The sequence below is a fragment of the Novosphingobium sp. PY1 genome (assembly GCF_017312445.1).
Taxonomy (GTDB): domain Bacteria; phylum Pseudomonadota; class Alphaproteobacteria; order Sphingomonadales; family Sphingomonadaceae; genus Novosphingobium.
Genome location: NZ_BLTI01000006.1, coordinates 173,015 through 230,685, shown reverse-complemented (window position 1 = coordinate 230,685; position 57,671 = coordinate 173,015). Strand labels below are relative to the sequence as shown.

Genomic DNA, 57,671 nt, shown 5'->3' with positions numbered 1-57,671 from the left:
TCTTCGGCCTGAAACTCGATCTTCTTGTCCAGCCCTCGACCGTCATCCGAATATCTCAGCGTATAGGTTGCCATGGTCTCTCCTCCATGCTGCGGGACTCGCGGGCGGATAAATAGCATAAGATATCGGCCGGGAAGCACCGTTGGTATGTGGCGTGTATCACGCGCGGCAAAGCGATTGGGCCGAGAACAACGGCGGAAAGCTTGAACCGTCGTCCAGGCCCGATAACCGCCTGATCAAGTCAGCCCGGCTCGAATTTTGCTATTTTCCGGACCTTTGCTAAGCACGATTGGCTGGATTCCTCGCCCGCTGCGCGACATGCAATTTCGCGGCGGATCGGATAGATTATTGCGCTCAGCAGGGGGGATGCGGAGCCGGGGCTGACATGGTGCTGCGACTTATCAAGCTATGCCTGATCGGCCTTGCGGCCTGTCTCACCCTCCTTCCCGGATTGGCTACTGGGCAGCAGGCGCAGACTGCAAGCATCACCGGGCAGCAGGAACTGTCTCGCGCTGCAGGCCAGGCGCAACAGATCCGGGACTTGATGGCCGGACAGCTCGATCCCGACGTCGAGGCCGCCGACCTATTCTCCTTCTCTCTCACCAGCAGCAATGCAGCCGGCGCCCGCGCAGTTGCCCGGCTGGTGACGGACGATTCCTTCTACGCGCAGGCCAAGGCCGACCCTTCGCGCCTCGCCAACCTCACGGACGATCAGGCGAAGCTTGCGCTGGCACAAGCCGCCTTCCTGCGCCAGCCGCAATCGGAGCGTGAACGCCAGCTCGAAGCGCACCGCAAGACCTTCGACAGCTACCGCGCCAAGCAGAAGACCAGTGAGGCGGCAGCGCAGGAACTGGCACGCCTGCAACGCGAAATGCAGGGCCTTCAGGATTTCCTGGCGGGTAAGCCCGCGCCATCTGCCGTCCTCGAACTTGGACTGCTCAGTAACAGCAACGGAGGGATCGACAGCCGGCGGCTCGATACGCTGACGGGCAAGGTGCCCTCTCCCGGCCCCGAACCGGCTGCCGACGCTCCGGTCGATGCGAGGATTGCGTGGCTGCGCAAGCAGGTTGCCGCGGCCAAGTCGGAAGTGCTGCAATTGCAGCCCGCGACGCTGGCCCAGCTTGAAGCTGCATCGGGCGTCAGTTCGGGCACGGCGGACGAGATAGCCAGCGCGGATGCCCTGCTCGACGTCGCCAAGTCGCAGCTCAGCGATGCAGCCAGAGCGGCTCTCAATGCCGCGAGCGAGCAGGAGCGTCTCATCGCCAATGAACAGGCGCGGCTGCTGCAGACAAAAAGCGTTCAGGCCGAATTCCGCGCGCAGCTGGCCAGGTCGAAAGCCGAACCGGACGCCATCCTGGAATCCGCCCTGAGCTGGCGCCGCCGCATCCAGGAACTGGAAGACGAGGGGTTGGGCCGCGAGCAGCAGGCCGATGCCATCTATGCCGAACTCGTGACGGACCTCAGCCGGATCAGGAAAGAACTGAGCAAGGCTCTCGACATCAGCGAAAACGGGTACGACCGCGCACTGAAGCCCGGATCGCTCGACCCTGCACTCCCACAGGACTCGCCGGCAACCCGGCAGCTTCGCACGCAGAAGACCGAATTGGCGCACGCCGCAGCGCAGCTTCACGCCTCCTACGGCGAGGAACTGTGGGCAAAGCGCCGTGCGCTCCATGATGCCATGGTCCTGCTCAATGGCGAACGACTCGCGCTTCTGCCCTCCCTCAGTCCTGCGAAGCGCGCGCAGGTAACCGGCTTCGGCACGGAAGGTGTCGCTCAGGTTCGCAGGGAAATCGCAGAGATCGTGCTCGAACTGCGCTTCAACCTGCAATCATGGCGCAATACCATGGAGCTGGTCGCGCAACCGTTTCAGCGCCCGACGCCTGGGTTCGTACTGGCATTGCTGCGTCTCCTGGCGATTGTCCTCGTCTTCAACTGGTGGCGCCGGAACGGCGACCCGATGCTGCGGCGCGCTCAGGCCGAAGCGCAGGCCAAGCGCCCCCGCACGCTTGCAAGCAGCCTGCAGGCCGGTTTCTTCGAGTATTGGCGCCGCGTGCGCAAGCCGCTCGACTGGCTGGCTCTGACCATTCTTGTCTGGTGGCTTTTGCCCGAAGGGCTCTTGATACCGGGGCTCTCCTTCATCTGGATCGTCCTGTTCTGGTCGCTCACGACCGTGCTTGTCGTCAATCTCGTCGATCAGCTCGCACGCGGTCGCGGTCGGGACGATCCTCGCGCCACGCTGCGATGGAATTCGCTGAGGCTGATAGCCGGAAGCCTGCTCGCTGTGGGGCTGCTGCTCAACCTGACCAGCGCCAGCGTCGGCAAGGGCGCGATGTACAACTGGGTCTTCACGCTCTCCCTGCTGCTCGTGCCGGCGATCCTTGTCCTGCTGGCGAACTGGTGGCGGGCCCGCATAGTCGCCCTCGCACAGGCCGAAGCGCGGGACAGTTCACTGCTGAACTGGGTCTCGCGCGACCCGGGTGGGCTTACCGGCCTGCTGGGGCGCCTCGCAGCAGGCGCCCTGCTGCTGCTGCGCGGCCTGCGCTCGATCATCGCCCGGCGCATGCGGGACCTGGCGCTGGTTCGCGAACTGTTCGAGCAACGCGCCCGCGTTCAGGCCGCGCGGCAGGTGGCCCAAGACAAGGCAAGCGGGCGTTTCCACCGCCCCTCGCCCGAAGTTCTCGAGTGCCTGGATCCCCATCGCCTGCCGATCGAATTTCGCACCGGAACGGATCGGCCAGGCGGCATCGCCCTGCCCGAGCTGATGCCCGGCACCGTCACCCTCGTCGTTGGAGAGCGAGGGCTGGGCAAGTCGTCGTTCCTGCGCGATATATCCGAGCAATACGCAGACCGTGGAAAGGTCGTGCGGTTGTCCGTCGGCTCGCCCGATCTGGGAGCGCTCCTGCACGATCTGCACGCAGCCCTCGGCACCGGACTGATCTCTTCCGATCCCGATGAACTATCGGACTGGCTGGCACGCGAAGACGCTCCCTGCCTGATCACCGTCGACGACCTGCAGCGGCTGGTCATGCCCGCGATCGGCGGGCTTGCCGCTATCGACACCCTGATCGCCATGGCCCGTTCGAGCGGCATCAGCTGCCGCTGGGCCTTCACCATCGGCGAGGATGCATGGAGCTTCCTGCAGCGCGCCCGGGTCGATCGCGTCCTTTTCGATGCCGTGATCCGCTTGCCGCACTGGTCGTCTGCAGACTTGCGGGCGCTGATCGAGCGACGCACCGCGCAAGTCGGACTGCAGCCTGACTTTTCCGCCATGATCGACGATGGCGTCTTCGAGCTTGGCGAGGACCTGACCGTCGAAGAGCGCAAGAAGCGCGGCTACTTCGACCGGCTTGCCGAGTACGTGAATGGAAATCCGGCCATCGCACTCGACTATTGGAGGCAGTCGCTGTTCGTCGACGGCCTTGACCAGAAAGTCGTCGTGCGCACGTTCGATGCCCCGGCCGTGGACCGGCTGGCGGCCCTGCCGCTGCCCACGCTGTTCGTCCTGCGTGCGATCATGCGCATGGACATGGCAGATGTTCCATCGATCCGGGCGAGCACCGACCTATCAACGTCGATTGTCACCGACGCCCTCAGGAGCCTGCAACTCCTGGGCGTCATCGCGCCCGTTGCAGGATTCTACCAGATCACCCTGCACTGGTGGATGGAAGCAACGCGCCTGCTCTTGCGACAGAATCTGACGGTGCGAGGGATCAAATGAAAATGTCGAGACACCTGGGACGGCTCCTGTGTCTTTTCGGCGGCATGGTCGCGCCGGTCAGCGCGGCCCATGCACAGGCAGAGTTCGACGCCGATACGATCAGCAAGCTGGCGGATATCGTGCGATGGAGCGGCGCGATCACCTCGCTGTTCGTGATCGGTGGCGCCTGGGCCCTGTTGCGCCTGCTTTCGCGTTTCGTTTCCGCCTTCAGCAGCGAATTCACCTCGCGCCGCCTGACCCTGCAGAAAATCAACACGCTAGGCCAGTTCGTCGTCTATGTGGCAACGACAGTCCTCGTCCTGCTGCTCTCGTTCCGGTTCGATGAGACGACCCTTGCCGTCATCGGCGGAACCATCGCGGTCGCTGTCGGCTTCGCGATGAAAGACTTGGTCGCCTCCTTCATCGCCGGCGTGATCGTCATGCTGGATCGCCCGTTCCAGGTGGGCGACCGAGTTTCCTTCGGCGGCGAGTACGGCGACATCACCGCGATCGGCCTGCGCTCCGTCCGGATGCAGACGCTCGACGACAACACCATCACGATCCCCAACAGCAAGTTCCTGAGCGAGATCACCTCGTCGGGCAATTATGGCGCGCTCGACATGCAGGTGGTGATGGATTTCTACATCGCCCCCGGCCAGGACATCGACCGCGCATACGAGATCGTCAATGAAGCGGCGTTGTCGAGCCGCTTCGTGTTCCTTGCCAAACCGGTAACGGTGCTCGTTACCCAATGGGTATCGGACTATCTGGTTGGCGTGCGCTTGCGCCTGAAGGCCTATGTTCTCGATACCCGCTTCGAGAAGGCGTTCGAATCCGACGTCAACCTGCGGGTCCTGCGCGCCTTTGAGGCCGAAGGGATCCTCGTCCCCGGAGCCGTGCCCTTCCCTCGCAACGCGCAAAATCCGGCAACCAAATCAGAAATAATCTAGATTGCGACAGCGCGACAACACGGTCTTAAAACAGGTTGAGCCGAAGTTACCGGATCGGGAATCGGCTCCGCCAAAAATCGGGATTTACACGGTCAAAGTCACTCTGTTCAAAAGTGTCCATTTATTCTGAGAAATGCAAGATCGGAACTTTTCCGATCATTACCTGTTGTGTGTTCAGGTCGTCGTCACCTCCCCTTGCAAGACGCGATGAGTGGCGGCGACTTCTGAAATGTGGGTCCTGAGCTGACGGCTCGTCCTGCTGCAAACAACAATGGCGAGCACGTAGCGCTGATCGTCGGGAGACTTATGATGAAGAAGTTTATCTATCTGGCAGGACCGGCCGCATTGCTGGCTCTGGCTGCTTGTCAGAGCGAGAAGGCCGACAACGTCGAGGATGCGGCGGAGAACCGCGCGGACCAGCTGGACGAAATGGCCGATAACGCGACCAGTGAAGCCCAGGAAGAAGCGCTCGAGAACAAGGCCGACCGTGTCGAGGAACAAGGCGAGGAAGCTGCCAACAAAATCGACGACAACGGCGAAATCGCGCCGAGCGAAACCCACATGGGTGACACGCAATAAGTTTCGCAGGGTAGTTTCGACGACCTGAATTGTCCCAGAGTCGACAATTCAGGTTTGTCCTGCCCGGACCGTGCAGCGCCTTGCGCCACCCTTCGGCTCGGGCAGGACTGCCTCATTGCACCGGTCGTCTTGCTTCACGCATCAATCAATGGAAATTTCGGCGTACCGGCGTGGTCATCTTGCCTCCGCTGCTGCAGCCATGGCAGCCCGCGCCGCGAGAATATATGCGGAAGTTGTGCTAACCGTGTATTCGTTCTCGAACCAAAGGAACGGCCAATCTGTCTTCGCTTCGGGAAAATCGGGCTTCACGATCAACACCCCGGGCACGAGTCCACCGGGAATGAAGCTGTAGTCCGCGCGATTGTGGCCATAGCCTATCAGCTTTGAGGCCGTGCCGACGGTTGAGACAAGCGACAGATTGTTGGCCGGGTGCCGTCCCAGGACATAGTCGATCGCCGAAAGCGTGTAGTCGGTTCCGACAATCTCGGGGAAATGCCGATGGAGCAGGTACATGGTCGTGCCAAAGCTTACGACCTGGTTGGAACCTGCCCATGAACCTTTACTGATCGGCACACCGAACGGATTATCCACCAAATCGGCGTCGACCTTGGCCTTCATCTTGCGCACTGACGGCACCAAGTGCTTGCGATAGCCGGCATCCATAAAAGGAATGGCTCGCACGGCAGCGTCCCCAAGCCATTCGAAGTTCTGCTGGATTACGGGGAGCAGTTGCCGAAGCCGGTCTGCGTAGACCTTCTCTCCTCTTGTCGTGATCAGAAGCTCTACCGTGGCCGCGACATTGGCCGCTTGTGCTGAACGGGGCGAAGATGAATCGTCGCGTCCATCACCCGGCTTGATATCTCCGGTCTGCTGCTTGGCCCAAAGGGCTTTCGCTGCCGCCAGCGCCTCGCCCGCCATCGCCGGATCACTATCAGCTAGCGCTCGGCTTGAGCCCGCCAGGGCCGCGGCGACGATCAGGTTGTTGGCCGGCAAGTCGGTCGTGAAGGCCCAACGATCATCCTGCGCTCCGGATGCGGCGCCCTTACGCTCAGTCGGATCCAGACTGGCATCGTAGACCAGACCGTCCGTCTGCGATCCGGCATCGCCGAGATGCGCATATTGGCGCAGGGTCGGATCGATGATGCCGACAATGGCGTGCCCGAATACCTTGTACTGAGCAAGCAACTGCAAGGTGCCGTGGCGGATCTGCTGGATCGAATCCTCGATGCCATCCGGCTTACGGATCTCTACCGCGCGCGCCTTCTCGTCGACACTCGTCTCGTCCCAATCGAGCCCGAAGAGTTCGCGTGCCCAAACCAGGTCTCTAACCACGGATGCGTTCTGGGGCGTCTGGATGTCATAGTCTCCGGCATCCTGCCAACCGCCAACGGCAAGGCCGGGAATATGTTCTCCCGCCTTGAACGGCGAATCCAGTTCGGGACCCATCTTGTAACCGTCGAAATGCACAATGTTCGGCGGAGCCTGCCGGGCATCGTCGAGGTGGGAAGGCGATGACCATACGCGATATTGCTCACGAATACCCATATGATCCATCTGCTCGGCAAGGAATGTATCGAGCGAGGTCTGCCAGATGCGATCGTAGGCATCGGCCGAGATGCGGAAGGGATTTGTCGTCTGACCGGCATAGGAGATCGCGTAGACCCCCGGTTCGCGCACGCTTGAGAAATCGAAGGCGGCATAGTTATAGCGCATCCAGCGCCCGCGCGATTGCGTCTTGGCACGCAGCACCGGCACCTTGCTGCCATCGGGCGACAGCTTGACCAGTTCGGCTTCAGCAGGTGCCTTGAAGTTGGGATCGAGCTCGATCAGCGCAACCTTGGGCCGCCCCGGAGTATAGCCAGCCTGGTTGAAGGAAACGACCGGCTGACGCACCCAGTCCTTCACCACGTTGGGCCGGACATGCCAGACAATGGCATTCTCCTTGGCCCCTGCCGGAATTAGCGAGCGCACCACGAACCAACCGTTCTGGGCCCGGTTGCGGGCATCGTAGAGCTTGAGCGGCGCCGTATCCGAGGTGATCGAGACCCGCGTCATCGGATCTTCCGGTGACAGCGTGATGGCATTGGCCCCTTCTGCAAGTGGAAGGGGATCGCCAGAGCCGTCCTTTGCCATGGGTCCGGTGGGGTGCCGCGGGAAGAGGCCCGGGTCCTGTCCCATCATGAAAGTCTTGCCGAAGTAGGCGGTGGGCAGGAAGTCCAGATTGAAGCCTGCCTTGCCCGCAAGGCTTGGCGGCAGTGGCTTGTCGAGATCGACGGCTATGCGAAAGCCGTCCCCTTCGGCGGTGACCTTGACGCTGTAGCCGAGATTCACGTCCTTGTATTCCGAGCGCACGAGGACCTGATTCGGAGATGCACCCAATGTCCTGCCTAGAAAGGCAGGTACCGGAGCCCATTGTTCCGGAGTCGCATCGAGACGCACCGCGCCGTCCGTGGCGATCCGCTCGCCATGCAAGACGATCTGAATTCCCGCATTCTTTTCATCGAAGAAGATCGGGCTGAACTCGTTCTGATCGACGATAACCGTAATGCCCTGCGCCTCGAGAGTTTGTGCAGGCGTAACCCTCAGCGTCTGACCCTGGGTGGCAACCGGACCGGCCATAATGGTCGCGGTGGCCAGCAAGGCACTTGCAATCCTCTTCATCCCTATCTCCTCAGGTTAATCTCAGGCACAGTTGATCGAGCCGAGAGGCGCAAGTCGGCTCTCGATCGATGCGGCCCGGCCGCGTTTCCCGCAAGAAACTGTGGCTGGCTTAGTGGGTCGGCTTCAGGAGGCCGTGCATCCCCATCCAGCTGGTGAATTCATCGAACCAGCCCGTGCTGGTGGTCGGCTTCTGATACATGCCGAAACCATGTCCACCCTGTTCGAAAAGGTGAAACTCGACCGGCCGCTTCGCTGCCCGCCAGCTTTCGATCAGACCGAAACCGCTATTGCCGAACAACGGGTCGTCGGCGGCAAGGGCCACGAACATGGGGGGCGCGTCGGCCGGTACCGTAGCTGGGGCCAGAGGGCCGTAGATGTTGCCGATGAAAGCGGGCTTCGCATCCTGTCCTGCCAGAGTCGTAGCCATCGTCAACATGGCGCCGGCGGAAAAGCCGACCATGCCGATGCGATCGGGGTCGACATGCCATTCCTTGGAGCGCTTGCGGACAAGCGCGAAGGCGGCGCGTGCATCGGCGATCTGCGGACCAAGGTTGGCCATCATGCCCTCCAGCGCCGGGCGCGGCGCCGGTCCGCGAGGTGCGCTCATGTCGGCCGAAGAACGTTCGAAGTCGGCAAGACTGGGCGGAGTCTGGTTAAGGCGATACTTCAGCACGAATGCGGCAACGCCTTTGGCTGCAAGCGCGCGCGCAACATCCCATCCTTCATTTTCCATCGACAGCGTACGGAAGCCGCCGCCTGGGGCGACGATTACTGCCGTACCGTTTGCTTTGGCTGGATCGGGCAGGAAGGGCGTAAGCGTGGCTTGCGTGACATTGCGCGCAAAGACGCTGTTGTATTGACTGTGCCAGGATTCCGCGATCGTTGCGCCGGGAAGTTTGCCGGTGTCCAGTCTGATGGCATCACCTTGGGCAGGCGTTGCGATGGACACCATCTTGTCGGACTGCGCCAGGGCCGGTTCTGTAATGGTAAAGCTGGCAGCAATCCCGCAGGCGACAAGAGAGGACAGGATAGGCCGGGTCAAAGGCAGGTTGGATGTCAGGCGCATCAGACGAATCATTCGCACTCTCCCATATGTCATTTTGCATGACGCTAAAGGTAGCGCTACCAAATAGCAATGCACTAACGCGCAAGTAGCGAAACTTGTCTGAGATGAGAGCGGGCAACTTGAGATCCAGGTGGCGGATCGGCCATTTTCCTCAGGTTGGGGCGAGACAAGCTTGGCGAAATTGCGCGCCCCTTTTCCCTTCTTCTCACCTGCATGAGGGGCCGGGACGCAATCTGAAAGTCCTTATGACCAGCCTTGAAAATAGCGCTATCATGGCAGTCAGGCGAGCGGCCGAAAGCTTCTAGCTGACCTCTTTGGCACAAGTGATGCAAAGCGCCGCTTCGGGCCTTGCCGACAGGCGCTCTGGTGAAATTTGGCCACTGCATTTGACGCATAGGCCATAGGTGCCATTGGCAATACGATCGAGTGCCCGGTTCACCGAACCCAGTTCGCTACTCACCAATGCGGCCTGACCTTCAAGCGATGCATCGTCCTCACGTTCAACGGCCGCTTCGGCAAAATCGGGATCCAGCGGTTCTGCCAAGTCGTCCTGCAAGTGGACGAACCGGGCGTTCAACTCCGCGAGCCGCGCCTCAAGCTTCTTCTTCGCCGTATCGATATCAGCCATGGCATTGATCCCTCTCGATTGCACGCGCCAGAGATAAGGCGCCGAACCACAAACCTTGCGCAGGAACCCTTTCCTGCTTTCATAGCAGAATATGGTATCTGCGGCGCCAAATCCTTTCGCGACGCAGCGCAAGCACGGGAAAATCGTGCTTGCGCCTTTTTTGAAAAGCTTCTGCCTTTCCACGCCGGAGCGAAGGCTGATTCACGCCGGCAAGCGTCCTTCAAGATACGCATCGAGTGTCTCGTGGAAGTGCCGGATGCGGCTTTCCATGTAACCGGCGAGTTGCACCGTGCCGGCAAGCGATGCCTTGAGGCCTGTCTGCACCTGAGGCATGTTTGCCATGTCCTGATCGATCACCGGCCCCAGTGCCGGCAATTCGGTTGCATTGGACCATGGTTCGTCCTCTCCAAGCCAGTGCACCGGCACACCGCGAGGCCTCGCCTCACCCTCCTTTACGGGCTTGAGGATCATGACTTCCATGATGCAGCTGTCGACAGCACGGCCATTTGGCCTCCAGCGATAGACGATATTGGGCGCAAAGCCGCCCCAGGGCGCAAAGTTGGGAAACACGTTGTAGACGATCGCGTCGAGCATCTCGGCATCGGTGGCCTTTTCGAGGTCGCCCCCGGTCGCCCGGACGATGCTGCTGCGTGCGGCTTCGCCCAGGAACTCGCGCGCGGGCACTGCCTCGGCAGCGAGATTCTCCGGCATTTTGCGCCCCCACAAGCCTAACATGCCACCTATCACCTCATCGTTTCCCGGCCTTTCAGGCAGATGCGGGCTAGGTTCACCGAAGGCGGCAAGGTTGCGGTTCACGTGCGGACCGTAGACGTCGTATTGCGATCCCACGTCCGAGAAGAAGGGCAGGATCTGGGGGTGCGTGGCAATGACGTGATAGCTCTCCATGAAAGCTTCCTGCGCCACTTTCCAGTTGCAGGGGATGACCCGAGCCACATGAACGGCCTTCCAGCGGTCTTCCAGCCTCCAGCGTTCGAAGTGTCGGGGCACCACGCCAAGGTAATCCTCGAGCGAGGGCCCATCCCTGTCGAAATTGATGAAGACGAAGCCGCCCCAGCGACCGACGCGGATCTGCGGCAAATGCAGGTCGGCATCAGAAAGTCCGGCGAATTCCTGCCGGCACGGCACCGAGCGGATCGATCCGTCGAGGTTCCAGCTCCAGCCGTGGAATCCGCAGCGCATCGTTTCCACGCGACCGCTTTCATCCATCAGCTTGCGGCCACGGTGCAGGCATGAATTGGGGAACGCTTCGATCCGATCGGGCGCGCTGCGCACTACCAGCACCGACCGCTCGATGATGTCATAGACGTGGACGTCGCCTACCTCGGGAATGTCCTCTTCCCGGCAGGCCATTTGCCAGACCCTGGACCACATCATCTGAACCTCGCAGTCGAAGAAGGCCTGATCGATGTAACGCTTTGCGCAGATCGGCGCGTGGCCGAAATCCCCGCGCTGATCGGCCCGCAAGACCTCGGGCGCACTGCGGCTGTCGGCATCGAGCAATTCGCGATAGGTTGTGACCATGGCAGCGTTCCTCAATGGCTTTCGATCCAGGGGGCGAGCACGGGTTCCAGCCGCAGTTGCTCGGGCAAGGCATCGCCGATCAGGCGGTCCAGTTCCATGTGCCAGGCGTAGATGCGCCGCTCCTGATAGGACAGGTTCAGGCCCTCGAACCCCTTTGCCTCGACCGACTTCTGGATCGATGGCGCAAACTGCGTGTCTTCCTCAAGGATGCGACCCAGGTTGGAGATGCGGGTCGGCCACATCTCGTGCCCCTGCGATCCTTCCGGACCGAACCAGTGTACGTCGACCACCATCGAGCGATCGTCCCGTGGCCAGAAGGTCAGGAATGGCATTCCGGTCCTCGAGGGCGGCGTCACCAGGTTCGGGAAGATGTTGTAGGACGGATTCTGCTCGAAAATGTCCTCGGCCCCTTCGATCTGCGGCATGCCCCGCGCCCCGGGATCTCGCCATTCGGGATCGCGGTGCGCCGTCGTCATCATGGAATGGCCACGCTCCCACAGGTTCATGAACGAGGAGCGGCTGTCGAGGAAACGATCCACGGTATTGGGATGGATAGACTTGAGGTGGTAGGTTTCGAGGAAAGCGTCGATCAGCACCTTGACCTGACAGTCGATGACGAAACTGTCCGACTGGATGTGGCGCAGATGTTCGACGCCCAGATTCGCCCAGTCGTCGACAATCCCGCCGAGAAACCGATCGAGCGGCTCGGCATCGGGATTCTCGTTGACGAAGACCCAGTTCCCCCAGGTTTCGCAGCGCACTTTCCTGAGGCCGTGGCACGACCTATCGAACTGAGGAAAATCGCGCAGTTCGCGCACGGAATTGAGATTGCCGGCAAGGTCATAGGTCCAGCCGTGGTAGCGGCAGAAGAAACCTTGCGTCGCGCCCTGGACCTTTTCAACCAGCGGGGCGCCGCGGTGGCTGCAGCTGTTGTAGAAGGCACGGATAGCGCCATCCTTGCCGCGGACGATCACGATCGGCGAGCCCGTCCTGTCCCACAAGCGATAATCGCCCGGCTCCGGCAGTTCGTCGACGTGCAGGGCATAGAGCCACACGTTCTGCCACAGAAATTTCCTCTCCAGCGCAAGAAAGGCCGGATCGGTGTAGCGCGCGGCTGGAATCAACGGCAGACGTGGAAAGCCATCCGGTGGCCCCTTGCGGGCTTTCTCCCCGGCCATGCCTTCGTAAAGCGCCATCTCGAATGCGGTGTCCATCGACGTTCTCCCATCTCGCCGAAGCAGCCCTAATGCGCGCACGATCCAATCGACTTGATCGGAATCAAGATTTTCCAAAAAACATGCACGAATGTTTTTTACTACCGGTCGACAGGATGGGTTCGAGCGCGCGCCTGATCAGGAAGCACGGGATTTCCTCAAGGTGGGGGTTAGCCTAGTACCTTTGCAGAGAACTTGAGGGAAGCGGGCATGGCACGGCGCAGGGTCAAGGTGTTTTTCGACGGTGGAAGCCGCCCGAATCCCGGTCGGATGGAGGCGGCCGTGGTGGTTCGCGGCAAGACGCATCTGTTCGAGGACATGGGACATGGCTCGAATGGCGATGCCGAATGGCTGGCCCTTGTTCAGGCGCTGGAAGTATCACGTGCCATGGGCCTGACCGACGTGGAACTGATCGGCGATGCCCGGGAAGTGGTGCATAAGGCCAATCTGGCAATGCGCGGAGAGATTGCCCCACACAGGCATGTCTCAATATTCCTGGCCCTGGCGCACGAGGTTCGCCCCGGCCGGATCCGCTGGATCAAGCGGGAGCAGAACCTTGCCGGAATCGCACTCGCCCGGCGCCATCCAAGATGACGCCGCGTCCAGGATCCTGCAGGTCGTCATCGGCCCAAGGCGACTGCTCGATGAAGGCGAAGACCGGCATTCCGATGCCCGTAGATGTGCCCGGTTCCTCAAGGTTCCTTTGGCCTTCCGACACATCCGGGACACATATCTGACACGGAACCGCCCGCAAACTGACTGCGGCCTGTAAACAAACTCGACCACATGCCCCGCAAGCAAGTTTCTTAGGGGGCACAGAAATGCGATTCCAGACCGTTCGTCACATGAGCATACTTGGCGCGAGCCTTGCGGTAATCGCCGCAGCCTCGCCAGCACAAGCCGACGAGGCCGCCGAAGCTGAGAATGTCGATGCCGAGGCCATTGTCGTCACGGGTACGCGCACGACCTACAACAACTCCATGCTGACCGAACAGATGATCGCGGAACAACCGCCGCTCGCATCGGTGCTCGATCTGGTCGATACCTTGCCGGGCGTCCAGGTGCAGGAAGGCGACGCCTTCGGTTTCGACGACTGGTCGACGACCGTCTCCATCCGCGGTTTCCAGACCAATCTCGACCAACAGCAGGTCGGCATCACGATCGACGGATTGCCCAATGGCGGATCGAACTACGGCGGCGGCGCCAAGGCCAATCGCTTCATCGACACCATGAATATCGCGACCGTCGAGGTTTCGCAGGGAACGGCCGACATTGGCTCGCTTTCGAACGAGGCGCTGGGCGGCACACTCAACTTCGTGACCTCGGATCCGCTCGATGAAATGCGCGTGCGGCTATCCGGTTCAGTCGGCGATTTCGAGGCCAGCCGCTATTACGGCCGAGTCGACACGGGCCTTTTCCTCAACGGCGCGGCCAAGGCCTGGTTCTCCTATTCGCATCAGGAGGCGACGGACTGGATCGGCGGCTCGGCACAGAATCATCGCGATAACTTCGCGGGCAAGTTCATCATCGATGCCCCGGTCAGGATCACCGGCTATGCCAGCTACGACGACGCCCACGAAGACAACTACGACCAGCTCTTCTTTCCCGACCAATACGTCGATATCCCGAGCACCGATGGCCTGACCACCAACTGGACCGGCGTCCCCTATCAGGATCAAGCCTATCGCCGCGCATGGTCGACGCTGCGCAAGAACTTCCTGGGCTATCTGAAGGCGGAAACGACCATCGCCGACAGCCTGGACCTGCGTGTTTCGGCCTATTATCACGACATGGCCGGACGCGGCGACTGGGTGCCGCAATACGTGGTCGACGTTACCGCAGACGGCGCGGGCAATCCGGAAAGCGAACTTTCGGGCATCGGCACCGCCAACGGCGGTTCGCCGCTGGGCACGATATATTTCGTCGATGCCAACGGAGTTTCGCTCACCCCGACCTCCGGATGCACCGGCTCGCTGACTTATCCTTACGGCGGCACGACCGACGCAAGCTACGACCCTGCATGCTATCCGGCAGGGGCAATCGGCGCGCAGTCCTATCGCCATACGCACTACCGCAAGGACCGTCTGGGCTTCACCGGCGATGCGGCATGGAAATGGCAACTCGGCACCCTCGAGAACACATTGCGTGGCGGTCTGTGGTACGAGGACACGCATCGCCAGGAATGGCGCGACTGGCACAATGTCATCGATACGCAGGTCGGTCCCGCATACGAGGCGACACCCTACTGGACCCAGTACAGCCGCAAGTATCCGCAGGACACCTTCAAGTGGTATGCGCAGGATACGGTGCAGTTCGGACCGGTAACGGCCAATTTCGGCGCCAAGCAGTTCATCAATCACATCGACCGGGTCGACCTCTTCGGCGACACGCCCGACACCAGGTTCAAGTCGAAGTCCGACGTGCTGCTCTCCGGCGGCGTGCAGATCGAACCGATGACCGGACTCGACCTGTTCGCCGGCTACGCAGAGAACTTCAAGGCGCTGACCGACGCGGTGCTCGAATTCGGCGATGCCGACCTGTCCCAACTCAAGCCGGAAACTTCCGAGAACTGGGAAGCGGGCCTGCGCTACCAGAGCAGCTGGTTCCGCGGATCGGCCACATGGTTCAAGGCCAAGTTCTCCAACCAGGTCCTCTTCGTCTCGAACAGTTCCTCGGCCGGCAACGACTACCTCGGCGAAGGTGACGGCAAGTTCTTCAACGCTGGCGGCATCGACTCTGAAGGCTTCGAACTGCTTGCCAACGTGACGCCGTTCGAAGGTCTCAATCTCTACGGCGCCTATACCTACATCGATGCGAAGTACCGTTCGATCAGTGACCTCGACACCGGCACCACCGAGGACGACGCGACTATCGCCATGCTGAACGGGCTGGCCGGCAATCGCGTCGCCGGAATTCCGCGCCACATGTGGGTCCTTTCCGGCTCCTACACATACGGCCCCGTCACCGCAGGTCTGACCGGCAAGTACACCGGCGACCGGTTCGCCGACTCCGGCAACAGCCTGGTGGCGCAGAACTATTTCCTCACCGACCTCAACATCAGCGTAAAGGGCGAAGGACTCAGCGACATCCTCAAGGATCTCGAATTCGCGCTCACCGTCAACAATCTTACCGACGAGCGCTATCTCGGCGGCATTTCCGGCGGCTACGCATGGATCGGCGCACCGCGTACGGCGATCTTCACCGTTACCGCTGACTTCTGAGGAACGAGGGACAATGAAACGCCAGATCAGCCAGGCCTGCGTATCCCGGCGCGCCCTGCTCGCGGGGATTGCCGGCACCGCGGCCTTGCTGGGCCAGCCAGCACTCCTTCGCGCCCATGAGGTCTCGAGCAACCCCACCTTTCGGCACGGGGTGGCGAGCGGAGATCCCGATGCCACCGGCGTGGTGCTGTGGACGCGCGTGACCGCTGCCGGACCGGTGGAGGTGACGTGGGAACTCAGCGACACGCCGGACTTCGCAAAGCTGGTCGGAACCGGCGCTTTCCGCACCGATGCGAGCCGTGACCACACGGTCAAGGTCCTGGCCGACGGTCTCTCGCCGGGAAGCATCCACTACTATCGCTTCCGGCTCGGCGATGCCCTTTCGCCTGTCGGCCGCGCGCGAACCCTTCCGCAAGGTCGACTGGAGCGGCTGGGCATCGCCCTGGCTTCATGCTCGAACTACGCCTTCGGGTTTTTCAATGCCTATGACGCCATCGCCCGCGACAGCAATGTCGATTTCGTCCTCCACACCGGCGACTACATCTACGAATATGGCGGCAAGGACGGTTGGGGGGCGGATGTCGCGCAGGCGATCGGCCGGGTGCAGGCCCCATTGCACGAGATCGTCTCGCTCGCGGATTACCGGATGCGCCACGCACAGTACAAGACCGATGCGGGTTCGCAGGCGATGCATGCCAATCATACGCTCCTGGCCTGCTGGGACGACCACGAAAGCGCTAACAACCCTTGGACCGGCGGCGCGCAGAACCACCAACCTGACACCGAAGGCGACTGGAACACGCGCCGCGCCGCATCGATCCAGGCCTATTTCGAATGGATGCCCGTGCGTGAACCGGAATGGCTTTCGGCTCCGGGACGCAAGCGCATGCAATTCTGGCGCCGCTATGACTTCGGCGACCTCGCCCTGCTGCACACCCTGGAAACCCGGCACACCGCGCGCGCCAGGCAGATCGAATATACCGATCATGCCAGGGACATAGTCGATCAGGCCTCGGCGGAGCGATTCCGCAAGGACGTGCTCGGCGCCCCCGACCGACCGATCCTGTCGCCCCTGCTGGAACAGGATCTCGAGGCGGCGCTGTCGGACTCGGTTCGAGAGGGTCGGCCATGGCGGATCGTCGGCTGCCCAATGGTGATCGGCCGGGTCGAAGTGCCGGACGTGGCTGCCCTCGGCATCGTGCCCGATCCAGCGCCTCGACTGGCACTCGCAAAGACCGCCGAAGATTTCGCCAGGCTCGCAGCCGACCCGGCCGTCGCGTTGGCCTGGAAAGGCAAGTACAACCTTCCGGACTATACGGACGCCTGGGGCGGTTACCCGTGGGCGCGCGAACGTCTTTACGGGCTTTCGCGCCGCGCCGGGGCCGGCGATCTGGTCTTCCTGTCCGGAGACAGCCACAGTTTCTGGGTCAATCGGCTGGCCGACGAAGACGGCCGCCCGGCAGGGATCGAATTCGGAACCGCAGGCATTTCATCACCGGGCGACTTCGTGTCGAGCGGCTTCGACAATGGGACCGCAATGGCGCTCGACAAGGCATATGCCGAGCATATTCCGGAAGTCGACTGGACCGATAACATGCACCAAGGCTACGTCCGCGTGGAATTCGGTCGCGAAAGCGGCATGGCGACTTTCGTGGCCGTCGATACAGTGCTTACGCCCGACTACCGCACGAAAGTCCTGCGCCAGGTTCCTTTCACCCGCCAAGGCGACGTCGTGGACATCGTCGAAGCCTGATCGCCTGCGCATGCTGCGGCTCACTTCCAATCTCCCGGTCTCGTGCCGGATGACACGGAAATCCACGAAAACTTAGAGCATCAGCGACAAGGCTAGGCAGCCGGCGATCCCATCAACGAGGCCGAAGCCTCGGCGTGCAAGAAAATCCTGTGAGAATGTGCAACTTTCATTCCGTGCGCGCGGGGACGGGATAGATGATGAAATTGTCGTGGACCTGAGGCTGATCGGGCACGTCCAGATCGGCCTTGAGGCCTTCCTGCAATTCGCCGATTGTCCCAACCGGCAGTTCCAGGACATGTTCCGCCGCGTGTGAGAGTACCTCATGCGCATAGTCGCGACCTGGCTGCACGGTCATCTCGATATGCGCACCCAGCAGGGCACGGATGGGATGGCTGGCGGCGAATGCGGCAAGCCTGTCAACGCTCGCGCGCTCCTCTGCCAGGAAATTGACCGGTACATAGAGCCTGCCGGGATAGATCGTGTCGCCTGACAAAAGGATCTGCAGACGGGGATCGTAGACAGCGATCGCAGCCTTCTGGTGGCCCGGCGTCGGAATGATCTTGAGCGGGCGACCACCCAGATCGAAGGTCGCGATTCCATCCGGCCAGTTCGCCACTCCGAAAAATTCGGCCACGTTCCCCGCCTTCAATCCGACCACGACCGTCTCCGGCCGATCCCGGAACGCCCCGTCGCCTGCGATGTGATCGCCATGGCTGTGGCTATGCGCAACGACCAGCGGAATGCTGCTGCGATGCTTTGCCAACAACCATTCGGCGACCAGTCGGTCGACCACGGGCCTGATCTGGCCGCCTTGCGCCCCCGTATCAATCAACAGTGCCTTGTCGCGCCCGAACATCAGGTAAAGAAAAGGCGCCTCGAAGTTCGTCTTGATGGACTGGCGAATAACGAAAGTATCGTCGTCGAGCGCCTGAACCTGCACCACCGGTTCCTGCGCCAAGTTACCGGCTATCCAGCGTTCCTTGAAAAGCTGCGGCGCCGGCGCTGCAGCTTGTGCACTCCAGGACCATGCTGCCGCAAGCGCGCTGGCGAAGGCGAAGGCGAGTGCGTGCGAACGTCTGACTGCAGTTGCACGTGCCAATGCCTTTGCCTTTCTCGATGGAGTGCCTGACCGACAGAGGGCCTTGCTGAGGAAAAACGATGCCTTCGAACGACTGGCCTCGAAACAGTCTTGAAAATGGCGGGGCGCTGACCTCCCGGAACAGCGTCCCGCCCATGCCAGATCAGTACTTGTACCGCAGTTCGATCCCGAAGGTCCGCGGGTTGATGACCGTTTGCTTGTAGTAGCGCAGCAGAACGCCGTCATTCAGGCCGACGCGCGAACGATCGTTGGAAACAGAAGCCACCGCATACTTGTCGAAGATATTATTCGCGAACAGGCCGATGCTGTAGCGGTCGGCTTCATAAGTCAGGGACGCGCGGTGCAACACGTAGCTGGGTAATCTGTCGCCATAGGCACGATCCCAGCCAAGGCGCGTCACGACATTGCCGCGATAGGTCGCCGTCCAGTCGGCCACGAGGTTCCCGGCCATGACAGGCATGGTGTAGGTCGCCCCAAGGCTTCCGCTGTGCTTCGCCGAGCCGGGGAGGCGATCGCCGTCCAGAGCGTCCAACTGGATCGGATTGCTCGGATAGGTCCCCGCCGGATCGTTGATGGTAATGATACCCGGCACATCCTCGGTCAGCTTGGCATCGACGTAGGAATAGGTTCCCTGGATCGACAGGCCGGGAAGAGGGAGGACCTGGAACGAGGTTTCGAAGCCCTGCGACTTGGCCTTGCCGCCATTCACCGTGATGCCGACGATACCGTTCAGCGTCGCGGAATCGACCTGGATGCCGCTCCACTTGATCTGGAACACGTTGAAATTGAAATTGAGCTTGCGGTCGAAAAATTGCGCGCGAACACCGATTTCCGCATTCTTGGTCGTGTCAGGACCGTACTGGATCTCATTTGGCAGAGCACAGACGTTCTGCTGGGTTGGATCCAGCGGCAGGATACATGGCGCGACGGTGTTAGGCCCGCCGATGCGATAGCCCTTGCTGTAAGTCGCATAGACCATCAGGTCCGGCGTAAAATTGTACGAACTGTTGAATTTCCAGACCCAGCCGCTCTTCTTCGTCTTGCCGCCGGCAGGCTCCAGGTCATACGGACTGACTGGGTCTCCCAGCAGCGGAAGCACGGAGAGCCCCGAGATATTGGAGGTGTATCCGAAATAGCGAGCACCGGCGGTTACCTGCCATGCCGGCGTCACGCGGAACGTACCTTCACCGAAGACCGCCTTCTCGGTCACCTTCGACTTCACGAAGGACGCGTACTCGACTTCGTCCGGATTGGGCTGCGTCCCGAATTCGACCCAGGGATGATTGGGCACATGTTCGATGTAATCGCGCTGGCGCTTCTGCTCGTTATAGAAGCCACCCAGGACCCAGCTGAACGGTCCGCCATGGCGGGAAACGAAGCGCACTTCCTGATTGAACTGCTTGCGGTGATCATCGGCCTCGTTCCAGCTCGAAAAGGCCGGGAAGGTCTCGTAACCGTAATCCAGGTCCAAGAGGAGGTCGGTATTGTCCGCCTGGGTGCGGTTGCGCACATTGGTGTACGCGGTGGTCGCCACAAGATCTGCAATGTCCGCGAGATTGGCGTTTATCTCCATGCTGCCGAGATGCGCATGGCGGTTCACGGGTTCGATGTAACGGCCGGCACTTTCATACTTTCCCGTGCCGAGCACGCCGTCGCTGTTGTACTGGCCACCGTCAGTCTTGGTCTGCTGGTACGCGTAGGTGAAGTTCACCTTCAGGTCTTCGCTGAACTGGACAAGCAACTGGTTGCGTGTGGTGAAGGTCTTCTCGAAGTTGAGATCCTTGCGGCTCATCAAGTTTGCAGCATAGTCCGCGTCGGTCACGCCGTCAGGACCACTGGGCTGCGGAAGCGATACGCCCGGTTCCTGCAGCAGGAGCGGATAGTCGATGAAGCCGGGATCGTAGAAATAGCCGGTGGCCGAACGAAACGCGACGTGGTCCGTGACGATCGGTATATTGATGACGCCGTCGACCTGGTATCCCAGCTTGCCGCTATGCTGTTTGCCGTAGAAGCGGCCGTGCACTTCCCCCTCGATCGTGTCCGTATTCGGCCGATTGGGAATGTTACGAATGGCGCCCGCCAGCGTGCCGAGACCATATAGCGTGCCCTGAGGCCCCAGCAGCGTTTCGACGCGCGCAATGTCAAGAAGCTTGAAGTCGTAATAGAGGGGAACCTCGCCCAGATACATGCCCAGCGCGTCGTCATACGAGGCACCGGTCGAATCCACGTCCGAGGCGTTCAGACCACGCAGCACGATCGATCCGGTCGATCCGGGCCCGGTGTCAGAGATGGTCATGCCAGGCGTAAAGTCCGCCAGATCGCGAACGTCATCGATACGCTGCCGGGAGAGCTGCTCCTCGCCGACGGCACTGATATTGATCGGCACATCCTGCAGAGAAGTTGCGCGACGCGTGGCCGTTACGACGATATCGCCGCCCGTTTCACCGCCTGCCGCTGCATCCTGCGCATAAGCCGAAGTGGTCCCAACGCCCATGAGAAAGGTAGCGCCAAGCAATGTATTGCGAAACAATTTCATAGTCACTTCGACCCCCTATGCCGTTGAGCCTCAAGTGACATCCCTCCCGTTGACGCTCTGGCTACGCCGGCGCCTTTCCGGTCCGATATTGGCCGGTCCTACTCGGTATTCCATGAGCCCGCCGTATTCGGTAGCGGTCTTCTTGCGACGCGGTAATACGTGCGCCGTTGCATTCCTGCGGAACGAGCCGAGGATCTACTTGTGGACCAAAAGACCCTGCGCACAGAACTGTGCGCATTACGACCGACAACTCCCCATTTGGGAAATGACCGCTGGCCAGTCTTCAATCCACGAGCCCTCATTTCACGCCGGCGAAAGGCCGACCGGATCGCCCCTTGATCTTCGCCGCTTCAAAGAACGACACGGCATACGGTATGGATATTACACAAGTCGTCAAGCGTAATAATTTTGCAGTTGCTCAGTATGACTGGAATTCGCGTTGCACCGCACAAACCGGTAGTTTCGCATGCGCCTGACCTTACACCGAATGGAAGCATTCCGGCTTCGACCGCACTGCCTGCCGAGCAAGCAACGCTCCGGCGAGATCTGATTCGCATTCCTGCCATGTGAAACTTTAGAGAAAACGTGAACCCTGCTAAGGTACGCGTCTTTCTGCGATTCCCGGCGTAGAAGCGTCATCGCAATGCTCGACCAGACCAGAGGCGAATCCGGCCTGGCCATCGAATCCACTTTGGCGGAGTTATTACCTAAATTTCTTTCGGTAATATTTTTTAATGGACAAGCGCGGGCTTCTCACTGATGCTGCACTGCGAAAGGGGATCGAATCATGGTCATGTCGTTCGTCAGATCCAGCAGGATCGCTTTGTTGGCCGGAACGCTTCTTGCGGTATCGTGTTCGCCCGGGGCAGATACCACGCCGCAAGCCCGCACTGAATTCAATATCGGGTGGTCAATCTATGCCGGCTGGATGCCATGGCCCTATGCGCAGCAAGCCGGCATCGTGAAGAAGTGGGCTGACAAGTACGGCATCAAGATTAACGTCGTGCAGGTCAACGACTACGTGGAATCGGTCAATCAGTATACCGCCGGCAAATTCGATGGCGTGACCGTGACCAATATGGATGCCCTCACCATACCGGCGGCGGGCGGCAAAGATACAAGTGCCATCATCGTCGGCGATTACTCGAACGGCAACGACGGCGTTCTGCTCAAGGGCGCGGACCAGCTCAGCTCCATCAAGGGCCGGCAAGTCTATCTGGTGGAGCTTTCCGTGTCGCATTACCTTCTTGCGCGCGCGCTCGAGAAGGGCGGCTTGAAGCCCACCGATGTGAAGACCGTCAATACATCCGATGCCGACATCGTCGGCGCATTCAGCAGTCCGGACGCGACCGCGGCGGTCGCCTGGAACCCGCAGCTCTCCGTCATGAAGGAGCAGCCCGGGGTGAAGCAGGTATTCAGCTCTGCCCAGATCCCCGGCGAGATCCTCGACCTGCTGGTCGTGGATACCGATACCCTCAAGGCCAATCCGAAGCTCGGCAAGGCATTGACCGGCATCTGGTACGAGACGATGGCCCTGATCAAGCGGCAGGATGCCGAGGGCAAGGCGGCCCGCGCCGCAATGGCCAAGCTCGCCGGGACGACGCCGGAAGTCTTCGAAGGTCAACTCGCAACAACATACCTCTATTCGGACCCGAAGGCGGCAGCGGCGGCAACCTCCTCGCCGGCACTCGTTCAGACGATGACGCAAGTACGCGATTTCAGCTTCTCGCACGGCCTGTTCAAGGGTGCTTCTTCGGCCGACGAAGTCGGCATGAGCTTCCCGGGCGGCAAGACGCTCGGCGATCCGGGCCGGGTAACGCTGCGCTTCGACGAAAGCTTCATGAAAATGGCTGCGGACGGAAGGCTCTGACCAGACTTTGTTCGGACTCGATGATGCTGGTGAGACAATATGCGCTGGGTGAATAGAAACGTCCGCCGAGGCGAAGGCATCCTGCTAGGGGCCCTGCCGATCCTGTTCCTCATCCTGCTCTACATCTTCCTCGCGGCCGAGCGCCACGCGGCCAATCCGATGGACAAGGTCCTGCCCCTTCCCAACGGCATGGCCAGGGCTCTCTCCGTCCTGCTGTTCCAGCCGGATCAGCTGACCGGAAAGCTCCTGTTCTGGGCGGATACGCTGGCGAGCTTGCAGCGGCTCGGGATCGGTTTGGGCATTGCAACCGTCGTCGCGCTGGTACTCGGCCTGGTCCTTGGCGTACTGCCGCCGGTACGCACAACACTCGGTCCGCTCGTGACCGGAATTGCCGTCATCCCGCCAATCGCGCTTCTGCCGATACTTTTCATAGCGCTGGGTCTCGGCGAAACGGCGAAGATCGCCCTTATCGTCATCGGCATCGCGCCTGTCATGGTGCGTGACATCACCGCGCACGTCGCTGCATTGCCGCGCGAGCAGATCATCAAGGCGCAGACATTGGGCGCCAGTTCCTGGCAGATCATGATCCGCGTGGCGCTCCCGCAGGCCATGCCGCGCCTTCTGCACGCGATCCGTCTCTCGCTCGGCCCGGCCTGGGTCTTCCTGATTTCCGCCGAGGCGATCGCTTCCGATGTCGGCCTTGGCTACCGGATCTTTCTCGTGCGCCGCTATCTCTCGATGGACGTTATCATCCCTTACGTGGCCTGGATCGCCTTGCTGGCCATCGCGATGGACGCAGCGCTCGTCTTCGCGAGCCGGAAACTCTACCCCTGGGCCCATGGAGCAAGCCATTGAGCGCGCTTCTCAGCCTCCGCGACGTCTGGGTCGAATACGGCGACAAGATCGTGCTCGAGAAAGTGGACCTCGAGTTCGAGGCCGGCTCCTTCGTATCGATCATCGGCCCATCCGGCGCTGGCAAGAGCAGTCTTCTGCGGGTGATCCTTGGTCAGGAAGTGCCTACACGGGGCACCATACTGCTCGACGGAGCGCCGCTGGCACCCGAGTGCGGACCAGACCGCGGCGTGGTATTCCAGCGCTATTCGGTCTTCCCCCATCTATCCGCCCTTCAGAACACGGTCTTCGGCATCGAATGCGCGAAGGCTCCCCTGTCTGCCCGACTGTTCGGCGGCGCAAGGCGGGCAGCCGAGAGCGAAGCGGCCGACATGCTGAACGCAGTCGGCCTCGGCGATGCGATAGACCTCTATCCCGCGCAGATGTCGGGCGGCATGCAACAGCGTCTGGCCATCGCCCAGGCGCTGATCAAGCGTCCCCGCATCCTGCTCCTCGATGAGCCGTTCGGAGCGCTCGATCCCGGCATTCGCGCCGACATGCACGGCCTGATCACCCGGCTCTGGCAGGACTATGCACTGACGATCATCATGGTCACGCATGACATCCGCGAAGCTTTCACGCTGGGAACGCGGGTGCTCGCACTCGACAAGCGCCGACACGATCCACACGCACCACATCGCTTCGGCGCGACCGCAGTCTACGATCTGCCGCTTCGCAGGTCGGATGAAGAGCCGGAAGACGGCGCAGTGGTCTCGCTCGAAGGCCCGCTGAGTGCCAAGGAGAGGATTGGACATGGCTAACGAAACAACGAACCTGGCCAGGCTCAGCATGAGCCTTCCCGGCGATCTGTTCAGGCAGCTCGACATGATGGTCGAAGAGCGCGGTCTGCCATCCCGCTCGCAGCTTATCGCAGAGCTGATCCGCCATGCGCTTGCCGAACATGAGGCATACACCCGCCCGGACGAGATGCTGGCCGGCACCATTACCATCGTCTATCGCGGCGACCGCGGCCGGGTGCGCCACCAGCTTGCCCAGACCCAGGCCGACTACCTCAAGGAAGTCATCTCTTCCCAGCATGTATTCCTGGAGGACGATCAGTCCCTCGAGGTCCTGCTGGTGCAGGGGCCCGCCTCGCTACTGAAAGAACTGTGCGACGCGCTGCGCCGGGTGCGCGGAGTGCAACAACTCCAGCTCGTCACAACGACCGCACTTCTGCCTCCACTCTACGAACAGGAAACGGAAGAAACTGCATGACCGAGACACTCGCGAATCCTCTTGCTGCCCGCGACCACGCGCGTGGCATGGCAGGCACGGTAGTCGAAGCCATGCCGATGCTGCCCCCTGTCGCCGAGGACCTGCCGGAGAGTGTACCTGCCCAAGACCTGCTATGGGAAGAAACGATCGCCGCCGGCGGATACGCTTCGCGCCGACTGCCCCGCGGATCGCGACTGAGGCTGATCGATCTCAAGGGAGACGCTTGCGCTTCGCTGCTGATCTTCAATGCCGAGATGCCGAGCGAGCGGCTCAACGTTGCCGATACCGTCAAAGTCCAGTGGAACGCCTATCTTGGCGAGGGCAAGCTGTTGTTGTCGGACATGGGCCGTGTGCTGATGAGCCTCGTTTCCGACGGCGCCGGCACCCACGATGCATTCTGCGGCACTTCCAATGCAGTCATGAACAGCGCCAAGTACGGCGACGGCAGCAACAGCGGGGCCCATCCCAATGGTCGCGACCGCTTCCTTCTGGGCGCCGCAAAGCACGGATTGCAGCGGCGCGACATCCACCCCTGCATCAACCTGTTCAAGGGTGTCCGGATCGAGACCGATGGCACGATCACGCCGCTCGTCGGTCCCTTCGAGCCGGGCCGCAGCCTGATCCTGCGCGCCGAGATGGACGTGATCGTCGTAATCGCGAACTGTCCGCATGTTCTCGACCCGCGCGAAGACTGGAGCAGCACTCCTCTGCGCGCGACTGCATGGCGCGGCCCGATCACTGCCGAGGACGACCCCATCCGCACCGCGACGCCCGAAGGTCTGCGCGCCTTCGAAAACGTCGAAGACTATTTTCGCCGCTGACAGGAACAGCATCGCATGAGCCTCGACCCCCATCTTTCCGATCTTCCCGGCACTGTCGCGCATGACGTCATCGTCCCCGCGCGGGCGCCGTGGCTGCACCACATCGCGGCAGGCCAGACCCTGCGCATCGTGGATCTCGAGGGCAACCAGGCAGTAGATTTCCTGCTGTATTCGGAACAGGACGATACCGAGCGCTACAGCGCGCAGGACACTGTCGCCGCGCAAGGCAACCTGTTCCTGCGCGAAGGCACTGTGCTGCGCTCCAATGAAGGGCGGGCGATGATGACGATCACCGGCACGTCCGTCGATTATCACGATACCATCGGCGGCGCCTGCTCCTGCGAGTCCAATACCTTGCGCTACGGACACCATACGAAGGCCGAGCACGCCTGCGTCGAAAACTTTCTGGAAGCCAACTTGCGCGAAGGACGCGGCAAGCGCGACATCGTCTCTAACATCAACTTCTTCATGAACGTTCCGGTCGAGGCCGATGGGTCGCTGGGCATCGTCGATGGCATTTCCGCCCCGGGACTGACCGTTGACCTGCGAGCGGAGATGGACGTCATCGTCGTCGTTTCCAACTGCCCGCAAATCAACAATCCGTGCAACGGCTTCAACCCGACCCCCGTACGCATGATAGTTGCCAACGCATGAAGTTCGACACCGTCCTGATCGCCAATCGCGGGGCGATCGCCACCCGCATCATCCGTACACTGCGTCGCATGGGACTGCGTTCGGTGGCGGTCTATTCGGAAGCCGACGAAGGTTCGCTGCACGTTTCCGAGGCCGACGAGGCCGTCTGCATCGGCCCCGCCCGTGCATCGGAGAGCTACCTCGACATCGCCGCAATCCTGAAGGCCGCGCGTGAAGCCGGGGCGGATGCCATCCACCCCGGCTATGGCTTCCTCGCCGAGAACGTCGAGTTCGCCGAAGCCTGTGCCGAGGCCGGGATCGTCTTTATCGGCCCGACCTGCGACAATATCCGTACCTTCGGCCTGAAGCACAGCGCCCGCGCCCTGGCTGCTGCGCACGGCGTACCGCTGGCTCCCGGCACAGACTTGCTGACCGACGAGAGCGAAGCGGCTGCGGCCGCCCGTCGGATCGGCTTTCCGGTCATCCTCAAGGCCACTGCAGGCGGCGGCGGCATCGGCATGCGGGTCTGCGAGGACGAGGCATCCGTGCGCGAAAGCTTCGCCGCCGTGGCCCGCCAGGGGCAGAGCAATTTCGGCGACGCCGGCATCTTCCTCGAGCGCTACATCCGCCGAGCGCGCCATATCGAGGTGCAGATCTTCGGCGACGGCGAAGGGCGAATTCGGGCCCTGGGCGAGCGGGACTGCTCGCTCCAGCGTCGCAACCAGAAAGTGGTGGAAGAGGCCCCGGCGCCGCTTCTGCCCGCCAAGGTCCGCGCCGAGCTGATCGCCGCCGCAATCCGATTGGGCGAAGCCGCGAACTACCGCTCTGCCGGCACGGTCGAATTCCTCTACGATGCCGAACGCGAAGAGTTCTTCTTTCTCGAGATGAACACCCGCCTGCAGGTCGAGCACGGTGTGACCGAAGAGGTCATGGGGCTGGACCTTGTCGAATGGATGATCCGCGGCGGGGCCGGAGACTTCTCGTTCCTGGATGAGGCGCCGAAGCAGCCGAGCGGGCATTCGGTGCAAGTGCGTCTCTATGCCGAAGACCCGGCCCTCGACTATCGCCCCACCTCGGGCACCCTGACCTCGGTCGAATTCCCCGACGACATACGGGCCGAAACCTGGATCATGGCCGGCTCCACCGTATCCATCTGGTACGATCCGATGCTCGCCAAGCTGATCGTGCATGCGCCGAGCCGGAGCGAGGCCATCGCCGCCATGCAGGACGCGCTCGACAAGTGCCGGATCGACGGGATCGAGACGAACCTGCGCTGGCTGCGCGACGTGGTTCGCAGTGAAGCATTCGTCAGCGGCGAAGTTTCGACCCGCGTGCTCGAAGGCATCGCGTTCAAACCGCGCAGCATCCGCGTCGTCAGCGGCGGCACTGCGACAACCGTGCAGGACTGGCCCGGCAGGCAAAGGCTCTGGGCAGTGGGCGTGCCGCCTTCGGGCCCGATGGACGATCAGTCGTTTCGCCTCGGCAATCGCCTCCTTGGCAATCCAGAGGGGACAGCCGGGCTGGAAATGACGATTACCGGCCCTACCCTGACTTTCAGCGCCCCCGCCCGCATCTGCCTGACCGGCGCCGACTTCGGCGCGGCCCTCGACGGCAATCCGGTTGCGCGCGGGCAGGCGATCCAGGTCGAGGCGGGACAGACGCTCGCCACAGGCCGCCTGTCAGGCGGCGGGATACGCGGATACATCCTCTTTGCCGGTGGGCTCGACATCGCGCCCTATCTCGGCAGCCGCAGCACGTTTGAACTTGGACAGTTCGGCGGCCACGCTGCGCGCCGCCTGCTTGCGGGAGACACACTGCACCTGGGCGATGAAGCGACGGTCGCCCCTCTGCCCGATGTGGACTTGCCCGATCTTGCCACGGAATGGACGGTTCGCGTCCTCTATGGCCCGCACGGCGCACCCGATTTCTTCACCGACGAGGATATCGACGAGATCGTCAGGGTCGAATGGCAGGTACACTACAACAGCAATCGCACCGGCGTTCGCCTCGTTGGCCCCAAGCCGAAGTGGGCGCGCACCGACGGCGGCGAAGCGGGGCTCCACCCGTCCAACATCCACGATAACCCTTACGCCATCGGCGCGGTCGACTTTACCGGCGACATGCCGATCATACTGGGTCCGGACGGCCCCTCGCTCGGCGGCTTCGTATGCCCCTTCGTGGTCATCGCCGCCGACCGCTGGAAGATCGGCCAGCTCTCGCCCGGTGACAAACTGCGCTTTGCCCCGATCACGCTCGATGACGCCATTGCGGCCGACCAGGCGCAGCGACGGCTACTCGACGAGGGCGTTGCCCATGGCACAAGCGAAGCGCGCCCGATCGCGCAGCTCTCGCCGATCCTTGCCGAAATAGAGGAAAGCGCGGTCCGGCCGCGAACCGTCTATCGCCAGCAGGGCGATCGCAACATCCTCGTCGAATACGGTCCGATCGTGCTCGACATCGAGCTGCGCATCCGCGTTCACGCCCTGATGACCGAGTTGGAACGTCTCGCCCTTCCCGGCATCCTCGACGTGGTTCCCGGAATCCGCTCGCTCCAGGTGCACTTCGATGGCAAGGTGCTCGACCAGAAGGCCACACTGGCGGAGCTGATCGCGGCAGAAGAGCGGTTGGGCGATCTCGCCGACTTCGCCATCCCTTCGCGGATTGTCCACCTGCCGCTGAGCTGGCGCGATCCTGCAACGCTGGAGACGATACAGAAGTACATGGGCGCCGTGCGCGACGACGCGCCGTGGTGTCCGGACAACATCGAGTTCATCCGCCGCATCAACGGCCTGCCCGATACTGCCGCGGTGGAGAACCTCATCTTCGAGGCGAACTACCTCGTCATGGGCCTTGGCGACGTCTATCTGGGCGCACCGGTTGCGACTCCGGTCGACCCCCGGCACCGGCTGGTCACTACCAAGTACAACCCGGCCCGCACGTGGACGCCGCCGAACGTGGTCGGCATCGGCGGCTCCTACATGTGCATATACGGCATGGAAGGCCCCGGCGGCTACCAGCTCTTCGGTCGCACCATTCAAGTGTGGAACACGCATCGCCAGACCGACGCCTTCATCGAGGGCAAGCCCTGGCTGCTGCGCTTCTTCGACCAGATCCGCTTCTATCCGGTGAGCGCCGACGAACTCGTCGAATGGCGACGGGACTTTCCCAGCGGTCGCCGCTCTATCCGGATCGAGGAATCCGAGTTCCGACTTGCCGACTATCGTGCATTCCTGGCCGAGAATGCGGACGCCATTGCCGAGTTCGAGGCACGCCGGCAGACCGCATTCGACGAGGAGCGCGCCGAATGGCAGCGCAGCGGCGAATTCGACCGCATCGCCGACACCGCCGAAGCGGAGCCACCCCAAGCCGCGGCGATTGACCTGCCTGACGGAGCGACACTCATCGAGGCTCCCTTCGGCGGCAGCGTCTGGAAGCTGCTGGTCGGGGCGGGCGACGAAGTACAGGCAGGCGACACGATCGCGATCATCGAAGCCATGAAGATGGAGTGTGCAGTGCAAAGTCCCGGTGCAGGAACGATTGCAGCGATTTATGTACAGGAGCGGCAGGCCCTGCAGCCCGGCGCCCCCATGCTTGCCCTGAAAGAGGGGGCCTGACCATGCTGGATCGCCGCAGCGCCGCCGCCATCGCTGCCGATGTGAACGCGGGACGCACAACCGCCGTCGCCGTGGCGAAAGAAACGCTTTCGCGGCTTGCCGCCTATGATGCCATCCAGGCACAAGTCTGGATCAGCCGGCTGAGCGTGGATGCATTTCTTGAATCAGCCCGCGCCGTGGATGCGCGCGTAAAGGCCGGCGAGGTTCTGCCTCTGGCCGGCGTGCCTTTTGCAGCGAAGGACAACATCGACGTCGCGGGTCTCGAAACGACGGCGGCCTGCCCTGCCTTCGCCTACAGCCCCGAGCGATCCGCGACGGTGATCGAGCGGCTGACACAGGCCGGCGCAATCTGCATCGGCAAAACCAACCTCGACCAGTTCGCCACGGGCCTCAATGGCACACGCAGCCCCTATGGCGCCCCGCGCAACGCCTATAACCTGGCCTATGTCAGCGGTGGTTCGAGTTCGGGCTCTTCCGTCGCAGTGGCAGCGGGGCTGGTCCCATTCGCGTTGGGCACCGACACCGCCGGTTCGGGCCGCGTGCCCGCCGCGTTTCAGCATCTGATCGGCTACAAGCCAAGCAAAGGCCGCTGGAGCAACAAGGGGCTGGTGCCCGCCTGCCGCACGCTCGACTGCATCACCGTATTCACCGACAATGTGACCGATGCCCGGCTGGTGGATGGGGTCATAGCCGGTTTCGATGCCGCCGATCCCTATTCCAAGGCACTGGCCAACCGCCCGCTGGAGTACAAGAGGATCGGCGTGCCGCGCCGTGGGCAACGCGCCTGGTTCGGCGACAGCGAGTCCGAGTACTTCTACGATCGCGCGCTCGACTCGCTGGCGCAAATGGCCGAGATCGTCGAAATCGACATGGCACCTTTCCAGGAAGCCGCGCAGCTGCTCTACGGTGGCCCCTGGGTGGCTGAGCGGACCGCTGCGATCGCGACCGTCCTTGCCGACAGTCCCGAGGCCATCGATCCGACAGTGCGCGAAGTGGTCGAACCCGGCCTCAGCATGAGCGCGGTGGAACTGTTCAACGGCATTTACCGCTTGGCGGAGTTGAAGCGGCATGCGGACCTGCTGTGGGAAGGCATCGACATGCTCGCCTTCCCGACTGCCGGCACTACCTATCGCGTTTCCGAACTTCTGGCCGCGCCTGTCGCGCTCAACAGCGCATTCGGTTTCTACACCAATTTCGTGAACCTGCTCGACATGGCAGCCGTCGCCGTGCCGGCCGGTATTCGCGGTAATGCAACGGGCTTCGGTGTAACCCTGATCGGCCCCGCCGATACCGACTGCGCCCTCCTGGACGCGGCCGACGCCTATCTCGCGGCAGCCAATCTCCCGCAACGACCACCACTCGACCTGGAGGGAAAGATGCAAACCGTGAAACTTGCCGTCGTGGGCGCCCACCTCAAGGACATGCCGCTGCACTGGCAGCTCACATCCCGCAATGCCAGGTTCGTCGGCGCCTTCCAGACGGCTCCCTCGTACCGGCTCTACGCCATCGCAGACAGCGTCCCGCCCAAACCCGCGCTTGTGCACAGCCCCGATGGTGGGGAAATCGCGGTCGAGGTCTACGAACTGGACGTAGCGGAATTCGGCAGCTTCGTGGTCGAAGTGCCCGCTCCCCTCGCGATCGGCACGGTGACTCTCTCCGACGGCAGCAGCGTCAAGGGCTTCGTCGCCGAACCTCGCGCGCTTGCCGGCGCGCAGGACATAACGGAACTCGGCGGCTGGCGCGCCTTCATCGCAAGGCAGGGCTGATCATGCGCAATCTTCCGATACTGGCTACGCTGCTGGCCGCAGGCCTCGGCGCGCTCCCGCCGACTGCGCAGGCGCACGAGGAGCAGGTCATCGAAGTGCCCGGTTTCGCGGACTTCCTGGCAGTCGATGGCAACAGCGTGTGGGCCACCAATGCCGGACGGGTGGAGCGCTGGTCGCGCAAGGGCAAGCTGGCCGAAGTCGCCATGTCCAGACCCTGCGGTGCCATGACGATCATGGCCGGCTCTTTGTGGGTGGCCGATTGCGAAGAGAATGCGCTTGTCCGAATCGACACGCGCACCGCCAGAAAGACCGCAACAATCCCCACAGGCATTGCCAACCGGGATGGCGAGCTCAATGTCGCGGCTGGTGCCGGTTCGATCTGGGTGGCCAGCGATAACGATGTGGGCAAGGTCTCGCGCATCGATCCCGCCACCAACACCGTTGTCGCGACGATCCCTGTCGATCCGGGTACGTGGTATCTGGCCTTCGGGCATGGATCGCTCTGGGCGGTCAGCGCCAAAGGCCATTCGATCCAGCGGATCGATCCGAAGATCAATGCGGTGGTGAAACGCACCGCCCTTGGCAAGCAGCCCGGCTTCCTCGCTGCCGGCGCAGGCGCCGTCTGGGTTCAGGAACAGGGCGACGGCACCGTGGCGCGCATCGATCCGTCCACGAGCGAAGTGACCGGGCGTGTCAAGGTAGGCGACGTTCTGAAATGGGGCGATATCGATACGGGCGGCGGCAAGGTGTGGCTGCGCACCACCGAGGACCAGACTTTCGCCGTGATCGATCCGCAGTCGATGAAGGTCCGTGCGCGGGTCGGCAAGGCCGAAGGCAGCGGCGCCTTACGATATACCCGCGCTGGCCTGTGGACCTCGGCTCATGACAAACACACCCTGACCTGGTGGCCAAAGCCGAAGAAGCTGGAAAAGCCTGAAAAATAGACCGCCCGCAGCCCGGGACGCCCGGGCTGCGGAGCGAGGGCAGCTCAGCGGTTGTACGCGAGGCGGTCCGACGCCGGGACCATCGCCGAGCGAGTTTCGATCTGCGAGCGAACATCGGCGATCACCGCAGTCCGGCATTCCTGCGCCTTGGCTTCCAGTGCAAGATGCACGCCGGCAAGGCGATCACCGCAAACGGCGCGCGCTGCCTGGTCCATACGGATCGCAAGTCGCTCCTGGCCTTCAGGGGTCGTGAGGTCGATCCCCTTGAGGGTCAGGACAGCCTCATCCTTGGCGAAGGGATTTTCGGCAGGGGCGGCATAAGCCGTGGTCGCGAACGCGAAAGTGGCGAGAACCGCCAGGCCAATCTTCATCATCATCTCCTGTACGTAGAACGAACGCCGCTCTACGGCGACTGCCGCATACATAGGACCAGAAGATGAAACTTTCAATATAGAAGGAAAATTTGTTACTTTATTACTAGAGTCACTCCCAATTATTACTTCACGCTCACCACCAGGTGGTCAAGATTGTCTACATGACCAAGTAGCCCGATCGGCAGAGCGGCCTGCGAATGCGTATCGGCGACCGATACCGTTATCGTCCGCGCGTAAGGTACCGACCAATCCTGCAGCGTCTTGACCGGCAGGCTAACCTGCCACTTGCGCCCGCCCTGCGCGGCGACCGCATGACCGTTGATGCTGACCGCCGACCCCACATCGGCACGGCGACCTGTAACGAGCAGGCACGAACCGGCCTCGCAATCGACGAGCCGCGTCCGCGGTTCGGCTGCTGCCGGTGTAGCGATTCCTGCGGAGAGGATGGCGGCCAGGCTCAGGGCGTTGCGGATGCGATATATCGACATTGTCCAAAAGGCCTCCTGCTTGTCAGTCGATGGCAATTCCGGCGTTCTCGAAGATGCGGCGGACAGGTTCGAGAACCTCACCATGCCGCTTCCAGCGGGCAACGGAACTGGCATAGATGGGCTGGCGCACCTGGGCCGCGCTCGGGGTCGAGACCGGTGCGCTGTTTGTGTGGAACGACAGGCAGCGCTCGTCCCAGTCCAGTCCGCAATGCGCCAGGATTCTGCGAGTTTCACCCTCCTGATCGGCGATCAGATCTTCGTAGCGCACTTCGATCAGGCGATCGGCCAGGGCTTCGCGCCACAGGGCCATGAGCCGGTCGAAGCGCATATAGTAGGCGGCGATGTCGAGCAGGTCGTAGCTGTAATCGTAATAACGCGAAGTGACCGCGAAGAGATTGCGAAAATTGCTGAGCACTGTGTCCATCGGATGCCGCCGCAGGCAGATGATCCTGCTCGCGGGAAGCGCCCGTGCGATGAACCCCAGGTACTGGAAATTCCCCGGAAACTTGTCGGTGAAACGGAGGCTGGGATTGCGCCGGTGATGGGTCGCGCGCTGCAGGAAATCCCGGCCGATCTCGGCCATATCGCTGCCTGCTGCAGCTGCTATCGTGTCGGGATCGAGGACCGTTGGCGTTCGGGTGCCCGCCGCCTTTTTGACCGCCAGAGGCATCGCCTGCAGTTCGCCCGCGCTTTCAACAGCGGGATGAGAGGAGAGAATGCGGTCGACCAGCGTCGTCCCCGTGCGCGGCATACCGACGACGAAAATGGGAGAATCTGTCGCGGCTTCTCCCACCGGTTTCGGCAGGGGCCACGCAGCCTCGATCGCATCGAAGGACGCGGCATCCCGCTCAAAGGCATAAGGCAAAGTCCGACGGTGTTCGGCATTGACGCAGCACAACGTATCGAGTGCCTCGTCCAGCTGGCCGACGTCCTCCAGTTCTTTTGCAAGGGCATAGCCGAGCAGCAGTCTGTCGCGCGGCTTGCGGGCCGAGCCGCGTATCTCGGCAAGCCGGCCGATATGGTTGCATTCGGGGTTTTGCCTGCGCAGCCCGGCGAGAAGGTGGTGCGCGCGCGCATCCTCGGGAGACAGGGCTATCAGTGCCTCGAGCGCAGCTTCGGCCTCTTCCGTTCGCCCCAGGAAGTTGAGGGTCGTCGCCTGATTGTAGCGGTATCCGGCATGACCGGGTTCTAGGCGCACGGCCTCGGAAAAATGGACGAGCGCAGCGGCGTGGTTCCCGAGGCGCGCATAGACACAGCCCATCGTGTCGCGGCTGAGCGCGTCACCGGGCAGGGCCTGCTCAGCTGCTTGGAGCATCGACGCCGCGTCGCCATCCTGCCGAACCATGGTGAAGAGCTTGGCAAGGTTGGCGCAATATTCGCCTTGCGGATCGAGCCTCACCGCCCGATCGATGTGCCAAATCCCCGATCGGATGCGGCCCGTGCTGGATTCCGCGACCCCCAGAAGGAAGTGTGCTTCGGCATCCTTGGAATTTTCCGACAGGAGTGTCGTGGCGAAACGATGGGTTGCGCCCAAATCGCCTCGGGACAGCGCGCTTCGAGCAGCCTCGACCCGGGCAGAGCGCATTTCCGTCATGCTGGCCGTGGCTCGTTCTGGTCGTTTTCAGTCGACTCAGCAGTGCCAGCCCCCCCTTTCTTGCGGGAATGGCACTTATCGATCAGCGGCTGGAACGGGAACAGGGTCTGCTCCCAGATCGACAGGCGCCTGCGGTCGTCCTGTCCCACCAGCACGCCCTCGCCCTCGCGGTAAGTTCCGAAGATGCGATCGAGCAGGATGAGCGAATTGCCGTAGTTGCAGCGGGTGCTCTCGTAATCGGTCGAATGATGGAGGCTGTGATGGCGGATCGTGGTGAAGAAGAACGAATACCAGATCGGCGGATCGGCCCGCACGTTGGCGTGGGCGAAGACCGAGATGACCCCCATCGTGTTGAAGGCTGCGAAAAGGGCAGTCTGGTCGAAGTCGAAGAGCGCCAGCACGCTCAGGCTGATCAGAAACAATTCGATCGGGTTGCCGACCGCACCCTTCGCCGCATTGAGCTGGGTGATGTGGTGATGCGGCGCATGGGTAAGCCAAAACGGCGTCCAGTTATGCATCAACCGGTGCATCCAGTACTGACCGAATTCAAGAACGAAGATCGCCAAGGCAACTTGCGCGAGCCAGGGCATCTGCGCGACCCAGGGGGTGCTGATGCCCAGCGAGGCCTTGGCCGCCGTCAGCGGAGCTTCCGCCAGTTTTTCCGATGCCCAAGCGATCACAGTTGCGCTGAGCACGGAGTAATAGAGATCGGTCAGGAATTCCTGCTTGTTCATACGCCAGCCGGCGTGGCGTTCATGCAACCATTCCAGCGCCAGCACGGCCATGACGATCAGCGGCGACGTGGCGGTCAGAGTCCAGGAATTCTTGAGGAGGGTTTCCGGTCCAAAGGCCCAGAACAACAGCACCGCCGCGATCATCGCCGGAGGAATGTGATTGAAAACCTTGTCCTTCAGACTCGCTTGCATGACGCAGCTCCATTCATGTGTTTCCACACTGCGCTGCATTGCGTCATGAAGGGAGGCGCTATTTTACGATGGAAGGCATAGATTTTCGCTATGCTCTGCGCTGGGCACGGATCCTGCGCATGACTTCGTCCCAGAAAAGCTGGGTCGCGGTGTCTCGCGCCGGTTCGGTTCGGGCGAGGAGGAAGATGTCGTAGCTCGGTTCGAAATCGGCGTGGAGCATCGGCCACAGCCGCCCTGCGGCCACTTCGCCCTCGGCGGCAAGGATCGGCAGGAAACCTATGCCGATTCCGTGTAAGATCAGCCGCCGCGCTTCATTGATGTCCTCGGCAAGCCCCCGCACATTGGTGCCCAGCCGATAGCGCCGCCGCAAGTGCGTGATCTGCTCGATCTCGTCTTCGCCGGTGAGGACGAAACCCTCGTCCTTCAGCTCACCCAGACGACTTACCCGGTATCCGAAATAAGGACTGTGGCGGGAACAGTAGAGCTGCTGGCGCTCCACCAGCAAGGGTTCGTACATCAGGCTACCGCGAACGGAACTGTCATAGCCGACACCGATTTCGACTTCGCCCTGCTCCAGTGCATCGAGCACCTGGCGCCAGGGGGAGACGCGGATCTCGATGTGAATGGCCGGATTGCGCCGGTGAAAGCTGGCGATCGCTTCGTCAAATTCCGGGGAGACGAGACCCGATACGATCTGGATGCGAACGATGCCTTCGACGCGCTTGGTCGCCTGGGCGATCTGGTGCGGCACCATGCGAGCCGATTCCAGCATGTCTTCGCACAAGGCCATCATGGCCTTGCCTGCCGCCGTCATTTCGACGCCGGTAGCGGTGCGATGGAGCAGAGTGACTCCGACGTGATCTTCAAGACGCTTGAGCGCCGCACTGATACTGGGCTGCTGCCGGTTGAGCTGTCGCGCTGCCGCGCCGATGCCACCTGCGCGGACGATGTCCACGAAAGTCCGCATCAGGTTCCAGTCGACGCGGCTGGCAAACTTCCGGTCGATCAGCGGCGCTCGCTCACTCATCCTATAGCCCATTCCTTTCGCGGTGCCCTCAGGATGGCCAAGTCATAGACAAAATCAATGGAAATCATCTGATCGTCGCATCTATCGCTATGGGCGCGGTAGAATAAGCCTGTTGCCATGACATCAGCGTCGCTCCCCCTCGTCGACATCTCCGGTCTGGACAGCATCCGCCTTGAGGACCGCATGGCCGTTGCACGCGAACTCGACCGCGCCTGCGCGCAAACCGGCTTTCTCTACATCGCGGGCGCGCAACTCGAGCCCGACCTGTTCCGCCGGCTCGTCGACCGGGCGAAGACCTACTTCGCGCTCGACCACGAGACCAAGATGGCCAGCTACATCGGCCATTCCGAGAACCACAGCGGGTACGTGCCTGTGGGTGAAGAGCAATTCCCCGGTGCTGCCGCAGATCTGAAAGAGGCATTCGACGTCAACTGCGACTACACGTCGGCCCACGGGAGGCGGCGGCTTCTAGGGCCGAATTGCTGGCCCGAGATGCCCGGATTTCGCGAGGATGTGCAGGCCTACTACGCGCACATCACCAGAATCGGCCGCCGCCTCTTTCGTGGCTTTGCCCTGGCCCTGGGCCTCGACGAAGACCATTTCGACCCATACCTGCGCCATCCTCCCAGTCAGCTGCGCCTGATCCACTACCCGTTCGACGCCGCGGCGCAAGATCGCCCCGGAATTGGCGCGCACACCGACTACGAATGCTTCACCCTGCTCTTTGCAACTGCGCCGGGCCTGCAGATCCTCGACAAGCAAGGCGTGTGGATGGATGTCCCGCTGATCGAAGGCACCATGATCATGAACATCGGCGACATGATGGAGATCCTGTCCAACGGTCGCTTCGTGGCTACCCGGCATCGCGTGAAGAAAGTCAAGGAGGAACGCTATTCGTTCCCGCTCTTCCTCACCTGCGACTACGATTACGTCATTGCGCCGGTCCTGCGCGGCGAAGCCCCCCGATACGCTCCGCTGAAAGGCGGCGAGCACCTGTTCAACCAGACAGCCCAGACCTTCGCTTACCTGAAACGCAGGGTCGAATGCGGAGAACTGGTGCTTTCCAACGCCGTTCCGCCCAACTCCTTTGGCCAGCGCGCGAACGGGACAACCTCGTGAACATTGCCGACCTGATGAGGCAACTGCCTGAGACCGGTCTTGATGGCCTTGCATTCCCCCGCAATCTTCTTGGTGCCTTCCGGCGCAAGAGCATCACCTTCTGCACCGGCCTTACCGACGAGACCACCGTCGTTTACTGGTTCCAGTCCAGGAGCTTCACGATCGACCTGCGCCTGCCCGATGGTGCCGAGACCGCAATAGCGGCCCGGCAGGGCTGGATGGGAGACACGCTGTGGGATCCGGATCGCAACGAGCTCTCCTGGACAATCGTGCGCAGCTATCAACCGGGCAACCAATGGCCGGAACCGGCGACATTCCAGTTCATCGGCAACTGCGTTCTCGAGTTTGCGCCCTCGGGTGCCTATGTCGAAGACTGGCGTCAGCAATGTTCTTTCGGCCCGATCCTGGGACTGCGCCTGCTTGCCTTGCGCGATGACGAGACCGGCAGAGAAGTGCCGATCGACGGTGGGCTGATCGTGGCAGGCCGACACATGGCCTATGTCCAATCGCGACTGCCGCAGGTGGATGCGGCCGTGAATGCCGAGCCCAGCCTGGAGGAGGCCCTCGCTCGAGGCGTCGCTACCGAACCCGAAATCGAAAGCCATGAAGTCTCCGTTGCCATCGACGGCCACGCCGTAAAGTACAGTACCCGCACTGGCGTTCTCGGGACGGACATCGCCGCCGGCGATTTCAAGCTGCAGGACGACCGGACGATCACCTTGGCAAAACATGTCGACGACAGGGCATGCACCCTGCGTTTCTCGCTCGATCTTCACGTCCGCGATTTTTCTTTCGATCGGCAGACGCCCTGCACGGCGCAAGCGCAGGCATGGATCGAGAGCGAACAAGGCCATCTCGCGCGGCATGCCGTGGTAACGTATTGACCGAGCCTTTCATGCCGTCGTCGTCGCCCTTCCGCGTCACCACGGAGCCTCGGGCATAGCCAGCGTCTATGCCATCTATATCATAATACCGTCTGGCGTGATGCAGGTGCTTTCAGGATGCTGAGCCGACATCATTTCCAATGGGTCGCGGACTTGCACGTCATCTGACACGGCGGGCAATCCCGCAGGACACCGGACGGACAAGACGAGGGCAGGCGTTGTGGACGGAGTTCGCGTAGGCAAAAGGCTGATTGGCACACAGGCCCCTGTTACCGTGGGATGGGAGAACATTCCCAAGGTGGAAGGTGGCCCGGTCAAGCAGTTCGTGTTCACCTGGTTTCAGCCCACGGTATTGTTCGCGCTTATCGCATTCTGGTATTACGCGCCCAATTCCATTGCCAAGGCATCTACCGCAATCGGCATCGGAATCGGCTTCAGGGTACTGCTACTGGCGCTCGAATGGGTGAACCCGCGTTATGAAAGCTGGCGGCTGACCTGGAAGGAACTGGTTACCGACCTGTTCTATGTCGGGCTCGGCTATACGATCCTCAACCTGGTAGACCAGTACATCGGCAGCGATGCCGTGATCGAGGCTCTCCAGCACGCCTTCGACTGGGACAAGCTGGCATGGTTCGTGGGCCTGCCGCTGCTTCTGCAGGCCTTCCTGATCTCGTTCATCTTCGACTTCGGACAATATTGGATGCATCGCGGGATGCACAACTGGTACCCGCTGTGGCTGCCCCACTCGGTGCACCATTACATCACCCAGCTAAACATCAACAAAGGCGCGGTGGGCAATCCGGTCGAGCTTTTCCTGATCGGCCTTGGTATCGGCGGCTTCTTCGACTTCCTGCCGCGGGCCGCCCTGCTCGCCGGTGCCATCGGCATGGCGGTGAGCACCTATCAGCACATCAACGTGCGCTTCAACACGCCGCGTTGGTGGCGCTTCCTGTTCAACACCACCGAACATCACAGCGTTCACCATTCGCAGGACTTCGAAGCCACCCGCAGCAACTATTCCGGCACCTACATCTTCATCGACCGCATCTTCGGCACCTGCATCGATGGCGAGGCTGAACTGCTGGGCATGGAAGGCGGGCGCCGTATGTCCATCCGCGAGCAGATGACCTTCCCATTCACCGAAGGCTGGAAGACGATCAAGGAGAAGTACGGCCGGGAACGTTACGCCCGGGCGGAAACCGTGCCTGCCGAATGATGGGCCAAGGCCGGACGCAAAGCGACTGCGCGGCCCGACAAGACCAAATCCAATTCTCTCTCGACAGGAGATCATGTGAACGCGCGTTTCATCGAATGGATCTGGCATATCAAGGGCAGCCTGCCCCTCGCTCCAGGGCAATCGAGCGATGATGCATTTCACCGGCTCGCACCGCTGTTTCAGGAGGCGGGCACCAACTACAGCCAGCAAGATGATACGCTGAGCTTCTCCAAGAAGGACCAGGCGGCGCAGGACAAGATGTCGGTCTTCGATGCCGGGGTGCTGCAGATCGAAAGAAGCGGTTCGGGCCCCGTGCTGCACTATCACCTGGTCAGCCGCGCGTTGCTGTTCTGTTTTCTGGCGCCTCTGCTGTTTCTGGGTTTCGCGCAATTGACCGTATTCTTGGGCGATCTCGAGAAACCCTCGACCGAAGCCGCTACCGAGAAGCCTGACAAAAAGAAGGCTTCTGTCCTGCCGCAGCACCCGATAGACAAGGCGTTGGGCGCTCCTGCCCCCGAACTGCCCAAGAAAGACGCTGCCGACGACGAGGGCAAGAAACCCTCGCCAACTTCGGCCTATGTCTTCGCGGCCATTTTCGCTGTTCTCTATTCAGTCGGACGCGTGCTGGAAGCAGGACTAATAAAGTCCGTTTTCCGGAAGAAGCTTCAGGGATCACAGGCGCACGAACCTGTGCCCGGTTGATCGCGGTCGCAGCCGATGCCGCGAATAACAGGCGGCCGCACCTGATCGGGGCTGCCGCTGACTGACGGTCACGGGCCGATTGCGAGATAGGGGGAATTGGCAGAGGCAAAGTCGCTCTGCATGAAGCGCCGATGTCTCTGCCTTTTCGTAAGACAGGCTCGGGAAGTTCGAAAGGGCCTATTGCCCCGCAGCCCCATTCGCGGCTTCGCTGGGCGGGACCGGGGTCATCGGCGTATCGGGCAGGTCGACCGGAACACCGGTTGCATCGGCATCCTGGACGATCAGCTGGCCTCCGCTTTCATCCTTGACGTCCGCCTTGTACTCGGCGGTCTCCTGCGAGCAGGCAGCGACGGTGAGAAGTGCACTCGTCGCAATCAGCATTTTCGCTGCATTCCGGGATCTTGTGACAGCCATGACTCGTCTCCCTTTTTTCACATGGTATCCTGCAGTCAATCCTCGAGACAAGCCCCGTGTTCCCTCCCGTGTTCCGGGCTATCGATATCAGGGGCATGCCACGCCTCTGAGACCACGCAGCGCGACCGCCGGCTAAGCGACGTTACTGTTGCGGCGCGCCGCAAAACTGCCGGAGAGGTAACCGAAGGTTGCCGCAGCTGCGATCGTCGCGCCCGCGCCGGGATAGGCATGGCCAAAGGGCGAACCGCTACTATTGCCCGCAGCGTAAAGACCTGCGATCGGGCGGCCTTCGACATTCAAGACCCTGCCATGGCAGTCCGTCTTGATGCCGCCGTTGGTACCAAGGTCGCCGGGCCTGATGACCGCGGCCCAGAACGGGGGCCTGGAAATCTCGCCGAGACTGGGATTCGGGCTATGCGCGGGATCGGCCCAGTAGCGGTCGTAATCCGTCTCACCCCTGCCGAAGTCCCCGTCCTTCCCGGCGCGGGCAAACTGGTTGAACCGTCCCACCGTCGCCTCCAGTTGGGAGGGATCGATGCCGCACTGACCGGCAAGATCCGCGATCGTGTCCGCCCGCTTGAGATAGCCGTTGTCCATCATCTTCTTGCGGATCGCCTTCTTGGATACGTCGGCAAAGATGTAGCGTTTGAGGAACCTGCCATCGAGAATGAGCCAATGCCGTTCGCTGGCCGCACCGTTTTCATACATGACCCGGCCCGTCGTCATGTAGGATCGCGCTTCGTTCATGTATCGCTCGCCGCACGCGTTGACGATGATGCTACCCGGCAGGGCGCGCAATGCCAGGACGAGGCCATTCAGTTCCGGCGAAATCTGGATCGAGGGCATCCACCAACAATCGTCGGTCAGTTCGCTGGCCGCACCAATGGCACCGGCAGCTTGGAAGGCATCGCCCTCGTCCTCGGGAATGGCGTTGGACCACGATTGATCGCGCCCCTGAAGCTCTCGCCGCAGCGCCTTGTTCTGCGCGAAGCCACCCGCTGCGAGGAGTACGCCGGCGGGCCCATCGAGCTTTTCACGCCGCCCTTCGCGCTCGACGATGACACCCGTGACCGCGCCATCTTCCACCACCAGATCGACAAGACGAGTGGACAGGCGGATCGGAATGTCGCGCTTCAGGACGATATTCATCAAGGACGCCGCCAATGCGCGCCCGTTGCCCAGCGGCTTCTGCCCGCGCAGCTTGCGCAGTAGATGGCAGATCACCGTGCGGGCTGCTTCCACGAACAGGCGCGGACTTGTCCATGCCCGCGTCAGCGTCGCGAACTGGCCGCTGTTGATCGCGGGCAGATCAAGATCGGCAAGGCGCATGGACCTGAACCGCGCGCCCAACCGATGACCGTCGAACGCGGCAGACTCAATGATGCGGCCCTTGCTGCTGCCCGGCACGCCCGGATAGTAATCCGGGTGCTCGGAAGCCCTGATCCAGTCGACGCCCTCCTCCGCCAGCATCCGGGCCATCTGCGGGGCGTTCTCCAGAAAGGCATCGGCCTTCGCGATCTCGCGCGCCCCCGCCTCTTCGCCGAGGAGTGCATGAACGTAACTGCGGGCCAATTCCGGATCTTCGCCCGCGCCTTGCCCCTGCATGAGATCGTTTCCGGGAACCCAAAGCACGCCGCCCGAAGTCGCAGTGGTACCGCCCCAGCTGTCAGCCTTTTCGATGATGATGGGTTTCAGCCCGCCGCGACTCGCAGTGATGGCGCCTACCATGCCGGCAGCACCGCTGCCGATCACGATAAAATTGAAGTCATCCCCCGCCACGCGTTCATTCCTCCCCCGATTACGCCCGATATCGTCGGAGGGAATAGAACAAGGGACTGCCGCTATCGCCCCTGACTTGTGTCAGGCCGGATCGGTCGGGCAAAGAAAAACCCGGCCAGATCGACCGGGTTTGAAAAGTTTGGGAGAGGATGCCTGAAAGGCCCGTCCTTTTTGTGCGTCGCAGCATAATTGTGCAAGTGCGAAAACCAATATGGGGATTGCATTTTTCGCAAGCCATGCGGGCAGCACTCCACCTGCGGGCTGCATAGCTTCATTCGCTGACGCTCCTCGTTTCCCGCGCCCCATCGAAGGCTTCACTGGACGAGACGCTGGGCAATCACTATGTACCACTCGGTATGGAATGCTCAGCCTCAACCAAAACACGCGGCCGTCCGCGGGAATTCGATCCCGAGGAAGCCTTGGCGAGCGCCCTGCGCGTGTTCTGGAAGCATGGCTATGAAGGCGCCTCCATGGCGGAGCTCACCGAGGCCATGGGCATTACCAAACCCAGCCTCTACGCATGTTTCGGCAACAAGGAAGCCCTCTTCAGGAAGGCCCTCGACCTCTACGAGCGCGACAAGCTGTGCTACATCAAGACCTCGCTGGACGCGCCAACTGCGCGTGAAGTTGCGAATCGCATTCTGCGCGGCGCGGTAAAGACGCACTGCGGCGAGAGCGACCCGCAAGGCTGCATGGGCGTCATCAGTTCGGTCGCCTGCACGACCGAGGCAGAATCGATCCGCAAGGAAGTCGTGGCACGCCGCGCATCGTCCGAGGCTGCCGTCGTCGAGCGCTTTGAAAAGGCCAAGGCCGAAGGCGACCTTCCCGAGCATGTCGATGCCAAGGCACTGGCTCAATGCCTGCTCACGGTCCTGCAGGGTCTCTCGGTCAAGGCCCAGGTCGGCGCCGAACGCAAGGATCTTGAGGCCGTCGTCGACACTTTCCTGGCCATGTGGCCCGGCCGCTGAAGCGCCCGTTCGCCGGGCACGTATGGCCCGGCCAGGCATAACCGGAAATTCCGGCTTCACCTTGAGGTTGCAGGCACTAAAGGAATAATTTACCGGTCAGTATAGAATGCGCTTGACGGAATTGCGCATCGCAATATATACCGTCCAGTACAGAACGCAGCCACCCGACTCACCGCAAGGAAGTCTGATGACTGAAATTGCCAAACCGGTTCCCCCCGGCTGATTTCCGGTGCCCTCCGCTCCCCCCGCGGGTGGCCTCCGACACTTTGAACCTGAGCCAGCTGCCATGACGGGCGCGCCTGCCCGACTGCGCGGAAGGCTGAATACATCTAAGTTTCCCGGCCCCCCCTTTGCGCCGGGAACGGGCCGGCGCGCGCCTTCTTTCCCCCCCACCCCTCGGGGCGCGCGCCGGTCATTTCAGGGAGTACAACCATGGCCTTCATCGATTTCACCGATGCGGCGCCGGAGGCACTGGCGGCGCCTGCCAACAGGTCCGTACAGGACACCCGGCGTTTCCCCTCGGTATCTGCACTGTCCGACCTCGAGCACCGCATCGTCGAACTCGCTCGCGGCGACGGCCTCGAAACCCTGCGGCCGCAGCGCAAGCGGTCCTGGCTGGGGCGGCTGATCCTGGGCCCGCAACCGATCTCGCCGGAACTTGCGAACGAGCGGCTCGAAGCACTGCGAAAGTTGGCCGTGCAAGCCTGGCACAAGGGCTACACCCTCCCGGTTTCGGCCGTGCGGGAAGCGCAGGCCGCCGGATACAGCGAGGCGCAGGTCGGCGCCGTCATCGATACCATCGGGCGCATGCGTGTGCCATTCCGGAGGCTTGCCGCGTGAATTTTCCTGCAAAGATCGACATCCCCGATCGGACCTTCAGGCAGGCAAGTGAAAGCCCCGAACGGTCGCGCAAACGGCGGTTTGCAGCCATTGCCGGGATCTTTGCGCTGGTCGGCGCCGGAACGGCCTGGAGCCTGCTTCACGACACCACGGCCGAGGCGGTGGCGATGCCCGTTCCCCAGGTTCAGGCCGCCAACCCGCTGGTTCGCGAGGTGACGCAGTGGGACGACTACGTCGGCCGCTTCGCGCCGAGCCAGTCGGTCGAAGTGCGCCCCCGCGTTTCGGGGGCGATTACCCGGATCCACTTCAAGGACGGCGAATTCGTTCGCCAGGGCCAGCCGCTGTTCACGGTCGATCAGCGACCCTACCGCGCCGCCCTTGCCGAAGCGCAGGCAGACGTCGCTGCAGCGCGCAGCGCCGTGGCACTCGCCCGCTCGGACTATGACCGCGTGGCCGGGCTCTCCGGCGACGAGGCCATGGCCGCCAGCGAAGTCGACCAGCTTCGCACCCGCATGCATTCTGCCCAGGCCGCGCTCGCCGCTGCCCAGGCCCGCGCAAGGCAACGCGCCCTCGACGTCGAGTTCACCACCGTGCGCGCCCCGATTTCCGGCCGCATCTCGGACCGGCGCGTGGATGTCGGCAATCTCGTCTCGGGAGACAACAACGCCAATGCGACTTTGCTGACCACGATCAACGCCGTCGATCCGATCTACTTCACGTTCGATGCTTCCGAAGCCTTGTTCCTCAAGGCCCGGCGCGAGCAGGAACAGGGGCATGCACCGGCGCGGGTTCAGGTCCGCCTGCAGGACGAGGCCGATTACAAGTGGAACGGCCGCCTAGACTTCACCGACAACGGTCTCGATCCGCGTTCGGGCACGATCCGCGTGCGTGCCGTGCTCGACAATCCCGAGGGTTTCCTGACCCCGGGCATGTTCGGCAACATGCGACTTGCGGAAGGCGCCAAGGCCAAGGCCCTGCTGGTCCCCGACGATGCCGTGCAGTCCGACCAGGCCCGCAAGGTGGTGCTGACCGTCGGCCAGGACGGCACCGTTGCGGCCAAGCCGGTCGAACTCGGGCCGCTGGTCGACGGCCTGCGGGTAATCCGCTCCGGTCTCTCGAAAGAGGACCGGGTGGTGATCTCGAACTACCAGGCCGCCGTCACCGGTGCCAAGGTCGAGACCCGCAGGGGCATGATCGCTGCGGATACGCACACGATCACCGCACCGGGCGCATCGGTACCGATGGCCTCGCAGGCAACTCTCAACAACTGATCCACCCGTAAAGGGGACGCGTTCGCGATTGGCGCGCGTCCCCATCGCAGGGGCACATTATCATGCGATTTTCCCGGTTCTTCATCGACCGGCCGATTTTCGCAGGCGTCATCGCGGTGATCATCACCGTGGTGGGAGCGCTTGCGTTCATCGGCCTCCCCGTCACCCAGTATCCCGACATCGTCCCGCCTACCGTCACCGTAAGCGCCCAATATCCGGGTGCCTCCGCCGAGACCGTCGCAGACACCGTCGCCGCGCCGATCGAGCAGGAGATCAACGGCGTCGACGACATGCTCTACATGGACTCGCAGTCGACGGGCGACGGCAAGGTGACAATCACCGTCACCTTCAAGATCGGCACGGATCTCGATGCCGCGCAGGTGCTGGTGCAGAACCGGGTCGCCGTGGCGACACCGCGCCTGCCGCAGGAAGTGCAGCAACTCGGCGTCGTCACCCGCAAGTCCTCGCCCGACTTCCTGATGGTGGTGAACCTGCAGTCGCCCGACGGGACGTTCGATCGCGACTACCTTTCGAACTATGCGCTGACCCAGGTGAAGGACAAGCTCGCCCGCATCGACGGCGTGGGCGACGTGCGCCTGTTCGGCGCGCGCGACTACGGCATGCGCATCTGGATCGATCCGGGCAAGGCGGCCGCGCTGGACCTGACCGCCGGCGAGATCGTCTCGGCCCTGCGCGCGCAGAACGTACAGGTTTCATCCGGCGCGCTCGGCCAGCCGCCGTTCGATACCGGCAACGCCTACCAGATCGGTGTCGAACTGCAGGGCCGCCTCAAGACGCCCGAACAGTTCGGCGATGTGATCGTGCGCACCGATGCGGACGGCCGGCAGGTACGCGTGCGCGACGTGGCCCGGGTTGAACTGGGCGCACAGGACTACACGACCAACACCTATCTTTCGGGCAACCCGACCGTGGTCATGGCGGTGATGCAGCGCCCCGGTTCGAACGCGCTCGACTCCGCGCAGGCAGTTCGTGCACAGATGGATGAGCTGTCGCAGTCCTTCCCGCAAGGCCTCGAATATTCGGTGATCTACAATCCCACCGAATTCATCGGACAGTCGATCGACGCAGTCTATCACACCCTGCTCGAGGCCGTGGTGCTGGTCGTCCTCGTCATCCTCGTCTTCCTGCAGAACTGGCGCGCAGCGATCATCCCGATCGTGGCAATCCCGGTTTCGCTGATCGGCACCGCCGTCATACTCGCGGCCGTCGGCTATTCGCTCAACAATCTCTCGCTTTTCGGCATGGTGCTGGCAATCGGCATCGTGGTCGACGACGCCATCGTCGTGGTCGAGAATGTCGAGCGCTACATCGAGGAAGGCATGCGCCCGATCGAAGCCGCAAGGCGCTCGATGGACGAAGTTTCCGGCGCGCTCGTCGCCATCGTCCTGGTGCTCTGCGCGGTCTTCGTGCCCACGCTGTTCATCTCCGGGATCTCGGGTGCGTTCTACAAGCAGTTTGCCGTCACGATCTCCACCGCGACGGCCATCTCGCTGCTGATCTCGCTTACGCTATCTCCGGCACTGGCGGCGATCCTGCTGCGTGAACGCCATCCCCTGCCCGCCGATGCGCCGCGCTGGAGGCGTGTGCTCCAGTCGGCCGCGGACCGTTTCAATCACGGGTTCGAGCGGATGAGTGCGGCCTATGCCGGGCTGACGCTGCGCCTCGTCAGGAAGCCGCTGCGCATGATGGCGACCTACGGCGCGCTCATCGCGGCGACCGTCGGCCTGTTCTGGGCAACACCGACCGGCTTCGTGCCACAGCAGGACCAGGGCTACTTCATGGCTGCCATCTTCCTGCCGCCCGGCTCATCTTTGTCGCGCACCGACGAGGCGACGCAGGAAGTCGCCAAGCGCATCCTGCCGGTCAAGGGCCTGCGCGGCGCGGTGATGTTTGCCGGTTTCCACGGTCCGTCACGCACAGCAGCCCCCGATGCCGCCGCCATCTACTTCCCGTTCAAGAGTTTCGAGGAACGCAAGAAGCTGGGCGTCACCTACGCCGGAATCATGGAGCAGGCGCAGGCTGCGCTGCAAGGTTTCGACAAGGCGCAGGTCCTCCTGCTGCCCCCGCCGACGATCAACGGCATCGTCCCTCCCGGCGGCTACCGCATGATCGTGGAGGACAAGGACGGACGCGGCTATGCCGAGCTGGCCAAGGCCGCAGGCGCGATGATCGCGCAGGCGAACCAGACGCCTGAACTGAAGCAGGTCTATACCCTCTTCAACCTCAACACGCCGCGCGTCTATGCCGATGTCGACCGTCGCAAGGCGGACATGCTCGGCGTGCCGCCGGAGCGCGTATTCGAAGCCCTGCAAGTCTATCTCGGTTCCGCCTTCGTCAATGACTTCAACCTGCTGGGCCGCACCTATCGCGTCACTGCACAGGCGGATTCGCCCTACCGCGGCACGACGGCGGACGTCGCCAACCTCAAGACCCGCTCGAATTCGGGCGCAATGGTCCCGATCGGCTCGGTCGCGACCTTCGAGGACAAGACCGGCCCCTACCGGGTCGTGCGCTACAACCTGCAACGCGCCGTCGAGGTCGATGGCAGCGTCGCGCCGGGCTATTCGACCGGACAGGCGCTGACAACGATGGAGCGCATCGCCGACGATACGCTGCCGGCAGGCTACGGCCACGAATGGACCGGAATTGCCTTCCAGCAGACCACTGCCGGCAATACCGCGGGCGTCGTCTTCGGAATGGCAGTGCTGTTCGTGTTCCTTGTGCTTGCAGCGCAGTACGAAAGCCTGACACTGCCGCTGGCGATCATCCTGATCGTGCCGATGTGCCTCTTCGCGGCGATGCTGGGTGTCGACATCCGGGGCATGGACAACAATATCCTGACCCAGATCGGCCTCGTGGTGCTGATCGCGCTGGCGGCCAAGAACGCGATCCTCGTGGTGGAATTCGCCAAGCAGGCCGAGGACGAACAGGGCATGTCGCCGGTCGAAGCCGCAGTCTTTGCGGCACGTACCCGTCTGCGCCCGATCCTGATGACCAGCTTCGCCTTCATCCTGGGCGCAGTTCCGCTGGTGATCGCACAAGGAGCAGGCGCAGAGCTGCGCCAGGCGCTGGGCACGGCCGTGTTCTTCGGCATGGTCGGCGTCACCGGGTTCGGCCTGCTGTTCACCCCGACCTTCTATGTTGTGTGCCGCGCGCTGGGTGAGCGCCTGCGCCGCCGTCCTTCGGCCGGATCGCACGGGAACCATCCCCTGCCCGCCCCGGCCGAGTGAAAGGAATTACCCTGATGAAAACACGCAGTCTCCTTGCCGCACTGCTTGCCGCGACCAGCCTTGCTGCCTGCGCCGCCGGACCCGACTATATCGCGCCCACACCTATACCGCGCGGCGATGTCGCATTCATCGGCGCTCGATCGTCCGCGGTGTCGACAGACGCGGTACAGTCTGACTGGTGGCGGCTCTACGACGATCCGGTGCTAGATGCCCTGGTCCTGGACGCACTGGCGGCGAATACAGATATCCGCGTTGCCGTGGCGCGGATCGAACGGGCACGGGCCAGCCTGCGCGGATCGCGTTCGGAGACCTTGCCGCAGACGGCTATCGAAGGGTCCGGGACTTACGGCCGCGCCTCGCAGGCACGCACCCTGCCCGGCGCCGACCGGGAGGGCCGCACCGTCGATGCCGGCCTTTCCGTCTCCTATGAGCTGGACCTGTTCGGCCGCGTCTCGCGCGGGGTCGAAGCATCGCGGGCCGACCTGAGCGCCGCGCAGGAGGACGCCGATGCGGTCCGGGTCACGGTCGTGGCCGATACCGTGCGCGCCTATGTCGATGCCGCCAGCTATGCAGAGCAGCTGGCCGTCGCACAGCGCACGGTCGACCTGCTCGACCGCTCCGTGCGCATCACCGGGGCGCGTTTTGAGCGCGGGCTCAACCAGAAGCTGGACGTCATCCGCGTCACGCAGCTACGCGACGAACAGGCCGCGACCATCCCAGCGTTGCAGGCCCAGCGCGACGCCGCGCTTTTCCGTCTCGCCACCCTCACCGGCAAGACCCCGCAGGACCTGCCGGAGGCAGCGCGCGAACGCACCACGACGCCCGATGTCCAGCAGCCTATCCCGGTCGGCGATGGCCAGGCTCTGCTTGCCCGACGTCCCGACGTCAGGGCGGCCGAGCGCCGTCTCGCCGCCGACACTGCCCGCATCGGCGTCGCGACAGCCGATCTCTACCCGCGCATCACGCTGGGCGGATCGATCGGTACCACTGCCGTGGGTGCGACCGACATCTTCGCGGGAGGACCTTTGCGCTGGCTGCTGGGACCGCTGATTTCCTGGGCCTTCCCCAACCAGGAAGCGATCCGCGCCCGGATTGGCGAAGCAAAGGCCGATACCAAGGCAGACCTTGCCGCCTTCGACGGTACCGTCCTGCGGGCCCTGGAAGAAACCGAGACGGCGCTCTCCGCCTATCGCAATGCCCTGCTGCGCAAGGAACAACTGGCATCGGCCCGGGAAGCCGCCGACCGCGCCGCGCAAGTGAGCATCGCGCGCCAGAGCCGCGGCCAGATCGACGCCCTCGACGTCCTCGACACGCAGCGCACCCTCGCCCGGTCCGAAGCCGCCTATACACAGGCGACTCAAGGCGTGGCCCGCGCTCAAGTCGATCTCTTCCGCGCCCTCGGCGGCACATGGCAGGAATGGCCGCAAGGCCTTGCATCGGCTCAGCGTTGACCGCCGCGAATTAGAGATCCCGCCCGGACTGCGCTTGCCGGAAGCGCGGATCGAGGGCCTGATCGCATTTGCGGGAACCCGTGCCGATCTTGTGCGTTAGCGCGCAGTCGACACAGGGGATTCTTCGCATGCAATCGTCAGGTACCGGCAGACTGCGCAAGCCTCGCGCAGGAGTCGGAAGTACTTCTCACTCGCTCATCGTGTGGTTTTGGGGATGAAGGACAGGATCAAGTCCGGGCACCCCTCCCTGATCTATTTCGGCCTCGCCCTCTCCCTTCTCCTGCCCTTCCTTGCCGACCTGACCTTCCCCCTCGGCACTGCCGTCTGGGTGGTCTACCTCCTGCCCGTGGTGCTGGCCTATGTCGCGCCTTCACCGCTGGTGCCGCCCGTCATCGCCGCGGTAGCAACCTTGCTGGCCATACTCGGCTTCCTGTTCGCTCCGGCCGGCATCGACCCGACGCTTGCCATCACCAATCGCAGCGTCGGCACCGCGGTGACCTGGCTGCTTGCGGGGGTGGGCTATCTGTTCGTGCGCAACCGGCTGACGGTCCTGCATGAGCGCTGGCTGCAGGCCGGCCAGGTCGGGCTAGCGCGCGAGATCAGCGGCGAGAAGAAACTGGATGAACTGGGCGATGCCGCGCTGCGATATCTGTCCGGCTATCTCGGAGCCAGCGCCGGAGCGATCTACATTCGCAACGGCCAGGGATATCGCCGCCATGCCACGTACGGCGTTCCCGCCGAAGCCCCGATACCCTCCAGTTTCGATATCGGCGACGGACTTCTCGGACAGGCGGTCAGAGAGCGGCGCGCCTTCGTGCTGGATCAGGTCCCCGACGGTTATCTCTACTTCGGTTCGGGCCTTGGACAGGCAAAACCGGCGACCTTGCTGATTGCCAATACCTATGCCGACGGCGTGGTCAACGCGGTGATCGAGCTGGGCCTTCCGGCAGGCCGGATCGACCATGCGCGGGAATTTCTGGAGAGGATCGAAGGTCAGCTGGGCGTCGCCATCCGCTCCGGCAAGTACAGGGAAAGGCTGCAGGAACTGCTCGCCGAGACGCAGCAGCAAGCCGAAGAGCTTCAGGCCCAGAGCGAGGAACTGCGCGCCAGCAACGAAGAACTGGAAACGCAGAGCCGCCAGCTTCAGGATTCCGCCAAGGAACTGGAAGCCCAGCAAAGCGAGCTTGAGCAGACCAACGCCCAGCTCGAGGAACAGGCGCGCCAGCTCGAAGTTCAGCGCGACGACCTGACGCGGGCGCAGAAGTCGCTCAAGGCACAGGCCGGAGACCTGGAACAGGCCAGCCGCTACAAGTCCGAATTCCTCGCCAACATGAGCCACGAACTGCGCACGCCGCTCAATTCCCTCCTGATCATGGCGCGGCTTTTGGCGGAAAACCGCTCCGGCAACCTGACCGAGGAACAGGTCAAGCACGCGCAGACCATCGAGACTTCGGGTAACGACCTCCTCATTCTGATCAATGACGTTCTCGACATCTCGAAGATCGAGGCAGGCAAGGTCGAGCTCGACCCCCATGTTACCGGCGTCTCGGGCATCGCCGAGAAGCTGCGGCGCCTGTTCGAACCGGCGGCGACGAACAAAGGCCTCGACTTCGCCATCGAGATAGAAGAACCGGACCTCGCCCTCGAAACCGATCCGCAGCGCGTCGAGCAAGTGCTCAAGAACTTCCTGTCCAACGCGATCAAGTTCACCGAACGCGGCCGGATTGCCCTCTCCATTGCCCGTCAGGACGATGACAGGATCGCCTTCACGGTGCATGACACCGGCGTCGGCATTCCAGCCGATCAACAAGGCGCGATCTTCGAGGCCTTCCGCCAGGCCGACGGGTCGGTCAGCCGCAAATACGGCGGGACCGGCCTTGGCCTGTCGATCTCGCGCGAACTGGCGCACCTGCTGGGCGGCGAAGTCTTTGTCGAAAGTGAGCCGGGCGAAGGAAGCGCCTTCACGCTCATCCTGCCCGCCAAGTTTTCGTCCCCGACAGGGGAGATTGCGCAGCGTCCCCCTCCAAAGCCTTCCGCACCGAGAAACAAACCCGCTCCGGCGGCCTGTCCGCCTGCCCGCTCTTCCCATGCGCCCGAAGACGATCGCGAGCGCCTCGCTGCGGACGGCCGGGTGATCCTCATCGTCGAGGACGATCCCGTCTTTGCCCGGATCCTGCGCGATCTCGTACGCGAACAGGGCTTTTCCACCCTGATCGCCGACACCGCCGACGAAGGCGCCCTGCTCGCCCGGCAATACATTCCCAGCGCCGTCATCCTCGACATGAACCTGCCCGATCACACCGGGCTTTCCGTACTCGACCGCATCAAGCGCGATGTGCGCACCCGCCACATCCCGGTGCACGTCGTCTCGGTCGACGACGAGAGCCAGACCGCACTTGCCAGCGGCGCAATCGGCTATCTGTTCAAGCCGGTGCAGCGCGAACAGCTCGTGCAGATGCTCGATAGCCTTGAGCAGCGCATGGTGCAGCGCATGCGCCGCGTGCTCGTCGTCGAGGACGATGCCAAGCAGGCCGAAAGCGTCAGTCTCCTGCTGGGTTCGCGCGATGTCGAGACGGTCGAGGCCTTCTCTGCGGCACAGTGTTTCGAGATGCTCGAGCGCGAGAGCTTCGACTGCATGGTCCTCGACCTCAACCTGCCCGACGCGTCTGGAATGGAACTACTCGAACGCCTGAGTGCGGACGAGAGCATGCCCTTCCCGCCGGTGATCGTCTATACCGGCCGCGACCTTTCCGCAGCAGAGGAGCTCAAGCTCCGCCGTTATTCCAAGTCGATCATCGTCAAGGGCGCCAAGTCCCCCGAGCGCCTGCTCGATGAAGTCACCCTGTTCCTGCACAAGGTCGTCTCCGACCTCCCCGAGCCGCAGCAGCAGTTGATCGTCAAGTCGCTGAACCGCGACGAGGCGCTGCAGGGGCGCAACGTGCTTGTCGTCGAGGACGACATTCGCAACATCTACGCCCTGTCGAGCGTGCTGGAACCGCACGGCGTCAATGTCCGCATCGCGCGCAACGGGATCGAGGCGCTCAATTCACTGGACGAGGCGATGACCGGCAATACGCCCGTCGAGCTGGTTCTGATGGACGTGATGATGCCGGAAATGGACGGCCTGACCGCCACCCGCAAGATCCGCGAGCGCGAGTGGGGACGCTCCCTGCCGATCATCGCCCTGACCGCCAAGGCGATGGAGCGCGATCAACAGGAATGCATCGAGGCCGGTGCCAGCGACTATCTTTCCAAACCTCTCGACGTCGACAAACTCCTGAGCCTGGTGCGGGTATGGATGCCGCGTTGATCGAAACCTTCGAACCGCACGAGGAGATCGAGCTGGATCTCCTGCTCGAGGCAATCTGGCGCCACTACCATTACGATTTCCGCGGCTATTCGCGCGGTTCGTTGCACCGGCGCCTGGTGCGGGCGATGCAGAGGTTTCGCTGCACCAGCCTTTCCGAGCTGCAGCACCGGATCCTGCGCGAGCCTGCGGCTTTCGCAGAGCTGATGGGATTCCTGACCATCCAGGTGAGCGAGATGTTTCGCGACCCCGGCTATTTCCGCGTCCTGCGGGAAAACGTCATCCCGCATCTCAAGACCTTTCCCTCGATCAAGATCTGGATCGCGGGATGCGCCAACGGCGAGGAGTTCTACTCACTCGCCATTCTCCTGCGCGAGGAAGGGCTGGAGGATCGGGCGATCTACTATTGCACCGACATCAGCCCGGCCGCCCTCAAGCGCGCGCAGGCCGGCGTATACGACCTCGACCGGATGGCGCAGTTCACCGAAAACCACCAGCAGTCCGGTGCGCGTACATCGCTGTCGGAATATTACACCGCGGCTTATGGTAGCGCGGTGTTCGACAAGTCCTTGCGCCGGCGCGCCGTTTTTGCCGAACACAATCTGGCCAGTGACGAGGTCTTTTCCGAAGTCCACCTCGTTTCCAGCCGCAACGTGCTCATCTACTTCGACCGGCCGCTACAGGACAGGGCACTCGGCCTGTTCGCGGACTCACTCGTTCGCGGCGGATTTGTGGGGCTCGGGACCAAGGAGACCCTGCGCCTTTCGCGCTATTCCCCGGCCTTCGGCGATTTCGACGATCACATGAAGATCTACCGTCGCAACACCCTGCCGCTGCGAGAGATTACCCATGCACCTTGACCCCATCCGTATCCTCGCCGTTGACGACATCGCCGAGAATCTCGTTGCCCTCGATGCCCTGCTCGCTGATGGCGAAGTCGAGATCCTGCAGGCCCGATCAGGCGAGGAAGCTCTGGAACTCCTGCTCTGCCACGATGTCGCACTGGCGCTGCTCGATGTGCAGATGCCAGGCATGGATGGCTTCGAACTGGCCGAATTGATGCGGGGGCTCGAACGGACGCGTTCGATCCCGATCCTCTTCCTCACCGCAGTCGCCACCGATGAACGCCGCCGCTTTCGCGGCTATGAAGCAGGCGCGGTCGATTACCTCCTCAAGCCGGTCGACACCCATATCCTGCGCAGCAAGGTCAATGTCTTCACCGAGCTGTACGCCCAGCGGCGCGAACTGGCCCGCCAGCGCGACGATCTGGCCACTGCACTGGCCCGGCTCACCGCGCACAGCGACAACTCCCCGCTCGCAATCGTCGAACTCGACAGTGCCCAGCAAGTGATTGCCTGGTCGAACGGTGCCGAACGCCTGTTCGGCTGGCGCGCGGCGGAAGTGAAAGGATATAACGCCAGCCGGATCGGCTGGCTCAGCGCCGAAGATGCCGACACGTTCAGCGCACTCGTCGGCAACATGATCGACGGAAAGGCCAACCGCGAAACACATACGCTCCGGTTTCTGACAACGACCGGCTTTACCTTGACCTGCGAATGTTACTGTTCGGCAATCTACGATCCTGCCGGGCAGTTGATCTCCGTGAACGTACAGATCCTGGACATTACCGACCGCGTTCGGGCCGAAGAAGCGCAGCGCCTGCTCAATGGCGAGCTCAATCACCGGGTGAAGAACACGCTTGCCACGGTTCAGGCCATATCCCGCCAGACCTTGCGCTTTTCCTCCGGCCCGGGGGATTTCTCCACCACTTTCCTGGGGCGTATCGACGCCTTGGCAAAGGCACATTCGCTGCTAAGCAGCGCCACCTGGCAGGGCGCAGACCTTCGCCAGCTCATCGCCGGGCAGGTCGCGATCGGGACTTTCGACCCCGCTCGGGTCGAGGCGCAGGGGCCGGACGTCGACCTGGGGCCCGAACCCGCCCTGCACCTTGCGCTGGTCCTGCACGAACTCGTCACCAATGCCCACAAGTACGGCGCTCTCTCAGGGCCTGAGGGCACTGTGTCGCTGAACTGGGAGATCGCTGACGATCGGCTGAAACTCGACTGGGTGGAAAGCGGCGGCCCGCTCGTGGAGGCGCCTACGCGGACGGGCTTTGGCAAGACGATGATCGAACGCAGTCTGGCAGCCGATGGCGGCGGCGCGACGATGCACGCCGATCCGGCCGGCATGAAGTGGGAACTCGTTCTTCCCTGTCCAGCCTCCGCCAGGGCCGCACGCAAGCAGCCCGAAGCGCAAGGAGACGCGATGCGCAAGCCAGAAGCCGATGCCCCCGTCTGCACCCTTGCCGACATGCGGATCCTCGTCATCGAGGACGAACCGCTGGTTTCCATAGAGCTCATGACAATCATCGAAGATGCCGGCGGTATCGTCACAGGTTCGGCATCGACCGTCGCGTCCGCACTCCGCCTGATCGAAAGCACCGAAGCGGACGGCGCGATCCTCGACGGCAATCTTCGCGGGGAATCGGTGGAAGGCATCGCCGCGACCCTGCACGCGCGCGGCATCCCCTTCGCCTTCGTCAGTGGATACGGCCGCGAGAACCTGCCAGCCGGTTCCGAGGATGTCCCGCTTCTTTCCAAGCCATTCCGTTCGGACCAGATCGTATCGGCAATCAACGCATTCACGAAGCTTGCAGCCCCTTCGTAAAGCAGAAATACGCCATCGCTCGAACATTGCCGCATCCAGGTATTCGAACGAATCGCAGGTCGGAAATCTGAGTGAAAGGCACGTTTCACAATTGAACACTTGATCGGCTTAAGGTCACAAGTGCACGAAAAAAGCCACGTTCCGGGCCAGATTAGGCCTTAAATCGCGCGCACAAATTCCCCATAATAAAGGGCATGTTTAAGGAGCCGTCCGAATTCAACAGACGTAACTTGCTATTCGCTGGAGCGACTTTCGCTGCCGCTGCATTGATCAAACGTTCGTCACCCGCTCCGGTTCCCGCGCTACCCTCCGCATCCGCCAAGCCGTGGCGCAGTCCCGCGGTAGCAAGACACTCGCCCGTCGGGCCGAAGTTCGATGTAAATCCCAAACTGCTGGAGAAAGCGCTCGCCGCGCTCGATACGCATTCGGGACGGATCCGGGATCATGGCCGAATCGCTCTCGTCGACTTTTCGGTTTCCTCTTCGAGGCGAAGGATGCACTTCCTCGACATCGAAAATGGCAAGACAAAACAGATCCTTGTTGCGCACGGTTCCGGCTCGGACCCCGACCATACCGGCTTTGTCGAGCGGTTTTCGAACGCTATCGGGTCGAATGCCTCCAGCCAGGGCGCCTTTCTGACCGACGATTACTACGTCGGCAAGCATGGCCGATCGCAGCGACTGATCGGCC

Annotated in this window: 43 protein-coding genes (2 of these 43 running past the window's edge); 28 read left to right on the top strand and 15 right to left on the bottom strand. The window is 62.4% G+C overall.

Annotated features, from left to right (window positions below; genetic code table 11):
- Positions 1 to 74, bottom strand: partial view of a hypothetical protein gene (locus J3474_RS09095; RefSeq protein WP_148274788.1) — the beginning only. It extends 127 nt beyond the left edge of the window; 74 of the gene's 201 nt are visible here — the first part of the coding sequence; its start codon is at positions 72 to 74; its stop codon lies beyond the left edge, outside the window.
- A gap of 311 nt (positions 75 to 385) precedes the next feature.
- Here J3474_RS09095 and J3474_RS09090 point away from each other — a divergent pair, with 311 nt between their 5' ends.
- The 3 genes from J3474_RS09090 to J3474_RS09080 all read left to right on the top strand — a co-directional run bounded on the left by J3474_RS09090 (position 386) and on the right by J3474_RS09080 (position 5,229).
- Entirely contained in the window at positions 386 to 3,721 is a 3,336-nt protein-coding gene (locus J3474_RS09090; protein WP_242528299.1) for a hypothetical protein, read from the top strand.
- Between the two features lie 2 nt (positions 3,722 to 3,723).
- Complete coding sequence (locus J3474_RS09085; protein ID WP_207093875.1) at positions 3,724 to 4,650, top strand: mechanosensitive ion channel family protein; 927 nt, start codon at positions 3,724 to 3,726, stop codon at positions 4,648 to 4,650.
- Between the two features lie 309 nt (positions 4,651 to 4,959).
- A complete protein-coding gene (locus J3474_RS09080; protein WP_013836425.1) occupies positions 4,960 to 5,229 on the top strand; it encodes a hypothetical protein in 270 nt (89 codons plus the stop codon).
- A gap of 174 nt (positions 5,230 to 5,403) precedes the next feature.
- Here J3474_RS09080 and J3474_RS09075 read toward each other — a convergent pair whose 3' ends face one another.
- From J3474_RS09075 to J3474_RS09055, 5 genes are all read right to left on the bottom strand, one after another.
- On the bottom strand, positions 5,404 to 7,890 hold the full coding sequence (locus J3474_RS09075; protein WP_207093874.1) for a glycoside hydrolase family 9 protein: 2,487 nt from the start codon (positions 7,888 to 7,890) through the stop codon (positions 5,404 to 5,406).
- 109 nt (positions 7,891 to 7,999) lie between these two features.
- Complete coding sequence (locus tag J3474_RS09070; protein WP_242528298.1) at positions 8,000 to 8,968, bottom strand: alpha/beta hydrolase; 969 nt, start codon at positions 8,966 to 8,968, stop codon at positions 8,000 to 8,002.
- A 289-nt stretch (positions 8,969 to 9,257) separates the two neighbouring features.
- Positions 9,258 to 9,767: a TraR/DksA family transcriptional regulator gene (locus tag J3474_RS22685; protein ID WP_242528297.1), complete on the bottom strand. Its 510-nt coding sequence runs from the start codon at positions 9,765 to 9,767 to the stop codon at positions 9,258 to 9,260.
- 18 nt (positions 9,768 to 9,785) lie between these two features.
- On the bottom strand, positions 9,786 to 11,126 hold the full coding sequence (locus tag J3474_RS09060) for an SRPBCC family protein (RefSeq protein WP_207093873.1): 1,341 nt from the start codon (positions 11,124 to 11,126) through the stop codon (positions 9,786 to 9,788).
- Between the two features lie 11 nt (positions 11,127 to 11,137).
- Positions 11,138 to 12,340: an aromatic ring-hydroxylating dioxygenase subunit alpha gene (locus tag J3474_RS09055; protein WP_051009925.1), complete on the bottom strand. Its 1,203-nt coding sequence runs from the start codon at positions 12,338 to 12,340 to the stop codon at positions 11,138 to 11,140.
- Between the two features lie 210 nt (positions 12,341 to 12,550).
- Here J3474_RS09055 and J3474_RS09050 point away from each other — a divergent pair, with 210 nt between their 5' ends.
- From J3474_RS09050 to J3474_RS09040, 3 genes are all read left to right on the top strand, one after another.
- Positions 12,551 to 12,934 (top strand): ribonuclease HI, encoded by a 384-nt coding sequence (locus J3474_RS09050; protein WP_207093872.1) that lies wholly within the window; start codon positions 12,551 to 12,553, stop codon positions 12,932 to 12,934.
- A gap of 251 nt (positions 12,935 to 13,185) precedes the next feature.
- A complete protein-coding gene (locus J3474_RS09045; RefSeq protein ID WP_242528296.1) occupies positions 13,186 to 15,561 on the top strand; it encodes a TonB-dependent receptor domain-containing protein in 2,376 nt (791 codons plus the stop codon).
- Between the two features lie 13 nt (positions 15,562 to 15,574).
- The gene (locus J3474_RS09040) at positions 15,575 to 17,314 is read left to right on the top strand and encodes an alkaline phosphatase (protein ID WP_207093870.1); all 1,740 of its coding nucleotides are present in this window, start codon (positions 15,575 to 15,577) and stop codon (positions 17,312 to 17,314) included.
- Positions 17,315 to 17,480: 166 nt separating this feature from the next.
- Here the strand turns inward: J3474_RS09040 and J3474_RS09035 are convergent, their stop codons facing one another.
- Both J3474_RS09035 and J3474_RS09030 read right to left on the bottom strand, forming a co-directional pair.
- Positions 17,481 to 18,413, bottom strand: coding sequence for an MBL fold metallo-hydrolase (locus J3474_RS09035; RefSeq protein ID WP_207093869.1), 933 nt, complete (start codon positions 18,411 to 18,413; stop codon positions 17,481 to 17,483).
- Between the two features lie 142 nt (positions 18,414 to 18,555).
- On the bottom strand, positions 18,556 to 20,949 hold the full coding sequence (locus J3474_RS09030) for a TonB-dependent receptor (RefSeq protein WP_013836435.1): 2,394 nt from the start codon (positions 20,947 to 20,949) through the stop codon (positions 18,556 to 18,558).
- 787 nt (positions 20,950 to 21,736) lie between these two features.
- Here J3474_RS09030 and J3474_RS09025 point away from each other — a divergent pair.
- The 9 genes from J3474_RS09025 to J3474_RS08985 are packed head-to-tail and all read left to right on the top strand — an operon-like array spanning position 21,737 to position 32,703.
- The gene (locus J3474_RS09025; protein WP_013836437.1) at positions 21,737 to 22,819 is read left to right on the top strand and encodes a putative urea ABC transporter substrate-binding protein; all 1,083 of its coding nucleotides are present in this window, start codon (positions 21,737 to 21,739) and stop codon (positions 22,817 to 22,819) included.
- Positions 22,820 to 22,858: 39 nt separating this feature from the next.
- Positions 22,859 to 23,674, top strand: a complete 816-nt coding sequence (locus J3474_RS09020) for an ABC transporter permease (protein WP_207093868.1) — start codon at positions 22,859 to 22,861, stop codon at positions 23,672 to 23,674.
- Positions 23,671 to 24,471, top strand: coding sequence for an ATP-binding cassette domain-containing protein (locus J3474_RS09015; protein ID WP_207093867.1), 801 nt, complete (start codon positions 23,671 to 23,673; stop codon positions 24,469 to 24,471). The genes J3474_RS09020 and J3474_RS09015 overlap by 4 nt, the downstream gene beginning before the upstream one ends.
- Complete coding sequence (locus J3474_RS09010) at positions 24,464 to 24,925, top strand: CopG family ribbon-helix-helix protein (RefSeq protein ID WP_013836440.1); 462 nt, start codon at positions 24,464 to 24,466, stop codon at positions 24,923 to 24,925. Before J3474_RS09015 ends, J3474_RS09010 begins: the two co-directional genes overlap by 8 nt.
- Positions 24,922 to 25,746, top strand: coding sequence for an urea amidolyase associated protein UAAP1 (locus J3474_RS09005; protein ID WP_207093866.1), 825 nt, complete (start codon positions 24,922 to 24,924; stop codon positions 25,744 to 25,746). The genes J3474_RS09010 and J3474_RS09005 overlap by 4 nt, the downstream gene beginning before the upstream one ends.
- Positions 25,747 to 25,761: 15 nt before the next feature.
- The gene (locus J3474_RS09000; protein ID WP_207093865.1) at positions 25,762 to 26,400 is read left to right on the top strand and encodes an urea amidolyase associated protein UAAP2; all 639 of its coding nucleotides are present in this window, start codon (positions 25,762 to 25,764) and stop codon (positions 26,398 to 26,400) included.
- Positions 26,397 to 29,993, top strand: coding sequence for an urea carboxylase (gene uca / locus J3474_RS08995; protein WP_207093864.1), 3,597 nt, complete (start codon positions 26,397 to 26,399; stop codon positions 29,991 to 29,993). The genes J3474_RS09000 and uca overlap by 4 nt, the downstream gene beginning before the upstream one ends.
- Positions 29,994 to 29,995: 2 nt before the next feature.
- The gene (atzF, locus tag J3474_RS08990) at positions 29,996 to 31,759 is read left to right on the top strand and encodes an allophanate hydrolase (RefSeq protein ID WP_376706522.1); all 1,764 of its coding nucleotides are present in this window, start codon (positions 29,996 to 29,998) and stop codon (positions 31,757 to 31,759) included.
- 2 nt (positions 31,760 to 31,761) lie between these two features.
- On the top strand, positions 31,762 to 32,703 hold the full coding sequence (locus J3474_RS08985) for a DUF6923 family protein (RefSeq protein ID WP_207093863.1): 942 nt from the start codon (positions 31,762 to 31,764) through the stop codon (positions 32,701 to 32,703).
- A gap of 44 nt (positions 32,704 to 32,747) precedes the next feature.
- Here J3474_RS08985 and J3474_RS08980 read toward each other — a convergent pair whose 3' ends face one another.
- From J3474_RS08980 to J3474_RS08960, 5 genes are all read right to left on the bottom strand, one after another.
- A complete protein-coding gene (locus J3474_RS08980) occupies positions 32,748 to 33,074 on the bottom strand; it encodes a UrcA family protein (RefSeq protein ID WP_207093977.1) in 327 nt (108 codons plus the stop codon).
- A gap of 125 nt (positions 33,075 to 33,199) precedes the next feature.
- Positions 33,200 to 33,565, bottom strand: coding sequence for a hypothetical protein (locus tag J3474_RS08975; protein WP_207093862.1), 366 nt, complete (start codon positions 33,563 to 33,565; stop codon positions 33,200 to 33,202).
- Positions 33,566 to 33,587: 22 nt separating this feature from the next.
- Positions 33,588 to 35,159, bottom strand: coding sequence for a tetratricopeptide repeat-containing sulfotransferase family protein (locus J3474_RS08970; RefSeq protein WP_207093861.1), 1,572 nt, complete (start codon positions 35,157 to 35,159; stop codon positions 33,588 to 33,590).
- Positions 35,156 to 36,085 carry a sterol desaturase family protein gene (locus J3474_RS08965; protein ID WP_207093860.1) on the bottom strand — a complete coding sequence of 310 codons (930 nt, stop codon included), beginning with the start codon at positions 36,083 to 36,085 and terminating at the stop codon, positions 35,156 to 35,158. Before J3474_RS08965 ends, J3474_RS08970 begins: the two co-directional genes overlap by 4 nt.
- 88 nt (positions 36,086 to 36,173) lie before the next feature.
- A complete protein-coding gene (locus J3474_RS08960; RefSeq protein WP_013836450.1) occupies positions 36,174 to 37,112 on the bottom strand; it encodes a LysR family transcriptional regulator in 939 nt (312 codons plus the stop codon).
- Between the two features lie 117 nt (positions 37,113 to 37,229).
- Here J3474_RS08960 and J3474_RS08955 point away from each other — a divergent pair, with 117 nt between their 5' ends.
- The 4 genes from J3474_RS08955 to J3474_RS08940 all read left to right on the top strand — a co-directional run bounded on the left by J3474_RS08955 (position 37,230) and on the right by J3474_RS08940 (position 41,033).
- Positions 37,230 to 38,231 carry an isopenicillin N synthase family oxygenase gene (locus tag J3474_RS08955; protein ID WP_013836451.1) on the top strand — a complete coding sequence of 334 codons (1,002 nt, stop codon included), beginning with the start codon at positions 37,230 to 37,232 and terminating at the stop codon, positions 38,229 to 38,231.
- 14 nt (positions 38,232 to 38,245) lie between these two features.
- Entirely contained in the window at positions 38,246 to 39,115 is an 870-nt protein-coding gene (locus J3474_RS08950; protein WP_242528295.1) for a hypothetical protein, read from the top strand.
- Positions 39,116 to 39,335: 220 nt separating this feature from the next.
- A complete protein-coding gene (locus J3474_RS08945) occupies positions 39,336 to 40,331 on the top strand; it encodes a sterol desaturase family protein (RefSeq protein WP_207093858.1) in 996 nt (331 codons plus the stop codon).
- Positions 40,332 to 40,406: 75 nt separating this feature from the next.
- Positions 40,407 to 41,033 (top strand): hypothetical protein, encoded by a 627-nt coding sequence (locus tag J3474_RS08940; RefSeq protein ID WP_013836454.1) that lies wholly within the window; start codon positions 40,407 to 40,409, stop codon positions 41,031 to 41,033.
- Positions 41,034 to 41,210: 177 nt separating this feature from the next.
- Here J3474_RS08940 and J3474_RS08935 read toward each other — a convergent pair whose 3' ends face one another.
- On the bottom strand, positions 41,211 to 41,414 hold the full coding sequence (locus tag J3474_RS08935) for a hypothetical protein (RefSeq protein ID WP_242528294.1): 204 nt from the start codon (positions 41,412 to 41,414) through the stop codon (positions 41,211 to 41,213).
- Positions 41,415 to 41,579: 165 nt separating this feature from the next.
- Positions 41,580 to 43,226, bottom strand: coding sequence for an FAD-binding protein (locus J3474_RS08930; RefSeq protein WP_242528293.1), 1,647 nt, complete (start codon positions 43,224 to 43,226; stop codon positions 41,580 to 41,582).
- Between the two features lie 356 nt (positions 43,227 to 43,582).
- On the opposite strand from J3474_RS08930, the gene J3474_RS08925 reads away from it, so the two are divergent.
- The 9 genes from J3474_RS08925 to J3474_RS08885 form a co-directional block, all read left to right on the top strand.
- Positions 43,583 to 44,194, top strand: a complete 612-nt coding sequence (locus J3474_RS08925) for a TetR/AcrR family transcriptional regulator (protein WP_013836456.1) — start codon at positions 43,583 to 43,585, stop codon at positions 44,192 to 44,194.
- A gap of 432 nt (positions 44,195 to 44,626) precedes the next feature.
- Positions 44,627 to 45,034, top strand: a complete 408-nt coding sequence (locus J3474_RS08920) for a hypothetical protein (RefSeq protein WP_013836457.1) — start codon at positions 44,627 to 44,629, stop codon at positions 45,032 to 45,034.
- Complete coding sequence (locus J3474_RS08915; RefSeq protein ID WP_242528292.1) at positions 45,031 to 46,305, top strand: efflux RND transporter periplasmic adaptor subunit; 1,275 nt, start codon at positions 45,031 to 45,033, stop codon at positions 46,303 to 46,305. The genes J3474_RS08920 and J3474_RS08915 overlap by 4 nt, the downstream gene beginning before the upstream one ends.
- A gap of 62 nt (positions 46,306 to 46,367) precedes the next feature.
- Positions 46,368 to 49,556 carry an efflux RND transporter permease subunit gene (locus J3474_RS08910; protein ID WP_207093856.1) on the top strand — a complete coding sequence of 1,063 codons (3,189 nt, stop codon included), beginning with the start codon at positions 46,368 to 46,370 and terminating at the stop codon, positions 49,554 to 49,556.
- A gap of 14 nt (positions 49,557 to 49,570) precedes the next feature.
- The gene (locus tag J3474_RS08905; protein ID WP_207093855.1) at positions 49,571 to 51,007 is read left to right on the top strand and encodes an efflux transporter outer membrane subunit; all 1,437 of its coding nucleotides are present in this window, start codon (positions 49,571 to 49,573) and stop codon (positions 51,005 to 51,007) included.
- A 214-nt stretch (positions 51,008 to 51,221) separates the two neighbouring features.
- Positions 51,222 to 54,317, top strand: a complete 3,096-nt coding sequence (locus tag J3474_RS08900; RefSeq protein ID WP_207093854.1) for a response regulator — start codon at positions 51,222 to 51,224, stop codon at positions 54,315 to 54,317.
- Positions 54,302 to 55,174 (top strand): protein-glutamate O-methyltransferase CheR, encoded by an 873-nt coding sequence (locus J3474_RS08895; RefSeq protein WP_207093853.1) that lies wholly within the window; start codon positions 54,302 to 54,304, stop codon positions 55,172 to 55,174. Before J3474_RS08900 ends, J3474_RS08895 begins: the two co-directional genes overlap by 16 nt.
- On the top strand, positions 55,164 to 56,981 hold the full coding sequence (locus J3474_RS08890; protein WP_207093852.1) for a response regulator: 1,818 nt from the start codon (positions 55,164 to 55,166) through the stop codon (positions 56,979 to 56,981). The genes J3474_RS08895 and J3474_RS08890 overlap by 11 nt, the downstream gene beginning before the upstream one ends.
- Before the next feature lie 194 nt (positions 56,982 to 57,175).
- A protein-coding gene (locus J3474_RS08885) for a murein L,D-transpeptidase catalytic domain family protein (protein WP_207093851.1) crosses the window boundary here: on the top strand, positions 57,176 to 57,671 show its 5' portion. 194 nt of this gene lie beyond the right edge of the window; the window shows 496 of its 690 coding nt (coding positions 1-496); it begins with the start codon at positions 57,176 to 57,178; its stop codon lies off the right edge, out of view.

What these genes read in the sequence shown, in the direction of transcription:
- J3474_RS08970 (WP_207093861.1), bottom strand. Translation starts at nt 35,159, where the DNA reads ATGACGGAAATGCGCTCTGCCCGGGTCGAGGCTGCTCGAAGCGCGCTG.
- J3474_RS08985 (WP_207093863.1), top strand. Translation starts at nt 31,762, where the DNA reads ATGCGCAATCTTCCGATACTGGCTACGCTGCTGGCCGCAGGCCTCGGC.
- J3474_RS09045 (WP_242528296.1), top strand. Translation starts at nt 13,186, where the DNA reads ATGAGCATACTTGGCGCGAGCCTTGCGGTAATCGCCGCAGCCTCGCCA.
- J3474_RS09085 (WP_207093875.1), top strand. Translation starts at nt 3,724, where the DNA reads ATGTCGAGACACCTGGGACGGCTCCTGTGTCTTTTCGGCGGCATGGTC.
- J3474_RS09055 (WP_051009925.1), bottom strand. Translation starts at nt 12,340, where the DNA reads ATGGACACCGCATTCGAGATGGCGCTTTACGAAGGCATGGCCGGGGAG.
- J3474_RS08920 (WP_013836457.1), top strand. Translation starts at nt 44,627, where the DNA reads ATGGCCTTCATCGATTTCACCGATGCGGCGCCGGAGGCACTGGCGGCG.
- J3474_RS09010 (WP_013836440.1), top strand. Translation starts at nt 24,464, where the DNA reads ATGGCTAACGAAACAACGAACCTGGCCAGGCTCAGCATGAGCCTTCCC.
- J3474_RS09060 (WP_207093873.1), bottom strand. Translation starts at nt 11,126, where the DNA reads ATGGTCACAACCTATCGCGAATTGCTCGATGCCGACAGCCGCAGTGCG.
- J3474_RS08895 (WP_207093853.1), top strand. Translation starts at nt 54,302, where the DNA reads ATGGATGCCGCGTTGATCGAAACCTTCGAACCGCACGAGGAGATCGAG.
- J3474_RS09030 (WP_013836435.1), bottom strand. Translation starts at nt 20,949, where the DNA reads ATGAAATTGTTTCGCAATACATTGCTTGGCGCTACCTTTCTCATGGGC.
- J3474_RS09070 (WP_242528298.1), bottom strand. Translation starts at nt 8,968, where the DNA reads ATGATTCGTCTGATGCGCCTGACATCCAACCTGCCTTTGACCCGGCCT.
- J3474_RS08900 (WP_207093854.1), top strand. Translation starts at nt 51,222, where the DNA reads ATGAAGGACAGGATCAAGTCCGGGCACCCCTCCCTGATCTATTTCGGC.
- J3474_RS08950 (WP_242528295.1), top strand. Translation starts at nt 38,246, where the DNA reads ATGAGGCAACTGCCTGAGACCGGTCTTGATGGCCTTGCATTCCCCCGC.
- J3474_RS08905 (WP_207093855.1), top strand. Translation starts at nt 49,571, where the DNA reads ATGAAAACACGCAGTCTCCTTGCCGCACTGCTTGCCGCGACCAGCCTT.
- uca (WP_207093864.1), top strand. Translation starts at nt 26,397, where the DNA reads ATGAAGTTCGACACCGTCCTGATCGCCAATCGCGGGGCGATCGCCACC.
- J3474_RS09000 (WP_207093865.1), top strand. Translation starts at nt 25,762, where the DNA reads ATGAGCCTCGACCCCCATCTTTCCGATCTTCCCGGCACTGTCGCGCAT.
- J3474_RS09090 (WP_242528299.1), top strand. Translation starts at nt 386, where the DNA reads ATGGTGCTGCGACTTATCAAGCTATGCCTGATCGGCCTTGCGGCCTGT.
- J3474_RS08975 (WP_207093862.1), bottom strand. Translation starts at nt 33,565, where the DNA reads ATGTCGATATATCGCATCCGCAACGCCCTGAGCCTGGCCGCCATCCTC.
- J3474_RS08960 (WP_013836450.1), bottom strand. Translation starts at nt 37,112, where the DNA reads ATGAGTGAGCGAGCGCCGCTGATCGACCGGAAGTTTGCCAGCCGCGTC.
- J3474_RS09080 (WP_013836425.1), top strand. Translation starts at nt 4,960, where the DNA reads ATGAAGAAGTTTATCTATCTGGCAGGACCGGCCGCATTGCTGGCTCTG.
- J3474_RS09040 (WP_207093870.1), top strand. Translation starts at nt 15,575, where the DNA reads ATGAAACGCCAGATCAGCCAGGCCTGCGTATCCCGGCGCGCCCTGCTC.
- J3474_RS08890 (WP_207093852.1), top strand. Translation starts at nt 55,164, where the DNA reads ATGCACCTTGACCCCATCCGTATCCTCGCCGTTGACGACATCGCCGAG.
- J3474_RS08935 (WP_242528294.1), bottom strand. Translation starts at nt 41,414, where the DNA reads ATGCTGATTGCGACGAGTGCACTTCTCACCGTCGCTGCCTGCTCGCAG.
- J3474_RS09025 (WP_013836437.1), top strand. Translation starts at nt 21,737, where the DNA reads ATGGTCATGTCGTTCGTCAGATCCAGCAGGATCGCTTTGTTGGCCGGA.
- J3474_RS08955 (WP_013836451.1), top strand. Translation starts at nt 37,230, where the DNA reads ATGACATCAGCGTCGCTCCCCCTCGTCGACATCTCCGGTCTGGACAGC.
- J3474_RS08980 (WP_207093977.1), bottom strand. Translation starts at nt 33,074, where the DNA reads ATGAAGATTGGCCTGGCGGTTCTCGCCACTTTCGCGTTCGCGACCACG.
- J3474_RS08965 (WP_207093860.1), bottom strand. Translation starts at nt 36,085, where the DNA reads ATGCAAGCGAGTCTGAAGGACAAGGTTTTCAATCACATTCCTCCGGCG.
- J3474_RS08910 (WP_207093856.1), top strand. Translation starts at nt 46,368, where the DNA reads ATGCGATTTTCCCGGTTCTTCATCGACCGGCCGATTTTCGCAGGCGTC.
- atzF (WP_376706522.1), top strand. Translation starts at nt 29,996, where the DNA reads ATGCTGGATCGCCGCAGCGCCGCCGCCATCGCTGCCGATGTGAACGCG.
- J3474_RS09075 (WP_207093874.1), bottom strand. Translation starts at nt 7,890, where the DNA reads ATGAAGAGGATTGCAAGTGCCTTGCTGGCCACCGCGACCATTATGGCC.
- J3474_RS09050 (WP_207093872.1), top strand. Translation starts at nt 12,551, where the DNA reads ATGGCACGGCGCAGGGTCAAGGTGTTTTTCGACGGTGGAAGCCGCCCG.
- J3474_RS08925 (WP_013836456.1), top strand. Translation starts at nt 43,583, where the DNA reads ATGGAATGCTCAGCCTCAACCAAAACACGCGGCCGTCCGCGGGAATTC.
- J3474_RS09005 (WP_207093866.1), top strand. Translation starts at nt 24,922, where the DNA reads ATGACCGAGACACTCGCGAATCCTCTTGCTGCCCGCGACCACGCGCGT.
- J3474_RS09020 (WP_207093868.1), top strand. Translation starts at nt 22,859, where the DNA reads ATGCGCTGGGTGAATAGAAACGTCCGCCGAGGCGAAGGCATCCTGCTA.